Consider the following 57671-nt stretch of genomic DNA (forward strand, 5'->3'; position numbering starts at 1 on the left):
AAGCTGCCCGTAAGTGGAAATACTATCAAAAGCCCCAACAATATGAAAAACTGGCTCTCAGCGCCGAATTAGAGCAAGGTTCAATCAAGTCTTTAATTCCTCTGCTCAAACAGCAAAACTATCAAGTCTGGCAACAGGATCATACTCTATATGCCCGTAAAGGAATTATTGGTCGGATTGGGCCGATTATCGTTCATGCTGGGATGTTAATTGTCTTAGCAGGGGGAATGTGGGGCATTTTTACTGGTTTTTTTGCTCAAGAAATGGTTGCCAGTGGCAATACTTTTAACATCCAAAATATTATTGAATTAGGGCCGTTTGGGGCTAATCAACTGCCTACAGATTGGTCAGTTAAAGTAAATCGCTTTTGGATTGACTACACCGAGAATGGTGATATCGATCAATTCTATTCCGATCTTTCGGTGTTGAGCGATCGCGGTGAAGAAATTAAACGAGAAACGATTCATGTTAATAAACCCCTGCGGTATGATGGCGTTACTTTCTATCAAACCAACTGGAGTATTGCTGCGGCCAAGGTACAGTTAAACAATAGCCCGATCTTTCAGCTACCTGTGGCGAAGTTAGACACTCTGGGGGCGGGTAATATCTGGGGAACTTGGATTCCAACCAAGCCCGATATGAGTACTGGGGTTTCCATGCTGATTAAGGATCTTCAGGGAACAGCTTTGATTTATAACCAGCAAGGAGATTTAACCAGCGCCATTCGGATTGGTCAAAGTATCAATATTGACGGGATTAACATTAAGCTGATTGATATTATTGGCAGTACTGGCTTACAGATTAAAGCCGATCCTGGTGTGCCAATTGTTTATACAGGCTTTGCTTTACTAATGATTGGGGTAGTTATGAGCTACTTTTCCCATTCTCAAATCTGGGCGTTAGAACAAGATCGTAGCTTTTATTTTGGGGCAAAAACCAATCGGGCGCAGGTAAGCTTTGAGCGAGAAATGTTGGGGGTAATCGATGCCTTAAATAGTGAACCTGAATCTGTCGATTTGCCTGAACCTAGTAAATCCTTGATTTAGCGTGAGTTCGGACTACGATAATTTAACGGTTAAGGTTAATAAAAGCGATCGCCGTTATTTCCTACAATTTCAATTTAATCAACGAAAACTAAATGTTAGTGTTAATTTCCCCTGCCAAAACCTTAGACTTTGAAACTCCTGCACCGATTCAACGCTTTTCTCAACCAGAATTTTTAGCCGATACAGAGAGACTAGTTACACAGCTACGACAGCTATCAGCACCAGAAATTTCTACTTTAATGAAGATTAGCGACAAGTTGGGGGAATTAAATAGCGATCGCTTTAAGACTTGGCAAGCCACTTTTGATGACACGAAGGCGAAACAGGCTTTATTGGCGTTTCAGGGTGATGTTTATCAGGGAATGCAAGTGGATCGCTTTGAACCAGAAGATTTTGATTTTGCCCAAGAACATTTAAGAATACTCTCAGGGTTATATGGGGTGCTACGTCCATTAGATCTAATCCAACCCTATCGCTTAGAAATGGGGACAAAGTTAGCTCATGCCAAACTACAAGATTTATCAGCAAATACCCTCTATGAGTTTTGGGCGGATAAGTTAACTCACACTATTAATCAGCAGCTAGAGAAACTAGAGCAAAAAACTATTATCAACCTAGCTTCTAATGAATATTTCCAAGCAGTAAAACCTAAATTGCTGACAGGAGCAATTATTACCCCTGTGTTTAAAGATTGGCACAATGGTAAATACAAAATCATCAGTTTCTACGCCAAAAAAGCTCGTGGCATGATGGCAGCCTACATTATTAAAAACCGTCTAAAAAATACAGCAGATCTGCCAAATTTTGCCGAAGCTGGCTATAGCTATAATCCTGAATTATCTGAGCAACAACATCTAGTTTTCACCCGACGATAAATGCGAACGATCATTACCCATTACCCATTACCCATTACCCATTACCCATTACCCATTACCTATTACCTATTACCTATTACTCAAAACCCCACAATTACTTGCCACATGCCAGTTGCCAAAAATGCGATCGCCCCTATTTGCGGGATTAAATATCTAAACTGCTGACGGGCAATCTTTTGAGTTAATAAAATTGCTAGCAACACGCCGATAATTAGACAGCTACCCTGGAGAAAAGCAATTACGGCAGGATGAGCGACAAGTACAGGAAGACTTGCACCATTTAAACCGAAAGTTGCCATGGTTACGGGGAGTATTCTACCTCCCTCACTTAAGCCTAGGCGTAGATAGTGAGCTAAGTTTCCAGCTAAAACCAGAGGTAAATAGCCATAAGCTAATTCAATAAATTTACGAGGTGTATGTTTGCGGTTCAATTTGCTGATTAGTATATTTGCTCCTTGGGCTAGTAAAGGCAAGATAATCGGTACTGCCAAAACTACCACGGAAACTAAAGCATGGTTGCTAAATCGCTCTAGATGTAAATCTAAACCTAGTCTGGTGGATATTTCTGGTAAACGGTGCAGAAAAATAACGTTTAACAACAAGAACAACAACGCCACTTCATAACTATGGGGTGTGTGAGTTGTCCAGAGTTCAATCCCAGGAGGACGTAAATTAAACTCTACTGAGCGGTGGGGACAGGCTTTAAGACAAGTCATACAGAGGACGCAATCTTTATTATCTACTAGCTGTGCGGGATGGGAATAGAGGGGACAGCCGTTAGTTTCTTGTCCTTCTCCTTTTGCAGCACCACCCTTATAACATTGGTAGGTTGTACAGGTTGCCGAACAAGTTCCCTGTTGCGCTCGTAATTCCGTCATGGAAAGCTTGGCGAATAAGCCGTTCATGCCGCCAATTGGACAGAGATAGCGACACCAGAAACGCCGTTCAAAAATGGTAGAAAAGATCATCGCCCCTGCGGTAATTAGCAGCAGCAAACAAGCAGAAAGATAGGCAGTATTTTCTAGATCCCAGAGTTCCTCCCAAAGTAAGATCAAAGCAAACAAACCAAATAAAAACCAGCCACCCCATTGTTCAGCAGCATGTCTGGGCCATTTTTTGAGCGATCGCGGCCATAAAATCAGCGATAGTTTTTGCGTGATCTCGCCATAAATCATAAAGGGACAAAAAGCACACCACAGCCTACCCACAAAGGGAAAGCCAATTAAAATCAAAGGCCACCACCACGCCCAAAACATATTTAGAGCAAAGTTCTCCTGGCGATTTTGGGGAGCAATAAACAGAATTAGGACAATTAAGGCAAAAAAGCCCAGAATGAAGCCGTAGTTAATTCTAGTGGGATACCAGTCACTCCTAAGCCAGTAGCGCAGCTGAGGATATCTATTGAGTAGATTCAAGCGATATTGTTGCTTTTTACTTTGAGACTGCCATACCACCTCTTCGGTAATCTCATCGCAGCCTTGGAGTTGAGCTAAAGCCCGTTCAACAATACTTTCTAGCTCCCGCAGATTATTGGGAAAATCGTAAGCCTGAAGATTACGCACCGCTTCAGGAGTAATTTTAGTTCTTTGCAGACATTTATTACGCCCAATCAAACTGAGATAATAGTTAATCTGCTCATCAAGATCTACTTTACGTACTCTCAGGGGAGGTACTTTGATTAAATTTTCCACGACAGAATCGATCGCAGTAATCACCTGCTCAGAAATGAGAATTATTCGGGCTTGAGATGTTTGCGGTTCGGCAGCTTCTCCCCCTGGGCGGGTAATTGGCGTATATTGATGAGTTTTAAGTAGCTCGGCGATCGCAGGAATCAATTCTTGTGTCAATAGGTGAACATTATTGAGAACCAAAGTCCCTTCTTGAACACAGGCAATTAGTCCTGGTTTTCCGCCACTACGACCAAATAATTCAGCACCACTAGTCTGTAACTTAGAACAGTCAATTTTAATAATCGGCTGACGACGATGAGCAGAACCAAAGTGAATTAAAGTCGCCAGGTTATCTTTTTCTAAGCCTGGTTCGCCAAAAATTAAAACCGACTCTCTGGTTTGGGCAGCCTGTTTAATTTGCGCTCGCAATCTCGTCGCATAGCGACTTTTACCAATGACACCCCGTTTAGCTTTACTGACCAAATAAGGTCTTAATATTACCTGACGTTCTTGTTCAAACTGTAGCTGTTCTGATAATTCTTTAACTTGAGTGGCTAACTGTTGAGAAAAAGCCTGGGGAATTTGGGGATATTGCTGCATCAACTCTTGAAAGCGCTCACGAGCAATTAACCAAACCTGAACTTCGGTAATGGTTTCCACCTGATACTGAGTTGGCTGATTTAACAGTAGTGCATATAAATTGAGTACCGTTCCCGAAAGTAAACTACTTTGACTCGATTCCGCGATGCTGTTACTAGCTAACCTACCTGATTTAACAATATATAAAGCATCAGGCTCAACATTTTCCACAACTACAGTTTGCTTTGCAGTAATAGTCTGTTCGGTTAAACTACTGGCGATCGCCGTTAAAATATCAGATGATAAAATACCTAAACAGGTTTTTTGCTGAAGAAAAGAGACTAGATCGGATAAGTTCATATAGCAATCCTCGGCTCAGATACCTACACCTTAGCAAGTTAGAGCTTTAAATAAATAATTAAATAATCTCTCGCTCAACGAAATTACTGAATGAGAAGCTTCTGTACCTGGACAGATCTAAAGACAGATCTAAAATCGTGTAGTAGATAACCTGAGTTCGGGATAAGCAAAAATCGTTGTGACCAAAGGATTGGAAAAATACTATTTTCGCTATTCTTTCAGGGTAGAGTGTCATCGAAAATATCTTAAAAGCTACCCCCACCGATTAATGTTCTTAACCCGAACTGAGGTTAATTATTTATCTGATCTAACCGCAGACTGCTTTTTCCAAGAGGCGATCGCCTCGATCAGACAAACACCGCTTCAATAATATTCATATTTAGCTCAAATTAATTTATTTAATGCTTTATAGTCAACCATAGTAGTATCTTCGTCAGGAAATTTTATGACTCATTTTGGCATCATTTGTCCTGCTACTGTGGGACATTTAAACACCATGACAACTCTAGGTTACGAACTAAAACAACGAGGACATCGTGTTACGGTACTGGCGATCGCTGATGCTCAACCCAAGGTATTAGCTGCGGGACTCGAATTTCAGGCAATTGGACTGTCTAACTTCCCTCCTGGCTCAACGAAGAAACTCTATACTGAACTTGGTAATTTAAGTGGTTTTAAAGCATTACAGTACACAATCGAGTGGATTACCAACACAGCAGCCAAGTATTTTCAAGATGCACCAGAGATCATCGAGAAAACAGGAATCGAAGCCTTGTTAATTGACCAAGTTTCCTCAGAAGGGGGAACTGTTGCCGAGTATCTCCAGCTTCCTTTTATCAGTATTGCTAGCGCCTTGATCTTAAATCGAGAACCCAGCATTTCACCTTTTAATACATTGAGCAATTATGATATTTCTTGGCGAGGAATTTTACGCAATAAAATAAGATATTTGGTACTCGATCTTGCTGTTCAAAATATTACCAAAACTATTAATGCTCAACGCCAACAATGGAATTTGCCGTTGCATACTCATCCTAATCAAAGATATTCTCAGCTAGCTCAAATTAGTCAACAGCCAGCAGAGTTTGAATTTCCTCGACGAGAATTACCTTCCTGTTTTCATTTCACTGGCTCGTTTAGTAATCCTGCTAGTCGCGAGTCGATCGCTTTTCCTTATGAACAATTAACGGGACAACCGCTGATTTATGCTTCTTTAGGGACACTACAAAACCAACTGTTATGGATCTTTGAAATGATTGCCCAAGCCTGTGCAGACATGGATGCTCAATTAGCGATCGCTCTTGGTGGTGGTACAGATCCTCATTCTTTGCCAGAATTACCAGGTAATCCCATAGTGGTAGGCTATGCACCTCAACTGGAACTTTTACAACGGGCAACTTTAACTATTACTCACGCAGGATTAAATACTGTTTTAGAATCTCTCAGTAATGGTGTGCCGATGGTAGCTATTCCCATTACTAACGATCAGCCTGGAGTCGCAGCACGAATTGCTTGGACAGGCACAGGGGAAGTTGTACCCTTGAAGAAAGTGACAGTCAAAAAATTGCAGCAAGCTATAAAACAAGTCTTAACGGATGATGTTTATCGACAGAATGCCCTTAAGCTTCAAGCAGCAATGCAACAATCAGGAGGAACGAGTAAAGCTGCCGATATCATTGAGCAGGTAATCTCTACTGATAAACCTGTTTAAACTTGTGTACTTTTCAGTTGAGTAAAATACATAAGCTAAAAGCTAAAAGCTATATTCTTTAGGAAAAACTAGTTAATCAATAACGTGGTCTATTCAATTAAAACCTACTGTAAGACAATCAACCTTCTTTCGACTGATTGAGATGCCCGTTTTCTAAAGATACGATTGAATTTTTTAAAGCAATTAGTTTGTTTTTTCTGTGTCTTTTTGCTGCGCTTTCCTTTATGCCTGGCGACGAATAGTTTATCTGTTTAATTAACTCTTGAACGTTCTGTAAAATTGTATTGCAAATCAAATCTAATGGTAGAGCGTGAGGATGATGACCAAAAGGCTCTTCAAGTTGTGAGCCTATTTGTTTGATCGCAAATAAAATTATACTGACAACAGTAACAATTAAAATAGTAAATCCGCGAAAATAAAAAAGTACTTCAAATGGTAGTAGTAAGCAATAAAAAATTACTAATTTTCTCAGTACTAAAGTATAAATAATTGGTTGTGGAGTCTTTAAAATACGTTCACAACCACCTAAAATATCAACTAAATTATCAACCAAACTATGTAACGCTACTAACTGATAAATATGTATACAGTTCTGGTCGCATTCAAATTGTAAGTAATCTCCAAGCCAAAAAGCAATCTGTAATGGAGGATGAGCTGAATTATATTTAAGTTGATAAAATTGATTTGTAGATACTAGTGAAATAAGTTCATCATTAACTTTTTCCGATCTTAAATGTAACTTCATCGCGATGGCAAAGGCAACAACTAATAATAGAATCTCTTCTTTTTCTTTTTGGTTTTTGGGATGTTTAGCTTGAACTACAATGCAAATATCACGAGTTAAGTTGCGCACAACATTAACTAAATTTCCCCATAATTTACGAGCTTCCCAAAATCTTTCATTAGCTGTATTAGTTCTAAAAACCAATAACGAAGGTAAGCCAAGATTAAACAGGATCAATAATGTAGATATGGCACGATCATTTTCTGGGATTAAAACGGGAAATGTCCATCGACAATAAATTAACAGCAACACAAAACTGTAACTAGCGAAAAAAACCACCCATGGTAGGATCTCAGCAAAAATAGAGTTGCCTAATAAAAATGTTAGCTGTAGCCAACTTAATTTTTTACCAGTATAAAGCTTATATTTTTGACTAAATGTATTTGACATTATTACCCTGGAGAATTGATCCGTTATACTTATCAATAAAAATTCAATTTTTATCTTGAGCTTAAAATTTTTATCTGGGGCTTAAAATAATATCAATCAAGCAATTTACAACATAATCGATAATAGATTGGTTTGAATAAATAACATAGATTAAAGCAATTAGGAAAAGCAATAATAGATTAATTTCAATAATAACTATTGAATATTACACTGAACTAATTCAAGTTATCAATATTTTTACTAGCTTAAAAACCATCTGAACTTTAGATTGTAAACAGTTTAAGTATTAAAGGAGCTATAGCCTGTTTACTTGATTACTGGATTTAGAATCTTCAGTTTAATGAGCAAAATTTATTTTGTTGACCATGCTCTTATTTTATAAGATTTAATTAAGCATAACAAGTTTAATTAACTATTTAAATTAATAGCTAATTATCTAGTTAGCATGTATGTCTGAAAATAGATCCTTCAGGGTTTTTAGATCTCTTTGAGATCGCTCTTATTTTATTTTATGCTCACTTACGACCACATTGTTGGTTAGCTGGTACTGCTTCGGTCATTTTTTGAGGAGCGGGAAGATTGAGATTATTCATAAACTGAATAAAGTTAGCCCGATCTCTACCTGCAAAACGAGGATTCTCGCTTTTTTCTACCCCAATGGTGGAAACTGTTTGTCCTTTATAGTCATGGGCAGGATAAACTAAGGTTGAATCAGGTAGAGTAAACAATCTGGTGGTGACTGAATCATATAATGTACCTGCATCCCCAGCTTGAAAATCGGTGCGACCACATCCACGAATAAATAAAGCATCTCCTGTTAAGACTCTTTCTTGATTTACTAAATAAGCCATATGACTATCAGTATGTCCAGGAGTGGAGATCGCTTTAATCACAATTGAACCTAATTCTAAATCCTCTTCATCTTGAATATAGCGGTCAGCACAATCAGCTTGAGCCTTGGCGGGAAGAATACCCAGGCAGCCAGTCAATTCCCGCAGCTTACCCGTACCCGTAATATGGTCGGCGTGAATATGGGTTTCTAGGCAGTAGCGCAGATTTAAACCTAATTCTTGAAGTAGCTTTAAATCCCGTTCTACCTGTTCTAAGACAGGATCGATTAATATGGCTTCTTGTCGCTCTAAATCTGCTAATAAGTAAGTATAAGTACTTGATTCACTGTCATATAGCTGGCGAAATAACATTTGCCGTCTCCATTGACGAAGAGTAAATTATGCTTCACCTTGAGATTAAACGAATAATTTAAAAAACTTGTAAAGCTTTGATCAATGATCAATGAGCAGTGAACATTGATCAATTGATAACGAAGTGCGATATGCCCTAAAGGAATAACTTCGTGTCGCGGAGCGGTATCTCCAACTATGCGAGACAAGTCCTTTAGGACGCGAAGGACGGACGCGCCAGCTAATCCTTTAGGACGAGCTTGCGAGCTAATCCTTTAGGATAAATAGAAATTATTTCCTTTCAAAAGCGGCGATCGCTGTAGGCAGAGTAGGATAAATATGTTCGGCGGTCATATTCTTGAGAAACCCTGCCCGTTCAAGATTCAAATATAAATCTTGTTTGACTCGTGCCATGGCAAAGGTAATGTTTTTAGAAGCTAATTCAGCTCTCAATTCTGACAACATATCGATCGCCGTAATATCAATTTCGACATTGGCTTCCATATTGAGAACAAACCATTCCACGGGTACTGATTCAGCTTCAATGGCTAAAAGCGATCGCTGTTTGAAATTTTCGGCATTAGCAAAACATAAAGGCGCATCATAGCGATATATTAGTAGTCCTGGAATGGTTGTTGCACCCTCCCAGTCTTCAATATCATGAAGTCCAGCTAAATCGGGAACTGTTCCGAGTACAGCATCATGGGGACGAGCAACCCGAGAAAATAGCTCAATTACTGAGAGGCTAACCGCTATTCCCACGCCGACTAAAATATCGGTTGCTAATACGGCAAGGGTGGTGATAATAGCCAGGAGAAATTCACTACGGCGAAATCGATATAGTCTAATAAATTGGGCAATTTCAATTAATCTGGTGGCAGCATAAATAACAATTGCTCCTAAAGCAGCTTTGGGAAATAAAGCTAATACGGGACGTAAAAACAGCAGCACCACAATCACCGCCACCATTGCTACCAATGAAAATAGCTGGCTTTTGCTCCCTACCGAATCGCCAATTACGGTACGACTAGCGCTACCGCTAATCGGAAACCCCTGCATTAGTCCGTTACCCAAGTTTGCCAAACCCAAAGCTAATAGTTCTTGATTGGCATCAATTTTATAGTTATGGCGAGTGGCAAATGCTCTGGCTGTCAATACGTTATCAGAATAGCCGACAATAGAAATTCCCACCGCAGCAGCAACTAAAGAGCTTAAATCTTGAAATGAGATCTGAGGAAGAGCGAACTGAGGTAAGCCAGCGGGAATTTCTCCCACTACCGCCACTCCACGAGCATTAAGATCGAATATTGCCACTGCTGCGGTGGATAATAAAACAGCTATCAAAGGTATGGGTGCAGTCGGGAAACGACGCTGTAAAGTAAACAGGAAAATTAAAACAGCAATGCCCAAAATTAACGTCGGCGTGTGGGCTAGCTGTAGTTTACTCACAAATTCACTAATCTGACCAAAAAAAGCATCTGCTTCAATCTCAATTTTGGCAATCTTACCTATTTGCCCGCCAATCATAATTAGGGCAATTCCTGCCATGTAGCCAATTAGTACAGGTTTGGAAAGCAAATCGGCTAAAAACCCTAATTTGGCAATATAACCTGCAAGACAAACTAACCCCATGACGATTGCTAGTAATGCAGCCAGACTAATATAAGTATCGCTCCTCGTTGCTGCCAAAGGCGCGATCGCTACAGCCGTCATCACTGCGGTACTGGATTCGGGCCCAATCGAAAGCTGAGTCGAAGAACCGAATATGGCATAGATAATCATCGGCGGTAAAATTGCCCATAAACCTGCCACTGGCTCCACCCCTGCTAACTCCCCATAAGCCATACATTGCGGAATCAAATATGCCGCCACCGTCAACCCAGCCAATATATCTCCCCGTAGCCATTCACGGCGATAAGATAACAGTTTTTTCAACCCAGGCATTGGAATTGAAGAGGAGTTACGAGTTTTGGCTTTGATCATGTGCTGCGGACAACTAGGTTAAAAATAAGACAGGGATTGGGTATTGGGAGTTATTGGAGTGGTGGAGTTATTGGAGTATTACCCCCTCTATCTCACCTTACAAGGGTAGGTTTTTTACAATTAGGAAGAATTAGCCAAGGATCGACATAACTATCATCCCATCTAGCTAAGAGAGTGCAATCAATTGGGTTGGTTTTAAAGCAGGTAATTCGTCCTGACCAATTCTTGAGTTTAGGAGTCACAATTGTTGCTAAGGCAAGCCTTAGAATCTGAACCTAAATTGCAGTATTGACCTTGATGATTGATTCTTAAAAATGGATGCCAACCGAGAGCAACAATCTCTTCATACAGCCAATCAGCATACAATCCTCTATCGGCACTGACAATTACGAAGTAATCCTTTGGCACAATATCTTTGAGAGATTGAAATAGCTCTTTCCAATAGGGCTTCCAACTTCCCTTAGATGTTCCTTTGACAACTTTCCATGCCACAGGAATAGAACATCTACGGTAGAGGACATTAATCGACAGGACAGTAAAATTCTGACCGATATTAGTCGCATCCATTCTTATCGGCAGCTCTTGATTAGTTTGAGGCAGCAAATCAATGATCCATTTCAGTAACGAACTAAAACATTCGCTTACTTCAAGTGAAGCTCTTTTAGTATTTGTTTTTGCTTTAGATTCCCCTGATTTGTACCACTCTTTTAATCTTTGTCTGACTGTATTTTCTTGTTCTTGATTTACTTTAGCGATTAGGTTTGACACTTTGGTTAAACTACTTGAATGTGTCATTACTATTCTAAAGCTCCAAGTTGCTAACTCATTAACTTGCGGTAGACTCAAATCAGGAAATCTACAACTGACAATCTGTTTCCAATCTTTGAGATGTTGATTTGATTTTATCTCTCAAGCATTTTATTTAGTTTCTTATTTTACTTTTATCTCTTTTTTGAGCCTTTACTCACACCTTGGTAAAAAACCTACCCTTGTGAGGATAGGGAGATAGGGAGATGGGGAGATAATTATTGCCCCAAGTCCCTACGTAAAAAATATAGAGTAAATTAAATTAGCAGGTGCGTAACACCAGCGTCCAACGAACAGGATTCGTAATCTCAGAGAGAAACGATTTTTTTCCCTTCTTACGAAGTTTGCTTATCCGAAGGTGTATCCTTTAGGACAACGGGGGAAACCCCCGCGACGCGAAGGACGGACGCGCAGCTAATCCTTTAGGGCGAAGCTAATCCTTTAGGACTATTCCTTTAGGGCAACGCAAATTCGCGCTTTTCCCTTTAACCTTTTCCCAGCCTCAGCAGATTAATTTGTTTCTTAGGAGTTAGTTATTCCTGTTGAAATCCATATTCTGCTAACATTAGCTACGAAAATTATTGTCAGATTACCTCATGGCTTCTCCGATTGTCAGTATTCAAGACGGTGCAGAAAATTCGCAGCAGTTGTTAATCAATCCTCGTAGCGGAGGAAGTTCGGTTCAGGGTAAGCTCACTATTCCAGGCGATAAGTCCATTTCTCATCGGGCATTGATGTTAGGAGCGATCGCCGAAGGAGAAACAATTATTGAAGGCTTGCTTTTAGGGGAAGATCCTCGCAGTACTGCTGCCTGTTTTCGAGCAATGGGCGCTAAGATTTCCGAGTTGAATTCCCAACGAGTTACTGTTACAGGAGTCGGCTTAGGTAACTTGCAAGAACCAAATGATGTTTTGGATGCGGGTAATTCGGGAACAACTATGCGCTTGATGCTGGGTTTATTAGCTTCTCACAGCGATCGCCTGTTTACCGTCACAGGAGATAGTTCTCTGCGATCGCGTCCTATGTCGCGGGTAATTAAACCTTTAACTCAAATGGGCGCTAGTATCTGGGGTCGTCAGGGCAATTCTCTTGCTCCTCTAGCAGTGCAGGGAAGGCAGCTACAACCCACTCACTATCATTCGCCTATTGCTTCGGCACAGGTTAAATCCTGCATCCTCCTAGCAGGATTGATGGTCGATGGTCAGACTACCGTAACCGAACCTGCTTTGTCCCGTGACCATAGCGAAAGGATGCTACAAGCTTTTGGCGCAAATTTAGAGATCGATCGCCATACCCACAGCGTTACTCTAACAGGACAGCCTACTTTGCGCGGACAAAAAGTGATTGTCCCTGGAGATATTAGTTCTGCTGCCTTTTGGTTAGTAGCAGGGGCAATTGTTCCCGATTCAGACTTGCTAATTGAAAATGTGGGAGTGAATCCGACTCGCACAGGAATTCTCGAAGCCTTGGAGATGATGGAAGCAGATATTACTAGGCTCAACGAGCGAGTAGTAGCAGGAGAGCCTGTAGCCGACTTAAGAGTGCGATCCAGTCAGCTGAAAGCCTGTGAAATTGCAGGTGATTTAGTTCCTCGCCTCATTGATGAAATTCCGATTCTGGCTGTGGCTGCTGCCTTTGCTGAAGGAATAACCGTAATCAAAGATGCTGCCGAGTTGAGAGTCAAAGAAAGCGATCGCCTTGCCGTCATGGCGACAGAATTAGGCAAAATGGGCGCAAAAATTACTGAATTAGAGGATGGGCTGCAAATTACAGGAGGATACGAGCTTCAAGGTGCAGAGACCGATAGCTTTGGCGATCATCGAATTGCCATGAGTTTAGCGATCGCTGCTTTAAATGCTCAAGGTCAAACAACCATCAATCACGCTGAGGCAGCTTCGATCTCTTATCCCAATTTTGTTGCTACCCTAACTACAGTTTTGCAGTAGTTAGAAATATAGCAATACCAAACAATGTTAGGGCGTTTTTTTCTACTACCTACACCTATATGCGGAGCGGTATACCATTTGCGAAGCTTATCCTTTAGGACAAGGGTATATCCGAAGGTGTATCCTTTAGGACAATATGCCACGGCATATGCGCAGCAGTATCCTTTAGGACTAGCTGACGCGAAGCTAACCCTTTAGGGTCGCGTCGTCCTTTAGGACTACCTAGTCAAAATGGTCAATATGTGGCTTAAGCTCTAACGGCTAGTTGACTAAACACCACAATTACCCAATAATGATTTATACAATAGTTAAATCAATCTTTAAATTTTCTAGATTGCACTTCTAGATTGCAGCAACTGGTTGTCCCGATTGTAAAGGGGCGATCGCTGATTTAAGGCCAGAGGAATTAAACTTTATTGACGTACTTTTGTTAAGGCTTACTTGAGAATCGGCGTTAGGAATTTCCGCTCGACAGTGACTACAAAGCCAAAAACTGCGACGGCTACTAAGGTGTAGGAGCATTGAACTGGAACAGCAGGGGCAAGAACTGTTAACATTCATAATTTTTTACCGTAATATATCTAAACAAAAAAGGATTTAAAACTTAATTTCTTTCTATATATCCAATATAAATAAGATTTTTATAAATTAAAGGAATTGTCAAAGTACGCAACACTTTTGTCAAGAAACCTTAAAAGTTTTGCCAAGATACTGTGACTTTTCAGGAATAGATGTTAAGCAAATCTGGATAATCAAACGGCTTTTATGCAACCTGTTAATATGTTGCCTCAGATAGCAAAAACGGTCTGTATTATTGATAACTTTATTTAGCTGAATTGCGAAAAATAATTACGGTACTGTTGGCATGATGGGCGATCGCTTCAGGAATATTACCATTTATTACATTTTGTAGTAATCCTTCATTACTCGCCCCCAAAACCACCAAGCCATATTTTTTATATTGGGTTAATTCAATCACAGCTTTTGAGACGGAATCACTGGTAATCAGTAGGGAAAAAATGGGACAGCTTAGGGTATTTTTTAGCAGTTCGACAGCCTGTTCAAAATCGGGGGTGTAGCGTCGCCCTAAATTGGCAGAAGATATCTGACATAATTGTATTTTGGGCGGAATAGGGTGCAGATTAGCTAGAGCAGGCAAAATAGTTAACAGCTTATTAATGCGATCGCCCCCCGTGGTGGGAATTAGCCATTTATGCCGTAGTTCAAGCTGTTGAGGAAAGGCATGAGGTGCAGTCCCAAGCTTAATCAGCATCAAATCGCAAGCTGCTTGCAAGATTAAAGTATCGACCACGTTACCAAAAATCGATTCGATTCCCGAGCTTTTGCCTTTCCAACCCATGAGTAGCAAGTCAATCTGCTCTCTGGTAATAGTTTCTAAAATAGCTTCACTAATATCTGTGGCAACGCGAATTTGGGTATGGAGAGAAATTCCAGATGCTTTACCCCAGTCCTCTAATTGTTGCATTAATTGGCGATCGGCAGCCGTTTCCACCTCAGCTTGGGCGGGAAAAACATAATTAGGAACACAGATCACGCGCAAACATTGAATTTCGTAATTATGATACCTGGCGATCGCTTCAGCAATTTGTAACAAAGCATCTATATTTTCAGGATTTGCCAGGGGTAATAAAATACGCCCTTTTCCTGTGGCGGGGGAACGACTTTGATACACTACGTAAGAAGGCTCAAGACGAGCTTTTGGTAGATGATCGTAATTTAGCTGTTTGGCTTCGGCTTTAATAATGTCGCTGCGGGTAATAATTCCCAGAAGTTTACAACCTTCCGTAACGGGTAAACGAGAAAGTTGATAGCGATTAAGCAGGTATAAAACATCCGCTAAAGAAGTTTCAAGACCGACTGAGATCGGGTGAGGAGTCATAATATCTTTGAGCAGCATAGACGTTGTTTGCTGGCTATCTTGAGGAATATCTGACTGAGCAATAATTCCTACCAGTTTGCCGTCTTCTACTACAGGAAAACCGCGATGATGCGATCGCGATATTGCCTTAACCAACTCTGGCAAAGGGAGATTACTAGGGAGAGTTTCTACTTTAGGCTGCATCACATCATTTGCCGTCAACTCCGCCATAAAGTCATGGTTCGGATTATCTTCCGTTAATTCAATCCCGCTAATTTCTAGTAAATGCTCATATAGAGAACCTTTGGAGACGCTTTCCGCCACAATATAGGCTACGGCACAGGTAATCATCAGCGGTAGTACCAAATTAAAGTCTGCCGTCATTTCAAACACAATAATAATTGCCGTTACAGGAACTCTAACTACCGAGGTGAAAAATGCTCCCATACCTGTTAGGGCAAATGTATAGGGGGATTCCGAACTAATTAAAGCTACTTCCGTCAACCCCACCAAATATCCCAAAGCCGAACCTAAGACCAAGGCAGGAGCAAATAAACCCCCTGGCGCACCTGCACTATAGGCCAAAATCGTCAGACAGAATTGAGCCACAAAAACGATGGCTGTCGTCTGCCAGCTAAACTGTCCAGCGATTAACAATTCTCTTAATCCCGCATTGTCTTGAAAAAAGGGAGGCAGCCAAGCAATTACTGTGCCTGAAATCAATCCTGCCAAGCCGATTTGGATCGGCATGGGGAAAGGGAAGGTACGACTAAACTTCATCCCGCGAATAATCCCTCGGTTAAAAATCCCTCCCAATACTCCTGCCAGGATCCCCAAAACAAGATAAAAGGGAATTTCGCCGACAGCAAAACTACCTTGACGCGCAGAATCAATTGCTTCCAGAGGAACGTTAAAATGCGTTGAACCAAGAATGCGGGAGACAACAGCACCAGTAAATGAAGCAGCGATCGCAGTTTCGAGAGTCAACCCTGAAATATCCCGCATCAACTCTTCGACTACGAACAGCACCCCAGCAATAGGAGTATTAAAACCTGCTGCCAAGCCTGCCGCTGCCCCTGCTGCGATCATCTGACGACGATTAGTTGGCGAATTAGGAATCCAGCGACTAACCTGCGCTCCTAATGCTGCTCCAATATGTACCGTGGGGCCACGACGACCTACTGTAAAACCCGCCCCCACGACTAAAATAGTAGCGAGAGTTTTAACCAAGGCAGTACGTAGATTTAAAGTTACGGGATATTTAGCTAAAGCTGCCTTTACCTGGGGAATACCACCCCCAGCAGCAGCAGGAGACAAAACCTGGATGATCACTCCCGCCATAGTACCAAAAACTAAACCCATTAAGGGTAAAACAATCTTTCCCCCAATCAGATTTGCTGTCTGTACCCGCCAACCTCCCAGCCAGCCAATACCCTGCTTGAGCATTACCGCAGCTAGAGCCGAAAATAAACCGATTAAACAGGCTTCTAATAAAGCGTAGCGAGTATCAAGAGAACTATTTGCCAACCATGAAGATTTTTGCACCTTAGCCAGCAGCTTTTTCATTCTCTCAGAGCGGGTTTTGAACTAAATTTGGACTTAAAAACTTAATCTACATCCTAAACTGTTTAGGTTTTCCTGGGTAGTTCAGCAAACAGAATTTTGTTCTAGATAAAGTTGTCTTAAACCAAGTAAATACACGGCATTCTCTGCCACAAGAAATATGGGATAAACACTGTTTGCAACCAAATAAACCATGATTACATTGGTAGGTAAGTTTATTTCAAAAATCAGGTGATTTCCATGGTTCAACCTTCAGCATCTGAGCAGTATCTGCTCGAATTAATTAATCGCGCCCGTTTTAATCCCTTGGGAGAAGCAAATTTATTTGGCATAGATTTAAATGCTGGATTGCCTGCCAATACTATTTCTAGTGATTCCAAGCAACCGCTCGCTTTTAATCTCTTATTAATTGATGCAGCGCGATCGCACAGTCAATGGATGCTAAACACAGATATTTTCGATCATACAGGGGAAAAAATAGATGGAAAAGACAGCGATCCAGGCGATCGCATGAGACGTGCAGGATATCAGTTTACTGGTAATTGGACTTGGGGTGAAAATATTGGGTATACGGGAACTACAGGGATACTTAACGTGAACAATGCTGTAGCTGAAGTAAATAAGGGATTATTTAAAAGTTATGGTCATCGTGTAAATATCTTAGACAATAGTTTTCGTGAAATTGGTTTAGGTAATCTGACAGGAGACTTTAAAGGCTATAATTCCTTAATGGTGACACAAAACTTTGCCACATCTGGCTCAAATGTTTTCCTTACAGGTGTAACTTATAATGACTTAGTTTCAGAAGATGAATTTTATACCATAGGAGAAGGTTTAGCAGGAATTAAAATAACCGCAGTTCGCCAGTCTGATAATACTTCATACTCTACACTTAGTATGATGGCTGGTGGCTACCAGATGGCATTATTAGCGGGAACCTATAATGTCAGCTTTTCGGTAAATAATCAAACTATAGGCAACTCTACTCAGATTACTATTGGTTCAAAAAATATTAAATTAGACTTAAATACTGATAATATTCTTAATCTTTTCTATGGTGCTGATGGTAATGATTCCTTAGACGGCAGCATAGGCAACGATACGCTAATCGGCGGAACAGGAAACGACTATTTTAGTGGTTTGGATGGTCTAGATACTATCTATGGTGATGCAGGAAATGACACGTTAAATGGCGGCAATGGTAATGACAAACTTTATGGTGGAACAGAAAACGATACGCTCATTGGCGGAGCTGGCACTGACAATTTAACAGGAGACATTGGCAATGATTCTTTAGACGGTGGAGTAGATCTTGATGTACTTGATGGCGGCGATGGCGATGATACGTTAAATGGCGGTGATGGTAATGACAGACTCTATGGTAAAACTGGCAACGATTTGCTAATCGGCGAAACAGGAAACGACTATTTTAGTGGTTTGGATGGTCTAGATACTATCTATGGTGATGCAGGAAATGACACGTTAAATGGCGGCAATGGTAATGACAAACTCTATGGTGGAACAGAAAATGATACGCTCATTGGCGGAGCTGGCACTGACAATTTAACAGGAGACAGTGGCAATGATTCTTTAGACGGTGGAGTGGATCTTGATGTACTTGATGGCGGCGATGGCGATGATACGTTAAATGGTGGCGCTGGCAATGACAAACTTTATGGTAAAATTGGCAACGATTTACTAATCGGCGGAACAGGAAACGACTATTTTAGTGGTTTGGATGGTCTAGATACTATCTATGGTGATGCAGGAAATGACACGTTAAATGGCGGCTATGGTAATGACAAACTTTATGGTGGTGCTGGTAATGACACCATGATTGGTGGTGCTGGTGCGGATATTTTTGCCCTTGCATCAGGTCAAGGCACAATCGTGATTAATGACTTTGCTAATGGTACTGATTTCTTGGGTTTCACGGGTTCTTTAGATTTCAGTTATTTAAGTATTGTTGATAATTCTGCTGGAACAGGGGCGATAATTTATGACCTGAGTAACAATAATGCTGTATTGGCGAGTATTGTTAACGTTAGTGCTGTTAATCTTACACAGGCAGACTTTACCACTGCATAGATTGTTAGAGTGAATCTTCATCGAAATCTAGGGTTTATGGCTAATAATTAACAGCAGCATACTTTAGGTAGCATAAAAAACTACCTAAATAAAACCAAAACTTTAGAAAATATTATGATTTACCGTTGCCACAATCCTAATTGAGACACTAACGTTAACAAGAACAGTTAGAATTAGGAATTTCAAATATGGGAACTATCATCAGCACCGTCAACATGAAAGGCGGGGTAGGCAAAACTACTCTGACTGTTAATCTGGCTACCTGTTTGGCACAAAAACACAAGAAGCGAGTTTTGGTTTTAGATTTAGATTCACAAATCAGCGCCACCTTGAGTTTACTTTCTCCCCATGATTTTGCTAAGTTGCGCAAAAAAAAGCATACTCTTAGCTATCTGCTAGAAAATGCGATCGACCCCAATCCTTGGAGTAAGTTAAATATCGATGATATTATTGTGCCTCAGATTTGCGGTATTCACGGCTTGGAATTGTTGCCAGGAGACATCGAACTTTATGATGAGTATCAAGTTTCAGAAATGCTTCACCAACAGGCGATCGCCAAAAATGAACAAGAGTTTCAAAAGGTGTGGGATGATTTTGAACGGGTTCTAATTCGACAGATTCTTGAGCCAGTGATTGACTATTATGATTTTATTATCCTCGATTGCGCTCCTGGTTACAATCTATTGACCCGTAGTGGTCTTGCTGCCAGCGATTTTTATCTTTTACCTGCTAGACCAGAACCGCTATCTCTAGTGGGGATTCAGCTATTAGAAAGAAGAATTGCTAAACTAAAAGAAAGTCACAAAGAAACCCATCCTGTGAACGTTCAGCTTTTGGGGATTGTCTTTATTCTTTCTGCTGGTGGATTAATGGGTAGATACTATAAGCAGGTGATGAAAAGAGTTGAAGACGACTTTGTTCCCGAACAATTGTTTAGTCAATCAATTCCGATGGATGTAAACGTGGCTAAAGCAGTTGATTTATTTACGCCTGTTTCTGTAGCTATGCCTAACTCGGCAGGATCTAAAGCATTTATGAGGTTGAGTGATGAGTTGTTGGCTAAAAGTTCAGTTAAACAAGAATTAGCTGCTGTAACTTAAGCAGTGAATATTTATTGGCTTTCACAAATTCAGTATGCAGAACAATCGTTGGTTGGGGATGAACTTTTTATTCTCAGCCAATTACTTCAAGATGAATGTTCAATTTTGCCTGGGTTTGTTTTAGGTAATAATTTGTGGCGCGAGTTTTTACGGCTGAGTGATGAGGAATTATTAACCAGATTTAGCCAAGATGAGGATGAAGACTATCAAAGCAGACAAGCTTTTGCTCGTAATAGTCGGCAGCTGATCCAGCAAACAAAAATACCGCAAATTTGGCAAACAGAAATATTTCAGGCAGCACAACAACTAGATTCTCCTAGTTTAATTCTACAACCTTGTCTAATTACTCCTTACGGCGAAAAGATTAGGGCAAATACATTATGGCGATCGCATACCTGCAATTGCAATGATGAAGCTATAATTGCAGCACTTAAATCAGTCTGGTCAGAGTTATTCACCGCTAGTAGTCTGATCTATTGGCAGAAATTAGGCTTGAGTCCAGATCTGATCGGCTTGTCAGTGTTAGTTAGACCTCTTAAAAGTGCTTATGCTTCAGGAATTGTCGAAATCAGCAATGATTTCATTGCCATCAAAGCCAATTGGGGTTTAGAACAAAGCTTACTTCAAGGAGATGCTGAACCTGATGAATATTATCTAGACCGCGATCTCAAGCAAATAATCTCCCAACACCTAGGCCATAAAAACTATGCATATCGGGTAAAAGACGTTGGTTTATCTACACCGTTCCCTGATTGCTTAGAAGCATATCTACCTCCAGAAAATCTGGCTGCAACCTATGTCTTAAACCAGGAAGCGATCGCGCAATTAATTAAGCTTGCTCAAGAAATACTCCAACAACAGCCTCAAATAAAATATTTAGTCTGGACTGCATTTAACTCACCATCAAATACTGCACCGTATTTCTACTTTACTCAGTTGAGCGATCGCCTAATGTCTCACACTGCTATAGCTGACAAGATAACTAACGTGATGTCTTTACCGAAGATCGCACCTTTAGTATCTGGCATCGCAGTATCACCTGGCACTATTCAAGCAGAGATAGCAGTTATCCCAGATCTCGATACTCATCTCCAGCCAATTCCCACGGGTTCAATTCTAGTAACTAAAGCAATCGATCCTCAACACATCCCTTTAATCAAACAGGTAACAGGAATTATTACCGAGATTGGCGGAAAAAATAGCCATGCTGCCATAGTTGCGCGGGAACTTGGTATTCCTGCGATCGCCAACGCCATCAACGCCACCAACATTCTGCATCATGGCGATCGGCTCTTGCTTAATGGTGATAATGGTCAAGTTTATCCCGCGACGGAAGATTTTCAGCTCAAGCGTCCTACTTTAAAAGGCATCTTATCCCCCACCTATCCCATTGCGACCAAACTAATGGTCAATCTTGCTCAACCAGAAAGTGTTGCCCTGATATCCAAGCTGCCAATAGATGGGGTGGGACTATTACGTTCGGAACTAATGTTAGCAGATTTATTATCCTCTCAAGTTTTAGCCCAGTGGCAAGAATCTTTTCAAAGACAGTTTGTGGCGACGCTTAGTAATCATCTGCGTCAGTTTTGCTCTGCATTTGCGCCTCGTCCCATATTTTATCGCTCGTTAGATTTATACGGCAACTCACTTAATCCAGTTTTAGGCGATCGCGGAACCTATCATTATTTAACTAATCCCACCCTATTTGACCTAGAGTTAGAAGCGTTACAAACTATTACAGAAGAAGGTTTTCACAATATCAAGCTCATTCTGCCTTTCGTCCGTAGCGTTGATGAATTTAAATTTTGTTATCGCCGTCTAGAAAACATCGGCTTGACTACTCAAAACTCCTTTCAAGTCTGGATCATGGCAGAAGTACCCTCGGTCATGATGTTGCTACCTGAATATATCCGTGCTGGTGTTCAGGGAATTACTATTGGCACTAACGATTTAACTCAATTACTTCTAGGAGTAGATCGAGAACAAAATCAGTTTAGCGATCGCGGTTTAAACGCCAATCATCCAGCCATGCACAAGGCGATCGCCGAATTAATCAAAACTGCTCATGACTACAATATTGAGTGCTGTATTTGCGGTCAAGCACCTGTGGATTACCCCGATTTAATCGATAAGCTAGTTCAATGGGGAATCGACACCATTTCCGTTGAACCCGATGCCGTCGATCAGACTTATAAAGCGATCGCCCGTGCTGAAAAGCGTATACTTTTAAATCAAGTTAGAAGTTGAAAAATTAATTTTCAGTAATTAGTAATTAGTAATTAGTAATCAGTAATTATTAATCACAATTTGTTTTAGTAACTTGATGACGATAGCGAAACATCTCCTTAAGTCGGGAATCAACCCACCAGCCTAAAAGTAATTCAACGAAGAAGCCGCCAGGAATTTCATAAGCGATCGCATCTGTTAATCTAGTCTTGTTGCCTTCTAGGACAAATTCGTGACGATGTACCCAAGATTTCATCGGTCCATTTGTTTGTTCATCGACAAAAAGACGATTGGGAATGCATTCAATATGAGTCGCAACCCAGCGTACGGGAATACCAGCCAAAGAGAGTCGAAATTCACTAATTGCCCCCACTTCTAAACCTCCTTCACGACGGATGATTTTTACTGGTTGCCAAGGGGGAGTTAAAAGATCGAGAATATCAGGACGTTCATGAAACTGCCAGACGGTTTCTATAGGTGCATCGATTAAGCTGGAATATCTAAAATTGAGCATTTGAGTATTATAAAAGCTAAAAGCTAAAAGCTAAAAGCTAAGAGCTAAACTAATTAACACTAGACTTAATAAATTAAATAATAAAATATGGAAGCTACCAAAGTTCGTACTTCTAATAATTTTAAACGACTCCAGGCGCGATTGCGCGGGCAGGTGGGCAAAGCGATCGCCGATTATCAAATGATCGAAGATGGCGATCGTGTTATGGTTTGTTTGTCTGGAGGGAAAGATTCCTACACGATGTTAGATCTACTTTTGAGCTTGCAGCGTAAAGCACCTGTAAGTTTTGATTTACTAGCAGTTAATTTGGATCAAAAGCAACCAGGATTTCCTCAGCATGTCTTACCAGAGTATCTAGAAGCTTTAAACGTTCCTTATCGCATCGTTGAACAGGATACTTATAGTACCGTCACTAGTATTGTTCCCGCAGGAAAAACCATGTGCGGTTTATGCTCTCGTTTACGACGAGGTATTCTCTATCGGATTGCAGCAGAAGAGGGTATTAATAAGATTGCCTTGGGACATCATCGTGATGATATTGTCGAGACTTTATTCCTAAATATGTTTTATGGAGGAAAGCTTAAAGCTATGCCACCCAAGCTGTTGAGCGATGATCGAAGTAATATTGTCATTCGCCCCTTAGCTTACTGTGGTGAGGCGGAAATTCAAAAATACGCTAGCGTTAGAGAGTTTCCGATCATTCCCTGTAATTTATGTGGTAGCCAGTCAAATCTCCAGCGAGTACAGATCAAACAGATGCTCCAAACTTGGGAAAGAGAATCACCAGGAAGAATTAATAGTCTGTTCAATAGCCTGCAAAACGTTACCCCTTCTCACTTGGCAGATACAGAGTTATTTGATTTTGTTGGTTTAAATACCGTTGTTGATAGCTAACTGCGTCTAAGGTAAATTACGAATCGATCCTGAACTGAAAAACGCTAACTCGGTAAATTTACTGGAAAAGATTAAAATAATTTGGTGAGCATCAGCAGAATCTAAACTGTTAACGTTTAATTATCTATTCTGAACCCAACTACCCAACTATGGCTAAACCCACCATTCTGACCGTAGATGACGATTTGGACGTGCTACAGGCGATTTCTCGCGACCTCAGAAAACAGTATGGCGATCGCTTTCGGATTGTTCGGGCTAATTCTGGGGCATCGGCAATTGAAACTTTAGAAGAGCTTAAGCTGCGTAATGAAGCAGTGGCTTTATTCCTCACAGATCAAAGAATGCCAGGCATGAACGGGGTCGAGTTTATTGAACAGGCTGCGCCCATGTTTCCCCAAGCCAAACGAGTCTTGTTAACTGCCTATGCTGACACCAATGCAGCGATTCAGGCGATTAATACCGCTCGTCTAGATTATTATCTCCTTAAGCCTTGGGATCCTCCAGCAGAGAAGCTTTATCCTATCTTAGATGATTTATTAGAAGATTGGTTAGCAGTATATCGTCCTGCTTTTCAAGGCATCAGAGTGGTTGGCGATCGCTGGTCGTCCTGTTCTCATAACGTCAAAGACTTTTTGGCACGTAACCAAATTCCCTATCAGTGGCTGGATATAGAAACTGAACCTGAAGCAGCCAAATTGCTTGAATATGCCTCTAATGGCAGTAAGCCCAAGTTACCTTTAGTATTATTTACCAACGGCGATCGCTTGGAACAGCCGAGCAGCCTGGAAATTGCTACCAAAATTGGTCTACAAACCCAGGCTGAAAAGCCTTTTTATGACCTGGTAATTGTCGGTGGGGGGCCAGCAGGTTTAGCTGCTGCGGTATATGGTGCGTCAGAAGGTTTAAGCACCGTGATGATCGAACGTTCTGCCCCTGGTGGACAAGCTGGTTCTAGTTCGCGAATTGAGAATTATTTGGGTTTCCCTGTCGGTTTAAGTGGCGACGATTTGGCTCGGCGGGGGGTAACTCAAGCTAGACGGTTCGGAGTGGAAATTTTGACTCCTCAAGAGGTAGTTGAAGTTAAATTAGGAGATCCATACCGCATTGTTAAGTTAGCCGACGGTAGTGAAATTAACTGTCATGCTCTGTTATTGGCAACAGGAGTTTATTGGCGCAGATTAGATTTACCAGGATGCGATCGCCTTACGGGAAGAGGCATCTATTATGGTGCAGCCAAAACCGAAGCTTTGTCTTGTCTAAATGAACATATTTATCTCATCGGTGGGGCAAATTCGGCGGGACAAGCAGCCATGTATTTTTCTCAATATGCTGCCAAAGTGACCATGCTGGTACGAGGTAAATCTCTAACTCAAAGTATGTCCCAGTATCTCATCGACCAAATTAATGCTACTGATAATATTGAAATACAAACCTATACCGAAGTGGTAGCAGTACACGGAGAAAGTAATCTTACAAGACTCACCTTATTAAACAACCAAACAGGAGCAACAAAAGAGGTAGCAACCAAATCTCTATTTATTTTTATCGGCGCAAAACCTGAAACGGAATGGCTAGAAGGAATAGTGGCAAGAGATCCCAGAGGCTTTATTTATGCAGGGGCAGATTTAAAACAGGGTGACCATTTTCGTGGCTGGAATCGCGATCGCGATCCTTTTTTATTAGAAACAAGTGTTCCTGGTATCTTTGTAGCAGGGGATGTACGACATAATTCGGTTAAGCGAGTAGCTTCAGGAGTAGGGGAAGGTTCAATTGCCATTATGTTTGTTCACCGCTATCTAGCGGAAGCCAGAGCCTAAACAATTGAAATTAATCATTAAAATTAATTTATTGATGATGTCTGAGACGCAAACCGATCAAATTAATAATTTAAAATTCGTAGGAACCTAAAATTTGCCGATGAGCTATTTAAAATGGAATTTAGACCAAGAAGATGAGATCGATCTTGTCGCTCCCACTGGAGATTTTTATATTATTGGAGATGAAGGAGAGATTACCGAAAAATTTACTAATATAGATGTATTTTTAGAAGTCTTAGTTGAAGGTGCTAACAATCTCAAAATTGGCAAAAGTATTGTTGTAGATCCTTTGATTGAACCAAACGAATTTCACTTTGACTATCAAGACAGAATATTACAAATAACCTATGGAAGACAACAAGTGACGATTTTAAATCGAGATAAATTTATTGAAGATGTACATCAAGCTGTAACGCAACTGTTAGAAATACTCGATCGACAATCAGCAACAGAGCAGAAACCTAAGCGAAGTCTAGCTAAGTTAAGAGCATATTCTATCTAACCAATTTTAATTTTTTTTATGTTCTATACCTAATACAGTTCTCACCGCGCTATTTAAATACTAGATTAATGATTGTTTAATATGTAAAACTTATTTTAAAGTAGATTGACTATCAAATATTTCTAAGTCAGATTGACAACTTAATTTTTTCCTAAAATTCACTTGAAAAAATACGGTTTAAACTGCTTCTACTAGCTAATTAAAGCAATAATCTTAAATTAAATTAAAGCTTTTAATTGTATGTATAAACCCTGAGACTGTTCTTTGTCTTAAAGACAAATATGCATTATATTAAGCTAGGATACAAAATATAAAAATAAATAAAGTTTGTATGGATAACTCAAGCAGCAAAGTTCTCAATGTAGATAAAGATTTTGGTGGTGATTTAGAAAAAGCGATCGCCGCTGCTAATGATGGCGATACAGTTGAACTAGGAAGAAAAACCTATAAAACTGATGGAATCGAACTCAATAAAGATATCACGATTGATGGTGTCAGAGGACAGACAGTTATCGATGGAGGGGGAACATCTAACTCTGTTTTTCGCTTACATTCTGACTCAAGCGGTACAACCATTAAAGATGCCGAAATAACTAATGGAGATAATGGAGTCAATGTAACTGGGGCCAAAAATGTTACATTATCAAATCTCGATATCAATAACATTGGTATTGAAAACCCAATTAGAAATGATGGGACACACAATATTGGCATAAGCCTAGCTGATGCTGATGGATTTAAAGTATTCGATTCGGAAATATCTGATATTGGTCGCAAAGGAATCGGTGTTATCGACACTGATGGCGGAATAATTGATGGTGTTACCTTGTCGGATATTAATCTGGCCGCAGAACATTCTCAAAGCGTTGATGCTGCTGGGATCAAACTTTTCAACACCAACGATATCACTATTAGTGACAACAAACTCTCTGGCGTTAATGCTTTCAATATTTGGGACGATATTACCTGCAACACTACAATTGACGGTAATGAAATTACAGGGGTAGGAGATGACTTTTTAGCGCCTGAGTATAATACATTTGTAAGGGTAGGAGGCATTTATGTTGAGAAAACCCATCAGACAACTGTTGATAATAATAAAGTGACTGTGGGTAATGATGATTTCTTTGCCTTTGACGCTACAGAATTTTCGACAGAAACAATGGTTCTGGGAGACAATAACGAATTCCCAAGTACAGATATTGGTTCAACAGACTTTTGGGCAAACGAAGAAATAGAAAAACTGGTTGCCATAACTGAAGATCCTGACGCAGCAGACTTTTCTCTCTTTGCGGATGATTTTTATAACGGTGGTACTTATGGTGGCGATAATACTGGCGACACTGTTTAATTAGGTAAATTAAAGTATCAACTAAAATGCGATCGCCTGTACGTGAAGTAAGAATTATTCAATGCTAGATAATGATTTGAATTAATCTACTTTAAATAATAACAGTGGCGATCGCTATAATTTCAGTAGGAAATAGGAAATAGCGCAAAATTCCGTTGCCTTAATGAAAACAGAAATAGAACGCAAATATCTGGTTAAAAAGTCAGTTTGGCGATCGCATAAAAAACTCCTCGAAAGCCAGTCTCCAGTTGGTGTAAAATACTGCCAGGGGTATATACCCACCAGCAACGATACAACTGTAAGACTCCGAATTATTGGTAAGCAAGGTTATCTGACAATCAAAAGTAAAGCTGTAGGCATTACTCGTGCTGAATTTGAGTATTTAATTCCTGTGGATGAGGCTCAAGAGATGCTGAATAATCTTTGTGTTAAACCATTAATTGAAAAGTTTAGATACAAAATCAAGGTAGATAATTTAACTTGGGAGGTTGATGAATTTCTGGGAGAAAACGCAGGCTTAATTATTGCCGAAGTAGAATTAGAACATGAGAATCAGAAAATTAATCTTCCTCACTGGATCGAACGAGAAGTTAATGAGCAAAAATACTTTAATTCTTATTTAGTAAAACATCCCTATAGCCAATGGGAAGAGAAGTGATTACTGATTACTAATTACTGATTACTGTTGCATTGCTCACTGCTCATTGCTCATTGTGACGCGAAGCTAATCCTTTAGGACTCATTGTTCACTGCATGACCGAAACTCTAATTATTTTTAGTCGTTATCCTGAGCCTGGAAAGACGAAAACTCGGATGATACCCGCTTTGGGTGCTTTGGGTGCTGCGGAGTTACAGCAAAAAATGACGGAGCATACTTTAAAAACGGCGATCGCCTTAAAATTATCTCGGAATCTGGCGATCGAGGTTCACTTTGCTGGTGGCAATATTCAGTCAATGACGGAATGGTTAGGTGAGGATTTTGATTATATTCCTCAAGTTTTAGGAAATCTCGGTCATAAAATGCAATCTTCTTTTGAGCGTGCTTTTGCATTGGGTAGTCAACGAGTGCTGATTATTGGCACTGACTGTCCTGATATCGAGCAAACTATACTAACTCAAGCTTTTGATTCCCTAGAGCGTCACGATTTAGTTTTGGGTGTGGCAGAAGATGGGGGATATTATTTAATTGGCTTAAATAAACCTATTGCCGAACTTTTTCAGAATATTATTTGGGGAACAGAGCAGGTATTAAACCAAACCAAAAATATTGCTCAACAACTGAAACTAAATGTGCATTATCTACCTACCTTAGCTGATGTCGATCGCCCCGAAGATCTCAAGATTTGGCAGAAATACATCTATAGCCGTACAAAGTTAGATTAGGACATTAAGAGTAATCGGCTCGTAAGTAGGAAATAGCGCGAAATTCCGTTGCGCGGGTTTCCCGCGTTGAGGAAATTTCGTAAGACGGAAATAGGAAATAGGAAGACAGAATGTGTTTATTTTAAATAAACTAGCGCATCGCTAAAGACACTTTGCGCACTGGTGGTTTAAAGATGAGGTCTAACTTTCGTAATTCTTGTTCTGTCAGTTGGATATCTAATGCTGCGCAGTTTTCTTTCACATGAGCGGGGTTAGTCGCTTTAGGGATCGATAGCACATTGTCTTGATGTAGTAGCCAACTAAGGGCAATTTGCGTTGGTGTAGCGTTATGTTGTGTGGCAATATCCTTTAACTTAGAATCATTAACAAAGGCTCTTTGTTCCACAGGTGAATAAGCCATAATTGCCAGTTGACGCTGTTTGCACCAAGGTAATAAATCCCATTCAATACCACGACGCAGCAAATTATAGAGTACCTGATTGGCTACTATTTCTTTTCCCCCTGGCAAAGACTCAGCTTCTTGAAGATCATCGGTATCAAAGTTGCTCACTCCATAATCTAGAATTTTTCCAGTTTGTTTAAGATGCTGTAATCCTAATAAGGTTTCTGACAAAGGAACAGAACCGCGCCAGTGGAGCAAATATAAATCTAGATAATCCGTTTTAAGTCTGGATAAAGAGCGATCGCAAGCAGCAATTAATTCTTTATAACTAGCATGATGCGGATAAAACTTACTGACTAAATATACTTCACTTCTGCGCGTAGCGATCGCCTCAGCAACTATCTTTTCTGCACCACCATCACCATACATCTCCGCCGTATCGATTACACTTAGTCCCAGATCTAGTCCCAGTTTTAATGCATCTATCTCCGCCTGCTTCTGACTGGCTTTTTCACCCATACGCCAAGTACCCTGTCCCAGTATGGGTATTTCTTTTCCCGATCGTAGCTGTAGTGTTTTCATTTGGTAGTTGAGCAAGTCATCGTCTTTATAATTATGACGGAATAGTTAGGAGAGAGATGGTAGAAATCGCCTCAAATCATTTTTTGTCTAAAATAAATACCGTAGAACTTATCTCTCAACTCATGGAATCAAGCAAACTAGCGATTAATCAAATTTCTCTACCGTCTCTGGGTATTGGTACATGGTCTTGGGGCGATCGCCTTTTTTGGGGATATGGTTCGGATTATGGCGAAACAGATGTAGCTAGAGCTTTTGAGGCTGCGGTAGAAAACGGCGCAACTTTTTTTGATACAGCGGAAATCTATGGTTTTGGAGAATCTGAGCGACTACTGGGACGTTTTTTAAAACGAACTAGTCAACCAGTACAAATTGCCACTAAATATTTTCCTCTACCTTGGCGATTTAATCATCAGGCGGTAGCAGATACTTTGAGCGACAGTTTAAAACGGCTTCAGGTAGAGCAGGTGGCGCTTTATCAGGTGCATATGCCTTTTAGCTTTCTGATGAGTCAACATACATTGATGGAGGCATTAGCGCAAGAGGTCAAACGAGGGCGAATCTTAACCGTGGGAGTAAGTAATTATTCTGCCAGTCAAATGCAAGAAGCTTATGATTTCTTGGCTCAGTATGATGTTCCTTTAGCTGTTAATCAAGTTCGTTATTCCTTGTTAACCAGAAAGATTGAACAAAATGGTATTTTGGAACTTGCCCGTAAATTGGGAATTACGATCTTGGCATACAGTCCTTTAGATCAGGGGCTTTTAACAGGTAAATATACTCCAGAAAATACAGAGATTCAGGGTGCGCGCAAAATAGATCCCAAGTTTTCCGCTGCTGGCTTAAGCAAAATTGAACCAGTAATCAACAATCTTCAGCAACTTGCCGAGAAATACGCTAAAACTCCAGCTCAGATAGCTTTAAACTGGCTGATCATGCAGGACAATGTAATTCCTATTCCTGGAGCGAAAAATGCACGGCAAGCCCAAGATAATGCAGGGGCGATGGGTTGGCAATTAAGTACAGAAGATGTAGAGCAGCTCAGTTTAATCAGCTTAAATCAGTAAAGGGCTTCTCGCCCTAGCTATAAGCTATAAGCGTATGGCAGAAAAAGCTTTTTTGGGTAAAAAGACTATAAAGCGATCGCCTCAAGTACAAGCCATAGCTCAAACTGACCGATTAGTTCAATAAAATATAGCTAAAAGTTCAAAATACTGTCACCAAAAAGTCACATCACCACTTTAAATTAAAAATATCAAACAAAATATCAAACAAAAATTTGCGCCTAATCTCTGGTTTCTCAGATTTGATTTATTTAAACAACTATATCTATCTAAATTAATCCCAGGCATTAAAGTAAATACCATGACCAAAACATTATCCTGGAAACAAACGATCTCTTCTGTGTCTTTAGTCTTACTTGGTGGAGGAATAGCTTTCGGCGGTAACTACTTAATAAATAGTCCAAAAAGCCTGGCTAATGAAAGAAATGAGCGTAATGTCACCACGGCAACAGCTACTCCAGAAGGCGCGATCGCCGTTCCCCAAAATTATGTTAGCAACGTGGTAAATCGAGTAGGAAATACAGTCGTGCGGATCGATGCTGCTCGTAAAGTGGCAACCAATGTTCCTGCTGCATTTAACGATCCTTCCTTTAACCAGTTTTTTGGCTCTCAAATGCCCAATATTCCCAGCGAACAAATTCAAAAGGGTCTGGGTTCTGGTTTTGTTGTTAGTTCAGATGGTTTAATTTTGACCAATGCTCACGTAGTTGAAGGTAGTAACCAGGTCAAGGTCACCCTAAAAAATGGACAAACCTATCAAGGTAAAGTTATGGGTACAGACTCCCTGACTGACTTAGCGGTAATTAAGATTGAGGCAAACTCATTACCAGCGATCACATTTGCCGATTCAGATAACTTACAACCTGGAGAATGGGCGATCGCGATCGGCAATCCTTTAGGTCTAGATAATACCGTAACTACTGGTATTGTTAGTGCAACAGGTAGAAGTAGCGCCCAGGTGGGTGTAGCCGATAAGAGAGTTAGCTTTATTCAAACCGATGCAGCAATTAACCCTGGTAACTCTGGGGGGCCTTTGTTAAATGCTCAAGGGGAAGTGATTGGCGTTAATACTGCTATTATTCAAAATGCTCCAGGATTGGGCTTTGCTATCCCTAGTAATGCAGCTAGAGATATTGCTGAAGAGCTAATCGCTAAAGGAAGAGCAGATCATCCTTTCCTGGGGATTCAGATGGCGCAGATTACCCCTGAATTAAAACAAGAGTTAAAAAGCCAGAAAAATTTTGAAGTAGGTGCAGCAGAAGGAATCTTGATTGTAGATGTTATGCCCAATTCTCCCGCAGAACGCGCAGGATTAAAGTCTGGTGATGTAATTCAAGCAATTGGTGAACAAAAAATCATCACAGCCGATCAAGTACAGCAAGAAGTAGAGAAAGTTGAGATTGGCGATCGATTAAATCTTGGTCTAATTAGAAATGATCGACAGCTCGATTTAGCAGTGAAAGTGGGTCTACTTCCTCAACCTCAAAACGTTAATCGTTAAGACTGATAAGACCTTGAGGTTTTTTGCCAATATTTTTTAAGTTTAACTCACACAATTCAAGCGATAAGTCTAATCTGGCTTATTGCTTTTTCATTGGTAATTGAATTAATGCAATCTCTAGGTTATTTATTTGACTTTAATTTAATTGAATTTTAAATTCAATACAGATGGTCAACACTGTATGTTATATTAGTCTCTGTTGAAATATTTTTCAGCCAAATCTATACCTGGGGGTATGGCGGAATCGGTAGACGCTGTAGATTTAAAATCTGCTGACCGTAAGGTCGTGGGAGTTCAAGTCTCCCTACCCCCACTCTGAGCGATCGCCTTTTATGGCTAGCTGTGTGACAGGAAGCATAACTTTGCCGTTTTGAAAGCTTTATGCTTCCTCTGACTCTTGGCAATTTTATGCTTCCGATAATTATTCAAGCTAGATACAATAATTACAAAATTGTTTGTCTAGAGTTTCAGTCTATCAAATAATTATATTTTCATGGCAACAGCTTCAACTTCAAGGCAATAGGATTTAATTTTCTTTTGGGAATATTGAAAGAAAAATTGTTCACAACCTCTCTGTTGTTCAGGAAAAGGAGCAACTATGAGCCTTTGCTTGGGTTTTCGCTGTCTTTTAACAATCCCTAAACATTGCTGAATATTAGGATTAGAAAAGTATTTAACTGGATCTTGAGCTTCTCTACGCTTTTAAGCATTGTGAAAATAATAAAGACCACGATAAATCATTTCTAAAGAAATGCGATCAATAGGCTTATTTTTCTTGGAAATTTGACTGGCGTGAAAGAATGAATGATGCAGAGAATATACAGCGACTTCTTAAATCACCAACCAAAACTAACTAACAGATTATCACAATAATTTAGTGATTTAGATCAACTTTCAATGGAGGAAGAAGCACAAGTTATTCATAAGTCAATGATTCAAAAATTTCAAGCAAAAGTAGACTTTTAAAAAGCTAAAACTTCATAATAGCTTCATCAAGAAAATAGCGAATGTTTATACAAAAGTGTAGGCATTCGTTAAAAAAATTAAGATAATAGACTTAATCAACGATAAATCAATACCTGATTAGGTTTATTGTCTTGTTTTGCTATATAAAGTGAACTCAAATTAAATTATTTATACTATTCAACTATATGCAGCAAAAAATAAAAACTAAACTTAAAAATTGGTTTATGAGTAACAATAAATAATCAAGATGAAATCAGATATTAATCTAATTTTATTTTTGTTTCTTTCAGAAATAAATGAAAAGATTGAAATAATTAAAACTTTAATCTTATCGCTTCAAAATTAATACAAAATATAAAAAATTAAAATTATGACTACTTATAACGTAACTAACTCCAACGACAACGGTGCAGGATCTCTACGTGAAGCTTTGACTCTTGCTAATGCTAATGACGGTGCAGATACCATCGTTCTCATGAGTGATGTAACTCTCTCTAGCGCGATCGCCATTACTGATGATGTGACCATTGAAGGTAACAAATATCTAGTTACTCAAACAGGTACAGATAGACTATTCACCATTGATGACGGTAATGCCGCAGTAAACGGTCAGGTAAACATCTCTGGCTTGAGACTAACTGGTGGCGCTCCCGTAGAAACTGGTGGTGCAATCTACTCAGTCGAAAACTTGGCGATCGCTAATTCCGAATTGTTCGGCAATGCAACTACTAAACGTGGTGGCGCAGTCTATCAACAAGGAGCAAGCCTTGCTATTACCAATAGCTACATCCACGATAATGCGATCGCTGATGGCACAACTTCCGCTGGTGGCGGTGTCTATATCCGCGAAGGTAATTTGACTGTTGATAACTCAAACTTCGAGGGCAATGCAGCATTAGCAGGTGGTGGAATTATCGTAGGTTTTGGTTCAACAGCCGAAGTTACGAAAAGCCAGTTGAGCTATAACAATGGTAGTGGAATCTTTGTAGGAATTGAAAGCCAATTAATCTTGCAAAATTCCGTAGTTGACCACAACACCAGTACTATTTCTGGTGGCGGTGTTAACGTCCAAGTAGACAGCAAAGCAACTATTAACAACACCATAATTAGCAATAACACTGCTCCCTATGGAGCTGGAGTCGAAGTCCTCCAAAACAGTCAAGTAAGCATTACTAACAGTGAAATGACTGGCAACAGTGCTACTGAAGACGGTGGTGGAATTGATGTTAGTGATCAATCTACCGCAGAAATTACCAATACAGTGATTAGCAATAATACTGCTGTTTTTGGTGCTGGCGTAGAAGTTTTACTAAACAGTCAAATAAGCATTAATAACAGCCAAATAACTGGCAACACTGCTACGAAAGCTGGTGGTGGAATTGAAGTCTATGATCAATCTACCGCAGTAGTTACCAACACAGCAATTAGCAATAATACTGCTCCTTTTGGTGCGGGGGTAGCCTCCACCAATGATAGTACTGTGACTTTGATCGATGTTGATTTTAGCGGTCAGGTATCTGATTACCAAGGCAACAATATTGAAGTGATTGAAACTGACCTAGTGATCGCCGATGAAGATCTCAACCTCAAAGGAACTAAACTTGCTGATACCTTAGAAGGTAAAGCAGGTAATGATACCTTATATGGTTTTCGCGGACATGACGTGTTAAACGGTAATGAAGGCAATGACTTGCTCTATGGTGGTAAAGGCTTTGATTTACTTGATGGTGGTGCAGGTAATGATATCTTAAAAGGCGGCATTGGTAGAGACAGCCTCTGCGGTGGTGCAGGTAATGATACCTTAAATGGTGGCTTTGGCGCTGACTTACTTGATGGTGGTGCAGGTAATGATTACCTCGATGGCAATAGAGGCTTCAATAAGTTGTTTGGCGGCACTGGCAATGATGTCTTCGTCCTTCATAACGATGCCAAATCTGATTGCATCAAAGACTTCCAAATTGGTCAAGATACTATCGGTTTAGATGATGGCATGACCTTTGAAGATCTTAATATTGTCACTGGCAAACAACACACTTTCATCTACCACGGTGGAGACCTAGTAGGAAGATTGGTAGGAGTAACTGCAAATCTTGCTGAAAGCAATTTTGCTGAAGTATAAAGTAACTTCGTTTCAGCTAATAGCTATTAGCTATTGATAAACCTTAAAAAGACCTAATTAGAGCAATCTAATTGGGTCTTTTTTTTCAAATGTAAGCAAATGCTCGAACTTCCTCAAACTGTCACACACGCTCAAGATTTCTCTTGATAACGATAAAATTATACCAATGACCAACTCAGAAGGAAATAATAGCGATCGCGTTAAAACTATTTCAGAATGAAGCGATCGATCTTCACCCCATATATCTATTAATTGCTTTTTAAATCTTAGCCCGCAAATATTACGAAGTGTTAAGATAATCGGTTTTTTCCACCCATATTGTCTGATTGCAGGTACAACCAGTAGTGTTCCCAATAACTTGACTGTCAATTAGTACAAAAATACTATTTTATTTTACCGAATCAAAGCTGTAGTTCATGGTTCATATTAAGCGAGTCGAACTGTCTCACTTTAAATCCTTTGGTGGCACAACAAAAGTTCCTATCTTACCAGGGTTTACCGTAGTTTCGGGCCCAAATGGTTCGGGAAAGTCGAATATTTTAGATGCACTGCTATTTTGTTTGAATTTGGCAAGTTCTAAGGGAATGCGCGCGGATCGCTTACCTGATTTGGTTAATAATAAGCATATTGCCAATGGCAAGGTTGCGGAAGCGGTGGTTTCTGTTACTTTTGACTTGACTGATTTAGGTGATTTGTCGGATGTAGTGACAACGGTGACTGATGCCAAAGATTTAGTTTTGGTTTCTTCTCCCGAAGAATTGGCGGAGGCGATGGGGAATAGCAGCAATGAGGAGAATAGTAATGGTCATGATGCAGAAGAGTTAGAAGAAGAATTAGAAGAAGTAGAAGAAGAAACCACGGTAGATCAAGACGATAAAAAAATAATTGCGATCGCCAATGGGGATAGTCTGGAATGGAAAATTACTCGTAGGTTGCGGGTAGCCAAGAAAGGCAACTATACCTCGACGTTTTATATCAACGGGGAAGTATCTAGCGCGACGGAAGTTCATGAACAGCTACAGAAATTAAGGATTTATCCTGAAGGTTATAACGTGGTGTTGCAGGGTGACGTTACCAGCATCATTACGATGAATTCTAAGGAAAGGCGGGAAATTATTGATGAGTTGGCGGGAGTTGGTGCATTTGACCGTAAGATCCAGCAAACCCGTAAGACACTGGATAAAGTGCAGGAAAGAGAGGAAAAATGTCAGATTATTGCTCAAGAGCTAATTGCTAATCGCGATCGCCTAGCGGCAGATCGAGTCAAGGCGGAAAAGTATCGGAAGTTAAAAGAGCAGGTACAGGAAAAGAAAATTCATGAACAGGTTTTAGTTTGGCGATCGCTTACTCAACAGCAAGGGGAGTTGCAGAATCAGTTCGCTGCGGGAGAAACGGAGACTACACAGCTTCAGTCAAGTATTCTCAAGCTGGATACCGAAGTGACGCAAGAGAGTGTCAAGCTAGAAACTCTTAATACTCAAGTCAAGGCTTTGGGAGAGGATGAACAGCTATCAATTGCCTCGAATTTAGCTACTCAAAAAGCCAAACAGCTTACTCTACAGCAAAAGTTAGGTGAATTAAATAATACTAGCCAGCAGAAGCAGCTAATGTTAGTCCAGACAGAACAGAATTTAGAGCAGTATCAACAGGAAATTAAACAGTTTGGTCAAGAGAAAGACAGACTAGAAAATGAGATCGTTCCTACTTTAATTGCTAATGCAGTTGCAGCCAGAGAAACTGTTAGCCAGAGTAAAGATAATGCCAATGCGATCGCCGAAGCTTCGGAAGCCTGGGTGCAAGAACAGGCAAGCCTTTCCCGCCAAGCCTCAGCGATCCAAGAAACGCTTAATCCTCAACGTACTGAGCAAGCCAGAATTAGTGAGCGATATAACCAGCTAGAGAAGACGATTCAAGCACAAACAGAGTCATTAGAAGCAGTTGACGCAGAATTTAAGGTTAAGCAAGTTGAATTTGATTCCCTGTCAGAGAAAGTGGCTACAGAACAAGGTCATGTGCAGGAAATTGCCCAACAGCTAGCGGAAGCCGAAAGCGATCGCGCTTTGCAACAGGAAACCCAATCACGTTTACTTAAAGAACAGCGCGATAAACAACGAGAATTAGATAAACTAGAAGCGAAAAAGCAGGCACAGCAAGAAGTGCAGGGAACTTATGCCAGTAAAATCATCCTCAACTCCAACCTCTCAGGAATTGAAGGATTAGTGGTACAGCTAGGACAAGTAGAACAACGTTACCGTCTGGCTTTAGAAACTGCTGCGGGGGGAAGATTAGGCTTTATTGTCGTCGAAAGCGATCGCGTGGCGGCACAGGGGATTGAATTGCTCAAAAGAGAGCGAGGAGGTAGGGCGACATTTCTACCTTTAAATAAGATTCAAGCACCATCATTAGGTAATATTGCCACCATGCGTTTTGGGCGTGGTTTTATCGACTTGGCGGTAAATTTAGTAGACTGCGATCCTCGTTATGACGAGATTTTTGCCTATGTGTTTGGCGGTACGATTGTTTTTGACAACCTTGATAATGCTCGTTCGCAGTTAGGCAAGCACCGTATTGTGACATTAGAAGGGGAAATTCTCGAAGCCAGTGGCGCAATGACGGGAGGAAGTCAATCTAGTCGCTCTAGTTTGCATTTCGGGGGAACAGCTAACCGCGAACCAGAACAAGTTGAGGCGTTACGAGAACGTTTAGCAGAAATAGCCCGCATCTTAAATAGCTATGACCAAAGAATAACAAATCAGGTAGCGCAGATCAAGGATTTAGCTGAAGAATTAACCGAAGCCAGACAACTTGGTCGAGACAATAAAGTGTTGTCGGAACAGTTAGAGAAAGACTTAAAACGTCTAACTGGTCAAAGAGAACTATTAATTAATCAGCTACATACTAATCGCCAAGAAAGAGATACTATCCAGTCTCGTTTAGCCATTTTGAATCGTGAAATTCCTGAACAAGAAGCCAGCTTACACAACTTACAACAGCAGCTAAAAGTATTAGAAGATTCCCATGCTCAAAGTGAGTGGCAACAGGTTCGGGCAGTAATTAATACTCAAGAAGAACAGCTAAGACAACATGAACAGACTTTAAGACAGGCAGAAACCGAATTATTAGAACTAACTAATAAACATCAAAGAGTCCGAGAAAAGTTCACCGAATCAGAACAAAATATTGTTCAATTAACTAACGATCAAATAGCAATCAAAGAACAACAAGCAACAATCAATCATCAACTAAGCGAAATTGCCCAAAAAATTACTGCTGCTGAAACAGAATTAGCCAAACTAGCAGAAAAATTAGGAGTAACTAAACAAGAACGCGATCGCCTAGAGAATCAATTAAAACAATTGCGCGATCGCCATCAAAAACAAGTCTGGCAATTAGAAAAATTAGCGCTCTCTCAACAAGAAAGACAAGCGACTTTGCAAACCTTACAACAGCAAATAGCTGAACAAAAACAAGAACTACCCGATCCCATTCCTGAAATTCCCCAATTAGTTAACGACGACGGAATCGAAGCGGGGGAATCAATTACCTTTGCCAATCTGCAAGAACAGGTAGAACAGTTACAAAAACAGATTCGCAATGGTGAAAAACGTCTTGAAGCCATGGAACCCGTTAATATGCTGGCGTTAGAAGAATACGAAAAAACTGAAGCCAGACTACAGGAACTTTCCCATAAACTAGACACAATCGAAGCCGAAAGAACCGAATTATTACTACGAGTAGAGAAATTTACTACCCTGCGTTTACGCGCCTTTAAAGAATCCTATGATGCAGTAAATGAGAACTTCCAAAAAATCTATGCCGAATTATCCGATGGTGATGGACATCTCCAGCTAGAAGATGAAAATGATCCTTTTAACGGTGGCTTAAATTTGGTTGCTCATCCCAAAGGTAAACCAGTACAGAAACTAAGTTCCATGTCTGGAGGCGAAAAATCATTAACTGCATTAGGCTTTATCTTTTCCCTCCAAAAATATCGTCCTTCTCCTTTCTATGCTTTTGATGAAGTAGATATGTTCCTCGATGGTGCTAATGTCGAAAAGCTCTCTCGAATGGTTAAACAACAAGCACAAGAAGCACAGTTTATTGTCGTAAGTCTGCGTCGTCCGATGATTGAAGCCTCAGAAAGAACCATTGGTGTTACTCAAGCAAGAGGCGCTCACACTCAAGTATTAGGCATAAAAATGAAATAATTATATGACTGTCAAATCAGTTAAGTAGGTAGGCAAAATAATTGATCAAACCCCTACCCTTAGAGCTATTTGTTACTCGTTACTCGTTACTCGTTACTTGTTACTCCCTAACCTCATTTCCAATTTAATTACACCCACCTACTTAATTAATCCTCAGTTTTGGGCAAACTAGACTTAAGATTTGCCTAATTAAACATGACTGAAGAACAGATTTTAAATGCGATCGCTAATATTTGTGAAGATGACTCCTTACGCTTCCAAATAATTATCCAAGATGAAGTATTACATGTTTATATTAATCGACCAACTCAGGCAGCACTTGACTATCAAACTCTCAAGTCGAAAATCTATCGGGTAGTCACTCAAACATTTCCCTTAGAATTTTTAGAAATTTGGCTTTATTGTCGAGTTTTGGGTGAAATTGAAGCAGACTGGCAAGCAGTATTAGAAATCGAAATTAACTTAGATTCTGCGCAAATGTCGGCGATGATGGAGACGATTGCTGGCGCTGTGGCAGCAACTAATTCCCTTGTCGGCAGAATAGAGCGAGAATTAGAAACTCCCGAATCTTTTGCTGTCGATCCTTTGTGGGATTTTGAAGAACTACCGACGACAGCAAATGAAAATAACTCTGAGTATGACCTAGAGCTATTAGAATCAATCGATCATGGGGCATTAGAATTAGATCTTAATAAGTACTGTTTCATTAGTAATCAACAGCTACCAGATACAACATTTACTGTTCCTCAAGAAAATATTGCTCGACTGGTAAACACTTTCGATCGTTTTGCACCGTCAATTAAGCGATCGCAATTGCCAGCCTTAGAAACTTATTTTAACCAATTAATTATCCCTGATTTAGCTACTTTAGCACCTGAAATACAGCCATGGTGGACAGAAATTGCCACATTGGATGAAGATCGACAGCGTCAGTTAGCAATTTGGCTGAGTCGTTACTGTTTGCATCCTGAAAAAACTATTTTGACGCTTTCAAAAGTTTTTCCACCTCAATTTGTTAGAAAACAAAAGCATCATTTGTCTCAGCCGATTTCAGAGCAAAACCAAAATAGTTCTGAAGCTAAATCTGGATTATTTTCAAGTTGGCTGATGTTATTACGCAAATTTTTACAGAAAATTAAGCCAACAAAGTAAATTGGTTTATGTTTTTATTTTTTGGGTATACCATTTTCGAGCAATGTTAGATAAAGGTTTATTTACCTGTTTCCAAGTCAGATTGGCAGCAGCTAATTCAGCTTCACTCTCTTTGAGAACGTCTTGGGAAATCCATTTAAGAAATTGACCCATTTTCCTAATATTCAACTCACCATCACAACCATCCATCAAAGCTTGCTCAAACCTGGCTTCTGTCAAAAATAAATCGACAAATTCTTCAATACTTTGAGCCACTTCAGGATCGATTTGAACAGCTTGTCTATTTTTAACTACTTGATGTTTCTCCCCTTTAGCTTTGAAAATTAGTTCTGTATAACCTTCTCTAAAAACTAGATCATCTGCTTGAGGATAGAGGACTAATCCTTCTCCAACTCCTTCAACACCAAAAGTTTCTTGAACCCAAGGATCTTTTGCTTCTACTGTTGCTACCATTTGATTGATAGTGTCTGTCGCAGTTTGTAGTTGATGTCGATCGCTAAAATCTAAAGTTACTGGTTCACCAAAATAAGGCAAAACAAAGATATCTTCATGATCTGGTAGAATTGCTCTAATTTTTTCAGGGCGTATTTCTAGATAAGCAGCTTCGCCATTAATACCACCATATTGCATCGCAAAAACAGCCAAAATTTTTCTGTCAATTTGACTGATTGCCACGCCTTTTTGAATATTACTTCCACACCACTCACCGAAGATAACAAGGTTTGAGTCACTCCTCAACTGTCGAAAATAGTCAATGTTATGACTTACCCAAGCAGCAAAACCAGCATTATCATCTAGAGGGGTAATGATCTGACTTCTCTTCTGGGCTAATACATCGCCTGTAGAGGTGACTTGAACACCTGCGTTTGTACCGTGAAGCTTTATTTTAGCGCGATAGGTAATAGAGGGGGTTTGATTCAACGCTTCAAGATTACTATAAACATTATGAAGTAGCTCTATACTTGTCCATTTAATAAATGGAATTTCTGTTGTATCAGCCTTAAGTTCTGGTTGGCAATAAATCTCATCAAGGTTCTTTCCAACTTCTACTTCAACCTTGCCTAATGCCATCCCATAAGAATAGATTCCCCTTAGCTTACTGGGCTTGATTTTTAGACCATCTTTTAGGATTGAACCAACTAAAGCGATCGCCACTACATCATTTACTTGATAAATACTATCTAAGCTAGCGATAATCTGTACTTTTTGTTTCCCTGGTGCTTCCATTGTATATACGCGTAGAGAATTAGCGTTTGGATGGGTTGCCACGGCAACAACTTTCATTGCCATCACAGACATGAGTTTATAACTCCATTAACACTTAGAAGTTTAGTTGTAGTATAAAAATTAGAATTCTAAATAGTTTTCTTGCTTTTTGCGCGTTTTTCCATAATCGCGATGGTAATTAAGGCGATCGCAGTTAGAGGAATAACTCCCAACACCATAATGTTGACAAAAACAGGCAAAGCGGGATGATCTACGGAATCCAAGATTAGGTAGGCAGTATAAGCTACATAGTAAAACAAAAATAATATGCCTTCCCAGCGTTCGATCCGTTTTCCCGAATAGAAAATAGGTAGACAGGCAAATGCCACGGCGATCATCACTGGAAGATCAAAACTAATCACGCTTGGACTGACTTTAATACCGTTGGGTGCGACTATTCCTGATATACCTAACACCGCTAAGATATTGAAAATATTGCTACCTAAAACATTACCGACAGCGATCTCTGTTTCCCCACGGTAGCTAGCGACGACTGAAGTAAACAATTCTGGTAATGATGTACCCACAGCGACAATAGTCAAACCAACTATTAGTTTACTTACCTGAAAATATTCGGCAATGGTGATCGCCGATGATACCAGCCAGCGAGAACCTAAAACTAGTAAAATTAAACCCCCAATAATATATGCCGTATTTTTAACCCAAGTTATTGGCGTAACTGGCTCGGATAAACTGTATTCCTCTGTAAACTCGTCTTGTTCTACACTTTGTTTACTACTTTGATAGATTAAAGAAAGAGTATATGTTACTACACCAACAAACAAGATAATACTGTCTACTTTGCTGAGTTGACCATCGAGAGAAAACATCAACAGCAGTAATGATACGCCGATCATAATCGGTACATCAGAGCGAATCATTTGCTTGGTAACGCCTAACGGCGCAATTAACGCAGATAAACCGAGGATCAGTAAAACATTACAGATATTACTACCCACGACATTACCGATCGCAATATCAGCTCCCTCTGCCGATAACGCTGACATAACACTAACTGACATTTCTGGCGCACTAGTGCCGTAAGCTACTACAGTCAAGCCAATAATTAGAGGGGGTATCCGCAGCATTGCCGCTAGTCTAGACGAGCCTTTAACTAAAAACTCTGCCCCTATTACAAGTAACACCAATCCTGCTACTAAAATTAAGAAGGTAGTAAAATTCATAAAAAATCTACAAATAAAAAGTCTATTGTATGTATTGATAAAAAGTGGGCTGATTTTAATAATCAATTACAATTAACTCATAATTTGTGACAGTTAATGATAAAAATTAAGTAATGTCAATTCAGCATTTAACTATAGACAAGTAAATAGATAGGCATAACTATTTAACGATCATTCTAGCAACTAGCTTTGTTTTCCTGATTGAATTTCGACAATTTTTTCTTGAGCAGAACTACGTTCTTTTTCTAAAGTTTCCAAGACAAATTTAGGCAGTTGTGCTGATTTAGCTAAAGCTAGATCAAAATTAGCGATCGCTTCGGTCAGAATTTTGACACTATTTTTTTGCTTACCAAGCTTGCGTAAAATTTGCCCTTTAAGGTAGTAGTGTTCTGGATTTTCAGGAGCAGTTTTTAAAGCTAGATCGGCATATTTCAGCGCCTTGTTATATTCATTGAGATCTCGATATGCCACCGCTAATCCTCTTTCCACTAAATAATTTGGCGCAGCATGGGCTTCAAAACGAGCGATCGCCTGTTCGGGAGTAGAAAATGGTAAATTAACCGCCAATAATAAATCCATGTAACCTTTAATCAGGTTTAATTCAGGATCGTTCGGATCGGCATTTTCCGCTCGATCTAAATACTTAAACACTTGCTGTAGTCGATTAATAGCTGGCAGCGCTCCTTCTTGTTTGTAAAGATAAGCTCCAGTCAGAAAATGACCTACTCCTAGGTATAGATTGCCCCTGACAGGATCGGTTTGACTTAGTATTTCAGCAGAAGATAAGGTTTGATCGGCATATTGTTTAATACTCTTCCAGTCTTTGTCGGTATAAGCCAAAGAAGCAAGCAGCGCTGAAGCTAGAGGCTCATTCGGTTCTTTAACCTTAGCCTGATTTAATTCCTTTCTAACAGTTTGATAATCTCCTTGAAGAAAAATTGTTTTAAAAGCTTTTTCAGTATGCTCACCAATATCACGAGCATTTTTTACTCGAAAGGGATCTTTTGCCCAGGCAGAATTACTGCCAAAAGTTAATAACATTGCTACTGTTATTGGCATGAGCAATAGCTTTTTTTTATGCTGTTTCTGTAGATTTAATAAATTCATATATAGCAAATAATATTTATTAGTAAGATTTTGAATTAAAGACGTAATTGTTAATAATTTGTTGCTTTAAAAAACTAGAATAATATATTTAATCATTCCCGATCCAGTTTAAAAAGTTACTTAATCTAAGTGCGTATAATCAAAAAAGAAAACTCTAGTTTATAAGTTTATGCTGCGTCTGCAAAATCTGGTTTATCATCCTCCAGCAACTCCTCAACCGATTCTAAACGATATTAACCTAGAGCTACCAGCCCAGCAGCTAGGATTAATCGTCGGGGCGAGTGGTTCAGGCAAAACCACTATCTTAGAAATCTTGGCAGGATTAGCCGAACCGACCAAAGGTAAAATTTATTGGCGTACTAAACAACTAACCAATCTAGAACTACAGCAGCTAGCAGGCTTAGTCTTTCAGTTTCCCGAACGGCATTTTTGTGGCGGGACAGTATTAGAAGAGTTACGCCTAGGTCATCCCGAATTAGACTTAAAAAGAGTCAGAGATGCTTTAAGCGAGGTAGGATTAGATCAGATATCTCTCCAGATATCACCTCACGCCCTCAGCGGAGGACAACAGCGTCGTTTAGCATTGGCAGTACAGCTAATTCGCCAGCCTAATATACTGATGCTGGATGAACCAACAGCAGGGTTAGATTGGTCAATGCGAATTCAGTTAGCCAAACTGTTAGCCAAATTAAAGCAGCATTGGACTTTACTGGTGGTAACTCACGATCCTGGAGAACTAATTGAAATAGCCGATCGCTGTTGGACGATCAATCATGGCGTTTTACAACCGATGGAGCCAACTGCCTTGAACCGATAATTCTATAAGTCTATGAGTCAAATTGAAACCAACTTACTGCCTCCAATGAACCAGGTTTGGTCGCAAACTCTTAATTGGCAACCCAACAATACTCAAGAGCAACTATTTCAACAGGTTTATCAAGAGGTACTAGAGGGAAATCGCCAGCAAAATTTGACACGCATCACTTCCCCTGAAGACTTTTGGGAAAAGCATCTGTGGGATTCTTTGTCAGGCATAATTGGCTTAGAGGAAATTTTAGCTCATAAACTACAGATTATTGACGTGGGTACTGGGGCTGGGTTTCCTGGTATTCCTTTGGCGATCGCTTTTCCCCATTGGCGCATTACGCTACTCGACTCAACCCGTAAGAAAATTACTTTTGTCAACGATTTAATTGCCAAACTACAGCTCAATAACGCGACAGGAATAGTCGCCAGAGCAGAAGCATTAGGCAGAATTCCAGGCGATCGCGCTAGCTATGATCTGGCATTAGTTAGAGCAGTAAGTAAGCCTTCTGTCTGTGCTGAATACGGTCTTCCTTTTGTCAAACAAGGGGGATTAGCCGTTCTTTATCGGGGACATTGGAGTGATGAAGATACAGCAAGTCTGGCAGCAGCAGCAGCTCAATTAGGCGGCAAGATTGAACTGATTCATCGTTGGGAAACTCCTCTAAGCAAAGGCATTCGTCACTGTATTTATCTCCGCAAGCATTCTGCCACGTCTAAAAAATTCCCTCGCGCCGTGGGTATTCCCGACAAGCAACCACTTTAAACAATAGGGTTGGTCTCTATATAATTGAAATTGTTGGTGTAGATTAATTGAATGTCAGAGATTAAAACATAATGACCAATTTAGCTCAAATTTTAGATCAAGCAATGAATTTGCCCCTAGAACAACAAGAAATGTTGCTGCAAATATTACAACGTCGGCTAATGGAACAACGTAGAAATGAGATTGCTCAAGATGCGAAATTATCACTAGCTGAATTTAAAACAGGTAAGCTCAAAATTCAAACTGCAACGGAAGCGATCTCTGAACTACGAGAATTTATCCAGCATGAATAATGAGTAAAATCGTTATATCGAGTAAATTTAAACGAGCATTTCGTAAATTTACTCGCCGTAATCCAAAACTACAGGCAAAAATCGAAAATGTAATTATTAAACTGTCTGAAGATATTTTAGATCCTGCTTTGGGAACTCATAAATTAGATGGCAAATTAGCTGATTTATTGTCTTGTTCTTGTGGGTATGACTGTCGCATTATTTTTGCGATTGAAAAAGAGCAAGAAATTAATGAAACATTGATTATTTTGTTAGATATCGGTACTCATGATGAAGTCTATTAATTTGTATTGTTAATTAAATTTTCATTAATCCATTATCAGTAATGAGTCAAGCAATAGATGTAGTCGTAATTGGTAGCGGGATTGGGGGTTTATGCTGTGCTGCGCTGTTGGCAAAGTATGGTTATCGGGTGATGGTATGCGAGAGTCATTCTATTGCGGGAGGTGCTGCCCATAGTTTTGAACGAGATGGCTATAAATTTGATTCAGGGCCATCTTTATATTCAGGCTTGTCTTCTAGCCCGACTAATAATCCTTTGCGTCAGTTGCTAGATGCCATTGACGAAGACTTAGAATGGGCAAACTACAATGTCTGGGGTTGTCGGCTACCTGAAGGAGATTTTAACGCTTACGTAGGCGCGGATCATTTTTGCGAGGTGTTGCGAGAATTTCGGGGTGAGTCGGCGATCGCTCAATGGCGTAAACTTCAGGCAGAAATGAAGCCCTTAGCGATCGCAGTTAATGCTTTGCCTCCTTTGGCAATGCGCTTCGATTTGGGGGCAGCAATTAGTATGGGTCAATATTTACCGAATACTCTTCGGCATCTACCTAATATTTTGCGGATGACAGGGCCGTTTAGTAAGATTATGGACGGGGTTGTTAGCGATCCGTTTATTCGTAACTGGCTGGATCTGCTGAGTTTCCTGCTGTCTGGTTTACCTGCCGATGGTACTGTGGGGGCGGAAATGGCATTTATGTTTGCCGAATGGTATAAGCCAGGGGTGCAACTAGATTATCCTATGGGGGGTAGTGGGGCGATCGTGGATGCTTTAGTGCGGGGGCTAACTAAACGAGGTGGCGAAATTATTTATAATGCCCACGTAGAGCAGGTTTTAGTGGAAAGTAATCGTGCTGTAGGCGTGCGTTTGCGTAACGGCAAAGAAATCAGGGTAAATAAAGCAGTAGTTTCTAATGCCTCAATTTGGGACACTTTATCTTTAATTCCTGAAGGCGTATTACCACCAAGTTTTGTACGAGAAAGAGTTAATACTCCAGAATGTGAAAGCTTTATGCATCTCCATCTGGGTATCGATGCTACAGGATTAGAAGATCTTGAATGTCATTACATTGTGGTCAATGATTGGGATCTAGGTATTACTGCCCCGCAGAATGTAATTGTGATGTCTATCCCCTCTGTCTTAGATCCCAGCCTTGCTCCTGCTGGTAAACATGGGATTCACGTTTATACTCCTGGTAATGAACCCTATCAACTTTGGGCAGGAATGGATCGTCGTAGCGAGGCTTATCAGCAACTTAAACAAGAACGTGCTGAAGTTATGTGGCAAGGGTTAGAACGAGTTATCCCCGATATTCGCGCTCGCGTAGAACTAACTTTAGTTGGTACACCTCTAACTCATCAGCGTTATCTTCGTCGTCATCACGGTACTTATGGCCCTGCACATCGGGCGGGCAAAGCCTTATTCCCTGGCTCAACTACACCTCTATCAGGCTTACTCTGCTGTGGTGATTCAACCTTCCCTGGGATTGGTATTCCTGCGGTGGCTGCCAGTGGAGCGATCGCCGCTAACACTATTGCCCCACTACATAAGCACTTGGAAATTTTATCGCCGAATTGAACTGAATTGTAGTCATGATTATCATCATTTCAATACTACAAACTAGTAATTTTGACCGAAGCTAATCCCCCTCAGACGTATACTATTAAATCAATATAGTTTTTGAATTCAATTTCATGATGACCTATTTTTCTTATAGGAAAAGACTATATGAAGATAGTTTTTATTGTTAGCGGAGTTAAAAATGACGGGGATTTTGTTGTTATTGGGATTGTCAATGATAGCTAGCTGGGGTTATATGATAGTCATGCAGTTTAAATCTGTGTACAAAGATCGAACTACATTTGGCAAGATTGTAACTTGGTTTTCTATTTCTACCTTCATCCTGTATTTAATCGGCAACATGTCAACCAAAATTCCTGGGTAATCAAGCCTAGTATTTGTTTTAGGTAATAAGTAAGGGGTAATAAGTAATAGGTAAAATACTACTTATTACAAGTTAACTGAGATTGTCCCGTTGAAAAAATTTACTTTGCTCTTAGAAGAAACTAAGAGAATAATTAAAATTCTTACTTGGATAATTAATAAACTAAAAGCGAAAGAAAAATAAACCCATTACTCATTACTCGTTACTCATTACTCATTCTTACCCCTCAATTAAACATTGACAGATCACTAGACTATTTCTGTGCCGTTGACTTTCCGAATTACTACTACTCCAGGTAAAGGAGGTTGATTGACTTTTCCACTTGGCCAATTTGAACCTAAAGGCACTTGTCGTCGCTGTTTAAACACTGTGCCATCTGTAGCCAGTAATTCAAAGTCTCTAGTTTCTGTTGCCATATCTTGACGAATACCATTTTCTTCTCCTGGATGCTGAATTGCCAGAAAGAGGCTGTTATTGTCATTGTCAAAGGTCAAACCAGTACATTCACACTCCATTGGGCCGATCGCAAAAGGATAGATTTTGCCTACATCGTCTCCCGACAGGGGAATATACCACATGGAGTTATTACCAAATACCCCCGTTAAGTCGCTACCTGTTAAGGTTTCGCCGTTTTCTACTCGGCTAGGAACGGGTTGATTATGCTTGCTTGTAGACATATCCGTTACTATCCAGAGGTTACCAGACTTATCGAGAGTTAAGTTATCAGGATTAGCAAAACCCGCACCACCTTTAGCAACTTCTCCGCCTGTGGCTAACATACTCCAGGTAAAACTAAGGGCAGCAGGATCGCGATTATCTTCATCTAGCTTCATAATCCAGCCATATTCGTAGTCAGTCTCACCACCTGGGCCCACAAAAATTGTCTTATCTGGCCCTCCTTCCTCGTCGGCAGCACCAGAGGTAAAAGCAACAAACAAAGTACCTTCATCGTTAATAATCGTGTCTTCTGGGCGAGATGTATTAGTAACACCTACTGCGCTGGCTGCAAAGTGAGCATCAATCAGAATCGCTCCTTGGATTTCTTCGCGACTGTTACCCTGATATAGATCTCCTAGAGTCTTGAACTGATTAATTAAGGGCTGCAATTGTTCCTCTGTCGTCACTTCCGTAAAGCCTCCCACAGTGCGATCGCTATTGGGCATAAGCACCATTCCTCCAACTACCTCACTGGGAGAGATGGGATTAATCAAGGTATCAGGACTTAAGGGAATCCAAGTTCCCGTACCGTTGGGATCTAGTTTGGCACCGTAGAGCATTCCTGCTTCAAATAAACGAGAGTTGGCTTTATCTTGGGGATTAACTACTTTTCCCTCACTAATAAACTTATACAGGTGTCCGCCACGGCGATCGCATCCTGAATAGACAGCCAAATTTTTATCTTTTACCGCTCTAGTAGCGAAAGCTTCATGACGATAGCGTCCCAGCCAAGTGTGTTTGGTTCCGTAGTCATCACGGTTGGCGGGATCGATTTCCACCATCCAGCCGTATTTATTCCCTGCTAAACCAAATACATTTGCTCTGCCGTCAACGTCTAAAGCCGAAATTAAAAAGGGAGTTTCACGGGGATTTAAAGCTGAACCATCCGCCATGACTGGTTCGGGAACTTGATCTTGAAAATTTTCCTCCGCACTGAGAACTGTTCCCCAAGGAGTTGTCCCTCCAGCACAATTTTGAAATGTACCAATAATGCGATCGCCTAAACCATCTTCGTAACCCAATTTATTCGGCTTCTTAAACACTGCCACCGCTGCACCAGTAGATTTAAGCGCTTGAGCGGGATTATCTAAACCAGAAATTCCTGTAACTCGACGGTCTAAATCTGAGAATGTCCGTGACCATTTACCTTCTGGATTACGCTTAACCGAAATTACTCCCAATCCTTGATCGATCAAACCTTGGCGAGAAATTTTGCTAATTTTTTCTTTGATCGGATCATCATCTTTTAAGCTTAAAGCATCAACTATAAATACAGCTTCTTCTTCCTCTTCACCCACAGGTTTAGCTAGAGCAAGTAATTCCGCAACAGGAAGTTCTTCTCCAATTACAGCAGAATAACTTTGCATCCATATGCCACCACTGATGTATTCAAAATTAACTGTCAAATAACCTTCACCAGGAGTAGTCTCTATTAAGGATAGATAGTCATTGTTGTAACCAAAGCGAGAATCCCCCACGCGATCGCCCCAGACAGCGAGCAGATCATAAGTAAAGCCTTCTGGTAAGACTAAATCATCTTGTACTTGATAACTGGCATAATTCTTGATTTGTTGAGCAATAGATAGTCGATCTACGTCTAAAGGTAGAGCCATTTTAATCGGCTGAAAGCCTAAACTGGAGCTATTATGGGCTAATGATGATAAATTTTCGCCTACAGTCAGGGATCTTGCTTCACCTTGATTGTCCCAGAGACTAGAAGTTAACGTTCCAGCGGTAGCACCTAAAAAAAGCAAAAAATTACGACGATTAACGTTCATATTGAATGTATTTAAGCAAAAAATTGAGTAAAAAATCCAGCTAGATTTTGGCGTGAGATGGAGTTACAGCAGTTTTCAATTGAGTAGACACATTAATTTAATTTATCGAAGTAATGGGTAATGGGTAATGGGTAATGGGTAATATCCAACTGAAATTCGCTGTAAGTTTTCTTCAAGTTATTCTGCACGTTCTGCTTCTAGAACCACGCCGTGGAGAAACTCTCGTTTTAAAGTTAAACTCCAAACGTTAACAACTCATTAACAGTTGATGTTTGTTTATGTTGGTTGGCTCTTTTTCTCGCGATACCGCCAACACAGCTAACCTGTGCCTGTTTTAATTGACAATTTATTAGTTGATTGAAAAATATTAGAATAGAACTCGATAAGATCGAACAATTTGTGGTTATGCTAATCGATGATCGACTACCAATTAACCAAGAGTATTTTTTAAAACAAGATCGTACCTTAAGCTTTTCGGGTATGACTTGGGAGGATTATGAAAAGTTTACTACAGCGGAATATTTGGGCTATCGGACATCTTTTTTAGCAGGAGTAATTACTCTCATGTCTCCTAGTCAAAATCATGAAGTAATTAAAGATTTTATTTTTTTATTAATAGTTACCTATTGCGATATCTTTAATTTAGATTATTACCCTACAGGCTCAACAACTTGCAAGGATCAGAACAAACAAGTGGGCAAAGAACCTGATACTAGCTTTTGCTTTAATAATTTAAAACCAACTCCTGATTTAGCGGTAGAAGTAGTTTTTAGCAGTGGTGGTACTGATGATTTAAAAAAATATCAGAAATTAGGAGTCAAAGAAGTTTGGTTTTGGCTCAATAATCAGTTAGAAATTTATGTTTTAGTTAATGATAACTATCAACAACAGCAATCCAGCTTTAATTTGGCAAATCTTGAAGCTAAGTTATTGAAAAAATATATTGCTCAAGTTTTAACTGGTAATCCTAGGATACTCAAGCAAAATTTTTTAAATGAATTTAAAGCATGAATTCAAAACATTATGAAAAAGAAAAGAAGTCTATAAATGATAATTGTTTTGCTAGTTAGCTTGTGCGATCGCTAATCTACTGAAGTAGTTAGAAACTATGTTGGTTTTCGTTTCTCCACTAACTCTTATTTTCGCTGAACAAGAGTTGTCAATAATGATAACGACATTGTAAAAAGTAGATGCGATTATCCTTAAGACGGTAAACCAATCGATGCTCTAAATTAATCCGCCGCGACCAAAGATTGTTATCGAGATATTTGAGAGGTTCTGGCTTACCAATGCCTTGAAATGGTGATTCGCAAATTGCCTCTACCAAATCTAAAATTTTATTAACTTTAGCAGGATCTTTCTTTGCCCACCACAAAAGATGCTCTCGGAAAGTAGGAGTAAAAATAGGACACCAAACTTTACTCTCGGACAATGCCCAAATCCTCACACAAATCATTAAGAGATTGAGGTTCAACTGCCGAATCATCCATTTGCTTAGACTCATCTATTGCTTTAAATAGCTCTTGAGCATTGGCAGGAGAACGCAATAGATAAACTGTTTCTAATAAACTATCTAACTCTTTTTTGCTAATTAAAGCTACATCTGGTTTGTTTCGGCGATTGATTACAACAATTTCTGAGTGTTGGGTGACCCTTTCAAGTAGAGATGCTAATCCGTTTCGGGCGTTAGTATAAGCAATCGAATCTGATATAGGAAACATATTCTGACACAAAGCTGTACAGGTTCATTGTAACATGAAGATAGGTTCAGCCAAGGTTCACATAAAATCATGCCATATACATAAGCAGATATTTAAATATACTTACAAAAGATTGTTAAGTAAGCTCAAACTAATTATGGATAAACTGACTTTAGCAAAAGAAATTTACCAGATATCAAATATTAAAGGTAATTTTATTCTGCGATCGCAACAACAAGCAACTGAGTATTTTGATAAATATCTTTTTGAAGCACAACCAAAATTGCTCTTTGAAATTGCCCGTCAACTTGTTGCTCTAATTCCTGAAAATATAGACACCCTTGCTGGATTAGAAATGGGTGGCATTCCCATAGCTACAGCTTTATCTTTGCAGACAGGTATACCTTTGGTTTTTGTGAGAAAAAAAGCTAAAACCTATGGAACTTGTAAATTAGCTGAAGGAGGAGAAGTCAAAAGTAAACGGATACTGATTATAGAAGATGTGGTTACTTCTGGTAGTGCGGTTATTGATGCGGTAAGTCAGTTAAGAGAATTAGGTGCAACTATCGAGCAAGCTGTGTGTGTAATTGATCGAGAAAGTTTGGGTATAGAAAATCTAAAAAAGATTGGTGTTAAGCTGATACCATTATTTACTAAGTCATATCTACAGTCTTCATCGTGTTAATTTAGAAGCGACATTATTTTCGGTTAAAGTGCATAGCGATCGCACTTAAATTTTTTTGTCTAGTTCAATCTTATTTCAAAATCTACTTTTGAAGATAAATCGTCCAAAATTATTTCTGTTGTGATTTTATCTACTTTAGTTTCAAACTTGTAATCAAAATACTTTAACTTATTCATAGCGATTTGTTTTCTTGTTCATAGCATTGTTGCCCAAATGAAGCAGATAAATTCTACTTTTAAAAGCGATCGCTTATTTTGCCATTAACAGCGGAAATACTGACTACTCTAGGAGAAGCTAGATAATTTTTGCCTGTCGGATCTCCTGTGCGTCCTGTAAAATTGCGATTAGTGGCATAGATACCTATTTCTTGTTTGCCCAAAACTCCTTTTCCAGAATTGATACAAGCACCGCAACCAGACTTGAGAATCTGTACTCCAGCCTGAGCAAAAATCTCAAAATAGCCTAATTCTTCTGCTTGCTGTCGGATTAGTTGAGAAGCTGGAACAACATACATCTGCACATTAGGATTTACCTGACGATCTTTGAGTATCGCAGCAGCTTGGGCTAAGTCGCTAAGTTTTCCCCCAGTACAAGAGCCAATAAATGCCAGGGTGATTGGCGTGTCTGGTAACTTACTCAGATTAACTACATTATCTGGCTTGGGAGGACAGGCGATTTGGGCTTCGAGATTACTCAGATCGAATTGATAAATAGAGTCATACGTCGCATCTTCGTCGCCGACTACGGGGATATATTCAGAGGCATTTTTAGCTTGCAGATATCCAGCGGTAACAGCATCAGGAACAATTAAACCGCACATTGCGCCACACTCCACCGCCATATTACTCAACGTCATCCGTTCATCAATTGATAGCTGTTCGATGATATTGCCTCGAAACTCCAACACTTTACCAATTGCACCCTGACAGCCGATTTGACCCAGAATAAAGAGCATAATATCCTTGGCGCTAATACCTTCGGGTAAGATACCCCCAAGCTCAAAGACGATTGTACCAGGGACACGCAGCCACATATCCCCCGTAGCTAAGATATTTGCCATGTCGGTAGTACCTACCCCCGTGGAGAAGCTACCAAATGCGCCATAGGTGCAACTATGAGAATCAGTTCCTGCAATAATCATGCCTGGGTGGATTAAACCTTGTTCTGGTAACAAAACATGACAGATTCCTGATGCTTCCCCAGGAGATATTAAATCAAATAACTTACAGTCATAGTGATGGGCAAAATCCACCATATCTTGATACAACTTAGTAGCTTGAGGATCGACTCGGATATCATTAACTTGAATAAAGTGATCGGCAACGAGAACAACCTTGTTGGAATCCCAAATTTGGGTATTTTTGCCAAAATTAGCTCTAAATAGCTCAAATACAGGAGCAGCGATCGCATCATGGGACAAGGCTAAATCTACCTGGGCAAATACTACCTCCCCAGGTTGTACATAATCATTACCAGAAGCCTTGGCTAGCATTTTCTCCGCCATAGTCATCGAGCGAGATGCAGTACTACTTTGAGGAACAGAAATCTGGTTCTGTAATCGTTGTTGATTAAAAGCGGTTAATCCCCCCGCTGCGGTAATAGCTTTGACTACTGGGTTATCTTGACTTGAGCCAATAATTTCTAAAGCCAGACCAATATTAATACTATTACGATAAAAAATCTCGGCAAAAGAACGAGCGCGAACTAATTTAATCCCTGCTGCTTTAATAGCGATGGGTGCATATTCCCGACTCGAACCACAGCCAAAGTTCTCTCCTGCTTCTATTACTTGATAATTTAATAATGTATCGATACCAATTATGTGTTCTAGGACATAATGTTTCTGATGTTCGGGATCTGGATTAGTACTACGATGAGCAGGAATAAGATCATCGGTATTGATATCATCACCAAGTTTTAGAACTTTTTCCTTCATGTTTACCATGTTTACTGCTTACTCTTGACCATAATGAAATTCAACTCTGAGCCTTGGTCAATTCTAGCCGTTAGCAGATCGGGTTTTCAGGTGCTAAGGATCACAGCCCATTGATTTCCAGCAGATTATTATTTGAATATAAATACAGATATAAATAACGCCAGCCCAACAAACTATAAAATCGCTGGCAGATAAAATAACTTTAAAATATTTTTCGGCATATTGTTACAAGGGATGTTGTTCGCAGCATCCTTTTTGTTTGAGCCTGTCGTCACTAACACTAATTTTCTCGCTTTTTTGTCCCTAATCTCCCCAAATCCCTAAGTTATACCATTTCTTCTTGAGGTTGCACTTAATATTTTAAGTTAAAATCTCGCGCCAAGACGCCAAGACGCAAAGGGGTTGAATTTAATTTAGTGCATTGTTATAAAGAATTGGTATTACAATATTGCTTGCATCAGCCAATAGTCTTGGAAATAATCCCCCGCTATTTTGATTGCAGGCTGGAATTCTGTCTCCAGATCGATATCTAGATCCTGATTGTAAACATCGCTGACAAATTTATATAAAACTTCAAAGGTAATTCTGTCATTCCGAGTAAAATTCCTAAACTCACCGTTTTTTGTCTGGTTAAGTTTGTCTATTTCTTTGCTGCCAATAGTTTTCGGTGAAATTACATCGCTTCTAGTATCACGCCAGAGGATAAATTTAATTTGTTCTGTAGTCGCCACCGCTGCATTAAAATTTTGTATTCGAGAGGTAAATTGGTTTCCTTTGCAGCTACTGAGAAACCCGATGCAGAGGTTTTTATTGCTGATTAGGCGATGGGGTGGAAAGACTCTTTTAGTTGGCATAATATCGGTTTCTAGTTCCGTTATCTGCTTGAAAGCTTCGATAATATCCTGTAATTTGCCGATATCTTTCTCATCGAGCAGAATTTCCGCCTCATGGTAGTCTTGCTCTAATATTTCTTGCTGAGTTGCCAAATAATCTCGCACTTTTGCTTCTAGAGTCTTTTCTAAGTTGGGGGGAGAATCAATTAAATCTGGCTGCGTGACGTTCGTTTGATTAATTGTTTGAGTTTCTGGTGGAGTTACAACAAAGCGATTAAATGCTTGGGCAATATTGCTGAGAAGCTGTTCTAATTTATGCTGCCGTGACTCTAGTTGATCTAATCTAGAGATAATAACAGAGTCTAATTGCACTTTAACATCTTCCTCGCTGGCGATCGCAGTTTGTCGAGTGGGGAAGGGAATATTTTTATACTTGTAACGAAAATACTCGGCTGCATAGTTCAAGACTGCACGAATAGAAACTTTGTCCTGGGTTATTTTAGCTATTTCTGATGGCGTAAAGAGGTTAGTCAAATCAGAACCTACGGCTTGAGCCTTTAACTGTAAGATTTCTTGAATTTGGGCTTCAGTCGGCGCTTGAAGGAAAACTTGATATTGAGAAATGCGATCGATAATTGAGCCATCAAAAGTTTGCTGTAGCTGTTGCCATCGATGAGGAAACAAATTGAGGATAATTAAGCTATGGGGAACTCTAGTAAATATTTCCTTGACAGCTTCCCCAAAATTAAGCAAAATAGAGCGATTATGCTCTAATCCCAACATTTCTAGCTGGTCAAAAACAATGATTAGCGGTTCATGGAGGAGAGATAATTTACCAAAAACAGCGATCGCATCTAGGGAAAAGTCTTCTTTACTGATCTCATCATGCCAACTGTTCAAGCCAATTTTATCAAGTTCTTCTGGTGCTAATTCATCCGCTGCCAGCCATTTTTTGATGAGCTGTTTATAGCCAGGATCGGAGTAACGACAAAATTTGACAATTCCTTTGATAATCTCTGGAGCATAACCCACTGCGCCATACTGTTTAAACCACCAGTCGCTAGTAAATTTCTCTATATAGTCCCAGTTATTTCTTCTGGCTTGAGTACCTTCTCCCCCAAGTATTTCATAAAGCTTAAGGGGATCGTCTTGGATTTTAGCTAAAATAGCTTGTATTCTCTGGGTGTCGATCTTGGTCGATTTAATAATGCCAACAAAAGTATTAGCCAAGAAGTATTCTAGTTGATTAAATCCCGTCCCTGGAATTGTCCTGTTTAGCGATTCTAAGATGCTGCTGTAGGTATGATATTTAATCGTATTAGCGTCATTAGGACAGGGAATAAATAACAAACGGTTAAGCTTCAGTCTTTGTTGAGCCAAACGCATGATTAAATGAGTTTTTCCCGTACCAGGTTGACCAATAATTACTGCGCCTTTACTTTGATGATTTTGATCGTATTTAATATCGTCAATTACCGACTCTAGGGTATTGTACTGAGAGTGATAAATATTACTATTGTCGGGATGAGTCTGAAAGGGGTTATCAACACGACTGCTACCAAAGGGATTGACTTGAGGTGTAGTTAAATTCATACGCTGAATAGTTAAATATAGTTGGTAGGTAAACTGAGCATCATAACGAGCTACATGGGCTTGTTCACGATTAAAATACTGGCGATTTACTTTGAGATTGAGTTTTTTAGCCAAATATTCCAAAGAATAACTAGAAGCAGCTAAAACTCTTTGAGCCTGTCTAT

The 57671-nt window shown here is 39.9% G+C and carries 42 protein-coding genes and 1 tRNA gene (2 of these 43 running past the window's edge); 26 read left to right on the forward strand and 17 right to left on the reverse strand.

Features of this window, described 5'->3' with window-relative positions; translation table 11 throughout:
* A protein-coding gene (locus KME09_21725) for a cytochrome c biogenesis protein (GenBank protein MBW4536556.1) crosses the window boundary here: on the forward strand, positions 1 to 1046 show its 3' portion. It extends 319 nt beyond the left edge of the window; only the last 1046 of its 1365 coding nucleotides appear in the window; its start codon lies off the left edge, out of view; it ends in the stop codon at positions 1044 to 1046.
* Positions 1047 to 1138: 92 nt separating this feature from the next.
* Complete coding sequence (yaaA, locus tag KME09_21730) at positions 1139 to 1921, forward strand: peroxide stress protein YaaA (protein ID MBW4536557.1); 783 nt, start codon at positions 1139 to 1141, stop codon at positions 1919 to 1921.
* An 80-nt stretch (positions 1922 to 2001) separates the two neighbouring features.
* On the opposite strand, the gene KME09_21735 is transcribed toward yaaA, so the two are convergent.
* Positions 2002 to 4530, reverse strand: a complete 2529-nt coding sequence (locus KME09_21735; protein MBW4536558.1) for a sigma 54-interacting transcriptional regulator — start codon at positions 4528 to 4530, stop codon at positions 2002 to 2004.
* A 445-nt stretch (positions 4531 to 4975) separates the two neighbouring features.
* On the opposite strand from KME09_21735, the gene KME09_21740 reads away from it, so the two are divergent.
* Complete coding sequence (locus KME09_21740) at positions 4976 to 6241, forward strand: glycosyltransferase (GenBank protein ID MBW4536559.1); 1266 nt, start codon at positions 4976 to 4978, stop codon at positions 6239 to 6241.
* 118 nt (positions 6242 to 6359) lie between these two features.
* Here the strand turns inward: KME09_21740 and KME09_21745 are convergent, their stop codons facing one another.
* The 4 genes from KME09_21745 to KME09_21760 all read right to left on the reverse strand — a co-directional run bounded on the left by KME09_21745 (position 6360) and on the right by KME09_21760 (position 11374).
* Positions 6360 to 7415: a hypothetical protein gene (locus KME09_21745; GenBank protein MBW4536560.1), complete on the reverse strand. Its 1056-nt coding sequence runs from the start codon at positions 7413 to 7415 to the stop codon at positions 6360 to 6362.
* Between the two features lie 515 nt (positions 7416 to 7930).
* Positions 7931 to 8617: an MBL fold metallo-hydrolase gene (locus KME09_21750; GenBank protein MBW4536561.1), complete on the reverse strand. Its 687-nt coding sequence runs from the start codon at positions 8615 to 8617 to the stop codon at positions 7931 to 7933.
* A 270-nt stretch (positions 8618 to 8887) separates the two neighbouring features.
* Positions 8888 to 10579, reverse strand: coding sequence for a solute carrier family 26 protein (locus tag KME09_21755; GenBank protein ID MBW4536562.1), 1692 nt, complete (start codon positions 10577 to 10579; stop codon positions 8888 to 8890).
* Between the two features lie 231 nt (positions 10580 to 10810).
* Positions 10811 to 11374: a hypothetical protein gene (locus tag KME09_21760; GenBank protein ID MBW4536563.1), complete on the reverse strand. Its 564-nt coding sequence runs from the start codon at positions 11372 to 11374 to the stop codon at positions 10811 to 10813.
* Between the two features lie 608 nt (positions 11375 to 11982).
* On the opposite strand from KME09_21760, the gene aroA reads away from it, so the two are divergent.
* A complete protein-coding gene (aroA, locus tag KME09_21765) occupies positions 11983 to 13332 on the forward strand; it encodes a 3-phosphoshikimate 1-carboxyvinyltransferase (GenBank protein ID MBW4536564.1) in 1350 nt (449 codons plus the stop codon).
* 342 nt (positions 13333 to 13674) lie between these two features.
* Here aroA and KME09_21770 read toward each other — a convergent pair whose 3' ends face one another.
* Positions 13675 to 13893, reverse strand: coding sequence for a hypothetical protein (locus KME09_21770; protein ID MBW4536565.1), 219 nt, complete (start codon positions 13891 to 13893; stop codon positions 13675 to 13677).
* A 262-nt stretch (positions 13894 to 14155) separates the two neighbouring features.
* Entirely contained in the window at positions 14156 to 16777 is a 2622-nt protein-coding gene (locus KME09_21775) for a chloride channel protein (protein MBW4536566.1), read from the reverse strand.
* Between the two features lie 237 nt (positions 16778 to 17014).
* Here KME09_21775 and KME09_21780 point away from each other — a divergent pair, with 237 nt between their 5' ends.
* The 3 genes from KME09_21780 (at position 17015) to KME09_21790 (ending at position 22209) form a co-directional block, all read left to right on the forward strand.
* A complete protein-coding gene (locus KME09_21780) occupies positions 17015 to 18862 on the forward strand; it encodes a hypothetical protein (protein ID MBW4536567.1) in 1848 nt (615 codons plus the stop codon).
* Positions 18863 to 19050: 188 nt separating this feature from the next.
* Positions 19051 to 19962 (forward strand): ParA family protein, encoded by a 912-nt coding sequence (locus KME09_21785; protein MBW4536568.1) that lies wholly within the window; start codon positions 19051 to 19053, stop codon positions 19960 to 19962.
* A 3-nt stretch (positions 19963 to 19965) separates the two neighbouring features.
* Positions 19966 to 22209 carry a peptide chain release factor H gene (locus tag KME09_21790; protein MBW4536569.1) on the forward strand — a complete coding sequence of 748 codons (2244 nt, stop codon included), beginning with the start codon at positions 19966 to 19968 and terminating at the stop codon, positions 22207 to 22209.
* Positions 22210 to 22258: 49 nt separating this feature from the next.
* Here the strand turns inward: KME09_21790 and KME09_21795 are convergent, their stop codons facing one another.
* Positions 22259 to 22702, reverse strand: coding sequence for an SRPBCC family protein (locus KME09_21795; protein ID MBW4536570.1), 444 nt, complete (start codon positions 22700 to 22702; stop codon positions 22259 to 22261).
* Positions 22703 to 22789: 87 nt separating this feature from the next.
* On the opposite strand from KME09_21795, the gene ttcA reads away from it, so the two are divergent.
* From ttcA to KME09_21825, 6 genes are all read left to right on the forward strand, one after another.
* A complete protein-coding gene (gene ttcA / locus KME09_21800; protein MBW4536571.1) occupies positions 22790 to 23596 on the forward strand; it encodes a tRNA 2-thiocytidine(32) synthetase TtcA in 807 nt (268 codons plus the stop codon).
* 149 nt (positions 23597 to 23745) lie between these two features.
* On the forward strand, positions 23746 to 25413 hold the full coding sequence (locus KME09_21805; GenBank protein MBW4536572.1) for an FAD-dependent oxidoreductase: 1668 nt from the start codon (positions 23746 to 23748) through the stop codon (positions 25411 to 25413).
* A 100-nt stretch (positions 25414 to 25513) separates the two neighbouring features.
* Positions 25514 to 25915 carry a hypothetical protein gene (locus KME09_21810; GenBank protein ID MBW4536573.1) on the forward strand — a complete coding sequence of 134 codons (402 nt, stop codon included), beginning with the start codon at positions 25514 to 25516 and terminating at the stop codon, positions 25913 to 25915.
* Positions 25916 to 26246: 331 nt separating this feature from the next.
* Positions 26247 to 27266, forward strand: a complete 1020-nt coding sequence (locus KME09_21815; protein ID MBW4536574.1) for a right-handed parallel beta-helix repeat-containing protein — start codon at positions 26247 to 26249, stop codon at positions 27264 to 27266.
* Between the two features lie 163 nt (positions 27267 to 27429).
* On the forward strand, positions 27430 to 27924 hold the full coding sequence (locus tag KME09_21820; protein MBW4536575.1) for a CYTH domain-containing protein: 495 nt from the start codon (positions 27430 to 27432) through the stop codon (positions 27922 to 27924).
* 95 nt (positions 27925 to 28019) lie between these two features.
* Positions 28020 to 28649 (forward strand): TIGR04282 family arsenosugar biosynthesis glycosyltransferase, encoded by a 630-nt coding sequence (locus KME09_21825; GenBank protein ID MBW4536576.1) that lies wholly within the window; start codon positions 28020 to 28022, stop codon positions 28647 to 28649.
* 130 nt (positions 28650 to 28779) lie between these two features.
* On the opposite strand, the gene KME09_21830 is transcribed toward KME09_21825, so the two are convergent.
* Entirely contained in the window at positions 28780 to 29613 is an 834-nt protein-coding gene (locus tag KME09_21830) for an aldo/keto reductase (GenBank protein MBW4536577.1), read from the reverse strand.
* Between the two features lie 122 nt (positions 29614 to 29735).
* Between KME09_21830 and KME09_21835 the strand changes: the two genes are divergently transcribed.
* The 6 genes from KME09_21835 to KME09_21860 all read left to right on the forward strand — a co-directional run bounded on the left by KME09_21835 (position 29736) and on the right by KME09_21860 (position 40620).
* Complete coding sequence (locus KME09_21835; GenBank protein MBW4536578.1) at positions 29736 to 30677, forward strand: aldo/keto reductase; 942 nt, start codon at positions 29736 to 29738, stop codon at positions 30675 to 30677.
* A 298-nt stretch (positions 30678 to 30975) separates the two neighbouring features.
* Positions 30976 to 32175, forward strand: a complete 1200-nt coding sequence (locus KME09_21840; protein ID MBW4536579.1) for a trypsin-like peptidase domain-containing protein — start codon at positions 30976 to 30978, stop codon at positions 32173 to 32175.
* Between the two features lie 229 nt (positions 32176 to 32404).
* A tRNA-Leu gene (locus KME09_21845) sits at positions 32405 to 32488 on the forward strand.
* A gap of 1023 nt (positions 32489 to 33511) precedes the next feature.
* Positions 33512 to 35260, forward strand: a complete 1749-nt coding sequence (locus KME09_21850; GenBank protein MBW4536580.1) for a right-handed parallel beta-helix repeat-containing protein — start codon at positions 33512 to 33514, stop codon at positions 35258 to 35260.
* A 416-nt stretch (positions 35261 to 35676) separates the two neighbouring features.
* Entirely contained in the window at positions 35677 to 39468 is a 3792-nt protein-coding gene (gene smc, locus KME09_21855) for a chromosome segregation protein SMC (GenBank protein MBW4536581.1), read from the forward strand.
* 195 nt (positions 39469 to 39663) lie between these two features.
* Positions 39664 to 40620, forward strand: a complete 957-nt coding sequence (locus KME09_21860) for a hypothetical protein (GenBank protein MBW4536582.1) — start codon at positions 39664 to 39666, stop codon at positions 40618 to 40620.
* Positions 40621 to 40626: 6 nt separating this feature from the next.
* Here the strand turns inward: KME09_21860 and KME09_21865 are convergent, their stop codons facing one another.
* The 3 genes from KME09_21865 to KME09_21875 all read right to left on the reverse strand — a co-directional run bounded on the left by KME09_21865 (position 40627) and on the right by KME09_21875 (position 44177).
* A complete protein-coding gene (locus tag KME09_21865; protein MBW4536583.1) occupies positions 40627 to 41919 on the reverse strand; it encodes a hypothetical protein in 1293 nt (430 codons plus the stop codon).
* 56 nt (positions 41920 to 41975) lie between these two features.
* Complete coding sequence (locus KME09_21870) at positions 41976 to 43070, reverse strand: calcium/sodium antiporter (protein ID MBW4536584.1); 1095 nt, start codon at positions 43068 to 43070, stop codon at positions 41976 to 41978.
* A 183-nt stretch (positions 43071 to 43253) separates the two neighbouring features.
* Positions 43254 to 44177, reverse strand: a complete 924-nt coding sequence (locus KME09_21875; protein ID MBW4536585.1) for a hypothetical protein — start codon at positions 44175 to 44177, stop codon at positions 43254 to 43256.
* A gap of 169 nt (positions 44178 to 44346) precedes the next feature.
* Between KME09_21875 and KME09_21880 the strand changes: the two genes are divergently transcribed.
* From KME09_21880 to KME09_21900, 5 genes are all read left to right on the forward strand, one after another.
* On the forward strand, positions 44347 to 44994 hold the full coding sequence (locus KME09_21880) for an energy-coupling factor ABC transporter ATP-binding protein (protein MBW4536586.1): 648 nt from the start codon (positions 44347 to 44349) through the stop codon (positions 44992 to 44994).
* Between the two features lie 12 nt (positions 44995 to 45006).
* The gene (gene rsmG / locus KME09_21885; protein MBW4536587.1) at positions 45007 to 45747 is read left to right on the forward strand and encodes a 16S rRNA (guanine(527)-N(7))-methyltransferase RsmG; all 741 of its coding nucleotides are present in this window, start codon (positions 45007 to 45009) and stop codon (positions 45745 to 45747) included.
* A 71-nt stretch (positions 45748 to 45818) separates the two neighbouring features.
* Positions 45819 to 46040, forward strand: a complete 222-nt coding sequence (locus tag KME09_21890) for a hypothetical protein (protein MBW4536588.1) — start codon at positions 45819 to 45821, stop codon at positions 46038 to 46040.
* The gene (locus KME09_21895) at positions 46040 to 46324 is read left to right on the forward strand and encodes a type II toxin-antitoxin system mRNA interferase toxin, RelE/StbE family (GenBank protein ID MBW4536589.1); all 285 of its coding nucleotides are present in this window, start codon (positions 46040 to 46042) and stop codon (positions 46322 to 46324) included. Before KME09_21890 ends, KME09_21895 begins: the two co-directional genes overlap by 1 nt.
* A 41-nt stretch (positions 46325 to 46365) precedes the next feature.
* Entirely contained in the window at positions 46366 to 47898 is a 1533-nt protein-coding gene (locus KME09_21900) for an NAD(P)/FAD-dependent oxidoreductase (GenBank protein ID MBW4536590.1), read from the forward strand.
* A gap of 615 nt (positions 47899 to 48513) precedes the next feature.
* Here the strand turns inward: KME09_21900 and KME09_21905 are convergent.
* Entirely contained in the window at positions 48514 to 50760 is a 2247-nt protein-coding gene (locus KME09_21905) for a DUF839 domain-containing protein (protein MBW4536591.1), read from the reverse strand.
* A gap of 405 nt (positions 50761 to 51165) precedes the next feature.
* On the opposite strand from KME09_21905, the gene KME09_21910 reads away from it, so the two are divergent.
* On the forward strand, positions 51166 to 51771 hold the full coding sequence (locus tag KME09_21910; protein ID MBW4536592.1) for a Uma2 family endonuclease: 606 nt from the start codon (positions 51166 to 51168) through the stop codon (positions 51769 to 51771).
* A 148-nt stretch (positions 51772 to 51919) separates the two neighbouring features.
* Here KME09_21910 and KME09_21915 read toward each other — a convergent pair whose 3' ends face one another.
* Both KME09_21915 and KME09_21920 read right to left on the reverse strand, forming a co-directional pair.
* On the reverse strand, positions 51920 to 52216 hold the full coding sequence (locus KME09_21915) for a Txe/YoeB family addiction module toxin (protein ID MBW4536593.1): 297 nt from the start codon (positions 52214 to 52216) through the stop codon (positions 51920 to 51922).
* A complete protein-coding gene (locus KME09_21920) occupies positions 52179 to 52481 on the reverse strand; it encodes a type II toxin-antitoxin system prevent-host-death family antitoxin (GenBank protein MBW4536594.1) in 303 nt (100 codons plus the stop codon). Before KME09_21920 ends, KME09_21915 begins: the two co-directional genes overlap by 38 nt.
* Positions 52482 to 52617: 136 nt before the next feature.
* On the opposite strand from KME09_21920, the gene pyrE reads away from it, so the two are divergent.
* Positions 52618 to 53145: an orotate phosphoribosyltransferase gene (gene pyrE, locus KME09_21925; protein MBW4536595.1), complete on the forward strand. Its 528-nt coding sequence runs from the start codon at positions 52618 to 52620 to the stop codon at positions 53143 to 53145.
* Between the two features lie 235 nt (positions 53146 to 53380).
* Here the strand turns inward: pyrE and KME09_21930 are convergent, their stop codons facing one another.
* Together KME09_21930 and KME09_21935 are read right to left on the reverse strand one after the other, a co-directional pair.
* Positions 53381 to 55081, reverse strand: a complete 1701-nt coding sequence (locus KME09_21930; protein MBW4536596.1) for a 3-isopropylmalate dehydratase large subunit — start codon at positions 55079 to 55081, stop codon at positions 53381 to 53383.
* 440 nt (positions 55082 to 55521) lie between these two features.
* On the reverse strand, positions 55522 to 57671 hold the 3' portion of the coding sequence (locus tag KME09_21935; GenBank protein ID MBW4536597.1) for an exonuclease. It continues 301 nt past the right edge of the window; the window shows 2150 of its 2451 coding nt (coding positions 302–2451); the start codon falls outside the window, past its right edge; the stop codon is at positions 55522 to 55524.

The sequence above is a fragment of the Pleurocapsa minor HA4230-MV1 genome (assembly GCA_019359095.1).
Lineage (GTDB): Bacteria > Cyanobacteriota > Cyanobacteriia > Cyanobacteriales > Xenococcaceae > Waterburya > Waterburya minor.

Excerpts from the sequence above, each read along its gene's own strand:
- yaaA (MBW4536557.1), top strand. The coding sequence starts at position 1,139 with ATGTTAGTGTTAATTTCCCCTGCCAAAACCTTAGACTTTGAAACTCCT.
- KME09_21735 (MBW4536558.1), bottom strand. The coding sequence starts at position 4,530 with ATGAACTTATCCGATCTAGTCTCTTTTCTTCAGCAAAAAACCTGTTTA.
- KME09_21740 (MBW4536559.1), top strand. The coding sequence starts at position 4,976 with ATGACTCATTTTGGCATCATTTGTCCTGCTACTGTGGGACATTTAAAC.
- KME09_21745 (MBW4536560.1), bottom strand. The coding sequence starts at position 7,415 with ATGTCAAATACATTTAGTCAAAAATATAAGCTTTATACTGGTAAAAAA.
- KME09_21750 (MBW4536561.1), bottom strand. The coding sequence starts at position 8,617 with ATGTTATTTCGCCAGCTATATGACAGTGAATCAAGTACTTATACTTAC.
- KME09_21755 (MBW4536562.1), bottom strand. The coding sequence starts at position 10,579 with ATGATCAAAGCCAAAACTCGTAACTCCTCTTCAATTCCAATGCCTGGG.
- KME09_21760 (MBW4536563.1), bottom strand. The coding sequence starts at position 11,374 with ATGACACATTCAAGTAGTTTAACCAAAGTGTCAAACCTAATCGCTAAA.
- aroA (MBW4536564.1), top strand. The coding sequence starts at position 11,983 with ATGGCTTCTCCGATTGTCAGTATTCAAGACGGTGCAGAAAATTCGCAG.
- KME09_21770 (MBW4536565.1), bottom strand. The coding sequence starts at position 13,893 with ATGAATGTTAACAGTTCTTGCCCCTGCTGTTCCAGTTCAATGCTCCTA.
- KME09_21775 (MBW4536566.1), bottom strand. The coding sequence starts at position 16,777 with ATGAAAAAGCTGCTGGCTAAGGTGCAAAAATCTTCATGGTTGGCAAAT.
- KME09_21780 (MBW4536567.1), top strand. The coding sequence starts at position 17,015 with ATGGTTCAACCTTCAGCATCTGAGCAGTATCTGCTCGAATTAATTAAT.
- KME09_21785 (MBW4536568.1), top strand. The coding sequence starts at position 19,051 with ATGGGAACTATCATCAGCACCGTCAACATGAAAGGCGGGGTAGGCAAA.
- KME09_21795 (MBW4536570.1), bottom strand. The coding sequence starts at position 22,702 with ATGCTCAATTTTAGATATTCCAGCTTAATCGATGCACCTATAGAAACC.
- ttcA (MBW4536571.1), top strand. The coding sequence starts at position 22,790 with ATGGAAGCTACCAAAGTTCGTACTTCTAATAATTTTAAACGACTCCAG.
- KME09_21805 (MBW4536572.1), top strand. The coding sequence starts at position 23,746 with ATGGCTAAACCCACCATTCTGACCGTAGATGACGATTTGGACGTGCTA.
- KME09_21810 (MBW4536573.1), top strand. The coding sequence starts at position 25,514 with ATGAGCTATTTAAAATGGAATTTAGACCAAGAAGATGAGATCGATCTT.
- KME09_21815 (MBW4536574.1), top strand. The coding sequence starts at position 26,247 with ATGGATAACTCAAGCAGCAAAGTTCTCAATGTAGATAAAGATTTTGGT.
- KME09_21820 (MBW4536575.1), top strand. The coding sequence starts at position 27,430 with ATGAAAACAGAAATAGAACGCAAATATCTGGTTAAAAAGTCAGTTTGG.
- KME09_21825 (MBW4536576.1), top strand. The coding sequence starts at position 28,020 with ATGACCGAAACTCTAATTATTTTTAGTCGTTATCCTGAGCCTGGAAAG.
- KME09_21830 (MBW4536577.1), bottom strand. The coding sequence starts at position 29,613 with ATGAAAACACTACAGCTACGATCGGGAAAAGAAATACCCATACTGGGA.
- KME09_21835 (MBW4536578.1), top strand. The coding sequence starts at position 29,736 with ATGGAATCAAGCAAACTAGCGATTAATCAAATTTCTCTACCGTCTCTG.
- KME09_21840 (MBW4536579.1), top strand. The coding sequence starts at position 30,976 with ATGACCAAAACATTATCCTGGAAACAAACGATCTCTTCTGTGTCTTTA.
- KME09_21850 (MBW4536580.1), top strand. The coding sequence starts at position 33,512 with ATGACTACTTATAACGTAACTAACTCCAACGACAACGGTGCAGGATCT.
- smc (MBW4536581.1), top strand. The coding sequence starts at position 35,677 with ATGGTTCATATTAAGCGAGTCGAACTGTCTCACTTTAAATCCTTTGGT.
- KME09_21860 (MBW4536582.1), top strand. The coding sequence starts at position 39,664 with ATGACTGAAGAACAGATTTTAAATGCGATCGCTAATATTTGTGAAGAT.
- KME09_21865 (MBW4536583.1), bottom strand. The coding sequence starts at position 41,919 with ATGTCTGTGATGGCAATGAAAGTTGTTGCCGTGGCAACCCATCCAAAC.
- KME09_21870 (MBW4536584.1), bottom strand. The coding sequence starts at position 43,070 with ATGAATTTTACTACCTTCTTAATTTTAGTAGCAGGATTGGTGTTACTT.
- KME09_21875 (MBW4536585.1), bottom strand. The coding sequence starts at position 44,177 with ATGAATTTATTAAATCTACAGAAACAGCATAAAAAAAAGCTATTGCTC.
- KME09_21880 (MBW4536586.1), top strand. The coding sequence starts at position 44,347 with ATGCTGCGTCTGCAAAATCTGGTTTATCATCCTCCAGCAACTCCTCAA.
- rsmG (MBW4536587.1), top strand. The coding sequence starts at position 45,007 with ATGAGTCAAATTGAAACCAACTTACTGCCTCCAATGAACCAGGTTTGG.
- KME09_21890 (MBW4536588.1), top strand. The coding sequence starts at position 45,819 with ATGACCAATTTAGCTCAAATTTTAGATCAAGCAATGAATTTGCCCCTA.
- KME09_21895 (MBW4536589.1), top strand. The coding sequence starts at position 46,040 with ATGAGTAAAATCGTTATATCGAGTAAATTTAAACGAGCATTTCGTAAA.
- KME09_21900 (MBW4536590.1), top strand. The coding sequence starts at position 46,366 with ATGAGTCAAGCAATAGATGTAGTCGTAATTGGTAGCGGGATTGGGGGT.
- KME09_21905 (MBW4536591.1), bottom strand. The coding sequence starts at position 50,760 with ATGAACGTTAATCGTCGTAATTTTTTGCTTTTTTTAGGTGCTACCGCT.
- KME09_21910 (MBW4536592.1), top strand. The coding sequence starts at position 51,166 with ATGCTAATCGATGATCGACTACCAATTAACCAAGAGTATTTTTTAAAA.
- KME09_21915 (MBW4536593.1), bottom strand. The coding sequence starts at position 52,216 with ATGATTTGTGTGAGGATTTGGGCATTGTCCGAGAGTAAAGTTTGGTGT.
- KME09_21920 (MBW4536594.1), bottom strand. The coding sequence starts at position 52,481 with ATGTTTCCTATATCAGATTCGATTGCTTATACTAACGCCCGAAACGGA.
- pyrE (MBW4536595.1), top strand. The coding sequence starts at position 52,618 with ATGGATAAACTGACTTTAGCAAAAGAAATTTACCAGATATCAAATATT.
- KME09_21930 (MBW4536596.1), bottom strand. The coding sequence starts at position 55,081 with ATGAAGGAAAAAGTTCTAAAACTTGGTGATGATATCAATACCGATGAT.